The sequence below is a fragment of the Pseudonocardia alaniniphila genome, from assembly GCF_022524485.1.
GTDB lineage: Bacteria > Actinomycetota > Actinomycetes > Mycobacteriales > Pseudonocardiaceae > Pseudonocardia > Pseudonocardia alaniniphila.
The window spans coordinates 112,441-169,006 of the sequence record NZ_JAKXMK010000015.1; the positions used below are offsets into that span (position 1 = coordinate 112,441).

The 56,566-nt window shown below is 69.6% G+C and carries 53 protein-coding genes, 1 pseudogene and 2 riboswitches (2 of these 56 running past the window's edge); of the genes and pseudogenes, 26 read left to right on the plus strand and 28 right to left on the minus strand.

Annotated elements, in window-relative coordinates:
• The 5 genes from MMF94_RS18275 to MMF94_RS18295 form a co-directional block, all read left to right on the plus strand.
• Positions 1-312: the end of a glycosyltransferase family 2 protein gene (locus MMF94_RS18275; protein WP_241038107.1), read on the plus strand. The gene continues 543 nt to the left of window position 1, outside the view; 312 of the gene's 855 nt are visible here — the last part of the coding sequence; the start codon falls outside the window, past its left edge; its stop codon occupies positions 310-312.
• A 127-nt stretch (positions 313-439) separates the two neighbouring features.
• Positions 440-1,171, plus strand: coding sequence for an energy-coupling factor ABC transporter permease (locus MMF94_RS18280; protein ID WP_241038108.1), 732 nt, complete (start codon positions 440-442; stop codon positions 1,169-1,171).
• Positions 1,168-1,533, plus strand: a complete 366-nt coding sequence (locus tag MMF94_RS18285) for a PDGLE domain-containing protein (protein WP_241038109.1) — start codon at positions 1,168-1,170, stop codon at positions 1,531-1,533. Before MMF94_RS18280 ends, MMF94_RS18285 begins: the two co-directional genes overlap by 4 nt.
• Before the next feature lie 2 nt (positions 1,534-1,535).
• Entirely contained in the window at positions 1,536-2,300 is a 765-nt protein-coding gene (cbiQ, locus tag MMF94_RS18290; RefSeq protein WP_241038110.1) for a cobalt ECF transporter T component CbiQ, read from the plus strand.
• Positions 2,297-3,085 (plus strand): energy-coupling factor ABC transporter ATP-binding protein, encoded by a 789-nt coding sequence (locus MMF94_RS18295; RefSeq protein WP_241038111.1) that lies wholly within the window; start codon positions 2,297-2,299, stop codon positions 3,083-3,085. The genes cbiQ and MMF94_RS18295 overlap by 4 nt, the downstream gene beginning before the upstream one ends.
• Before the next feature lie 37 nt (positions 3,086-3,122).
• On the opposite strand, the gene MMF94_RS18300 is transcribed toward MMF94_RS18295, so the two are convergent.
• The 3 genes from MMF94_RS18300 to MMF94_RS18310 all read right to left on the minus strand — a co-directional run bounded on the left by MMF94_RS18300 (position 3,123) and on the right by MMF94_RS18310 (position 5,779).
• Positions 3,123-4,370, minus strand: coding sequence for an SPFH domain-containing protein (locus tag MMF94_RS18300; protein ID WP_241038282.1), 1,248 nt, complete (start codon positions 4,368-4,370; stop codon positions 3,123-3,125).
• A 129-nt stretch (positions 4,371-4,499) separates the two neighbouring features.
• Entirely contained in the window at positions 4,500-4,934 is a 435-nt protein-coding gene (locus MMF94_RS18305) for an NfeD family protein (protein ID WP_241038112.1), read from the minus strand.
• Positions 4,935-4,966: 32 nt separating this feature from the next.
• Positions 4,967-5,779 carry a DUF3097 domain-containing protein gene (locus tag MMF94_RS18310; protein WP_241038114.1) on the minus strand — a complete coding sequence of 271 codons (813 nt, stop codon included), beginning with the start codon at positions 5,777-5,779 and terminating at the stop codon, positions 4,967-4,969.
• Between the two features lie 151 nt (positions 5,780-5,930).
• Here MMF94_RS18310 and MMF94_RS18315 point away from each other — a divergent pair, with 151 nt between their 5' ends.
• Positions 5,931-6,728, plus strand: coding sequence for a hypothetical protein (locus MMF94_RS18315; protein WP_241038116.1), 798 nt, complete (start codon positions 5,931-5,933; stop codon positions 6,726-6,728).
• A gap of 9 nt (positions 6,729-6,737) precedes the next feature.
• On the opposite strand, the gene MMF94_RS18320 is transcribed toward MMF94_RS18315, so the two are convergent.
• The 5 genes from MMF94_RS18320 to MMF94_RS18340 all read right to left on the minus strand — a co-directional run bounded on the left by MMF94_RS18320 (position 6,738) and on the right by MMF94_RS18340 (position 12,340).
• Positions 6,738-7,853, minus strand: coding sequence for a M20 family metallopeptidase (locus MMF94_RS18320; protein WP_241038117.1), 1,116 nt, complete (start codon positions 7,851-7,853; stop codon positions 6,738-6,740).
• A complete protein-coding gene (locus MMF94_RS18325) occupies positions 7,850-9,157 on the minus strand; it encodes an MFS transporter (RefSeq protein ID WP_241038119.1) in 1,308 nt (435 codons plus the stop codon). The genes MMF94_RS18320 and MMF94_RS18325 overlap by 4 nt, the downstream gene beginning before the upstream one ends.
• A 97-nt stretch (positions 9,158-9,254) precedes the next feature.
• Positions 9,255-10,172 carry a TIGR03619 family F420-dependent LLM class oxidoreductase gene (locus MMF94_RS18330; protein WP_241038121.1) on the minus strand — a complete coding sequence of 306 codons (918 nt, stop codon included), beginning with the start codon at positions 10,170-10,172 and terminating at the stop codon, positions 9,255-9,257.
• Between the two features lie 165 nt (positions 10,173-10,337).
• Positions 10,338-11,174 carry an oxidoreductase gene (locus tag MMF94_RS18335; protein WP_241038122.1) on the minus strand — a complete coding sequence of 279 codons (837 nt, stop codon included), beginning with the start codon at positions 11,172-11,174 and terminating at the stop codon, positions 10,338-10,340.
• A 113-nt stretch (positions 11,175-11,287) separates the two neighbouring features.
• Complete coding sequence (locus MMF94_RS18340; RefSeq protein WP_241038123.1) at positions 11,288-12,340, minus strand: coiled-coil domain-containing protein; 1,053 nt, start codon at positions 12,338-12,340, stop codon at positions 11,288-11,290.
• A gap of 551 nt (positions 12,341-12,891) precedes the next feature.
• Between MMF94_RS18340 and MMF94_RS18345 the strand changes: the two genes are divergently transcribed.
• On the plus strand, positions 12,892-13,113 hold the full coding sequence (locus tag MMF94_RS18345; RefSeq protein ID WP_241038124.1) for a hypothetical protein: 222 nt from the start codon (positions 12,892-12,894) through the stop codon (positions 13,111-13,113).
• A 700-nt stretch (positions 13,114-13,813) separates the two neighbouring features.
• Here MMF94_RS18345 and MMF94_RS18350 read toward each other — a convergent pair.
• Positions 13,814-15,055 carry an alpha/beta fold hydrolase gene (locus tag MMF94_RS18350; protein ID WP_241038125.1) on the minus strand — a complete coding sequence of 414 codons (1,242 nt, stop codon included), beginning with the start codon at positions 15,053-15,055 and terminating at the stop codon, positions 13,814-13,816.
• Positions 15,056-15,239: 184 nt separating this feature from the next.
• Between MMF94_RS18350 and MMF94_RS18355 the strand changes: the two genes are divergently transcribed.
• Together MMF94_RS18355 and MMF94_RS18360 are read left to right on the plus strand one after the other, a co-directional pair.
• Positions 15,240-15,626: a MerR family transcriptional regulator gene (locus MMF94_RS18355; RefSeq protein ID WP_241038126.1), complete on the plus strand. Its 387-nt coding sequence runs from the start codon at positions 15,240-15,242 to the stop codon at positions 15,624-15,626.
• A gap of 421 nt (positions 15,627-16,047) precedes the next feature.
• Positions 16,048-16,940: pseudogene (locus MMF94_RS18360) on the plus strand (IS5 family transposase).
• A 199-nt stretch (positions 16,941-17,139) separates the two neighbouring features.
• On the opposite strand, the gene MMF94_RS18365 reads toward MMF94_RS18360, so the two are convergent.
• From MMF94_RS18365 to MMF94_RS18375, 3 genes are all read right to left on the minus strand, one after another.
• Positions 17,140-17,979 (minus strand): SDR family oxidoreductase, encoded by an 840-nt coding sequence (locus tag MMF94_RS18365; RefSeq protein ID WP_241038127.1) that lies wholly within the window; start codon positions 17,977-17,979, stop codon positions 17,140-17,142.
• A 534-nt stretch (positions 17,980-18,513) separates the two neighbouring features.
• Positions 18,514-18,975 carry a hypothetical protein gene (locus MMF94_RS18370; RefSeq protein ID WP_241038128.1) on the minus strand — a complete coding sequence of 154 codons (462 nt, stop codon included), beginning with the start codon at positions 18,973-18,975 and terminating at the stop codon, positions 18,514-18,516.
• A gap of 288 nt (positions 18,976-19,263) precedes the next feature.
• Positions 19,264-20,541 carry an amidase gene (locus MMF94_RS18375; RefSeq protein WP_241038130.1) on the minus strand — a complete coding sequence of 426 codons (1,278 nt, stop codon included), beginning with the start codon at positions 20,539-20,541 and terminating at the stop codon, positions 19,264-19,266.
• A gap of 753 nt (positions 20,542-21,294) precedes the next feature.
• On the opposite strand from MMF94_RS18375, the gene MMF94_RS18380 reads away from it, so the two are divergent.
• From MMF94_RS18380 to MMF94_RS18390, 3 genes are all read left to right on the plus strand, one after another.
• Entirely contained in the window at positions 21,295-21,645 is a 351-nt protein-coding gene (locus MMF94_RS18380; protein WP_241038132.1) for a UBP-type zinc finger domain-containing protein, read from the plus strand.
• A 265-nt stretch (positions 21,646-21,910) separates the two neighbouring features.
• Positions 21,911-23,161 (plus strand): haloalkane dehalogenase, encoded by a 1,251-nt coding sequence (locus MMF94_RS18385; RefSeq protein WP_241038134.1) that lies wholly within the window; start codon positions 21,911-21,913, stop codon positions 23,159-23,161.
• Between the two features lie 426 nt (positions 23,162-23,587).
• Complete coding sequence (locus MMF94_RS18390; RefSeq protein ID WP_241038135.1) at positions 23,588-23,818, plus strand: hypothetical protein; 231 nt, start codon at positions 23,588-23,590, stop codon at positions 23,816-23,818.
• 133 nt (positions 23,819-23,951) lie between these two features.
• On the opposite strand, the gene MMF94_RS18395 is transcribed toward MMF94_RS18390, so the two are convergent.
• A complete protein-coding gene (locus tag MMF94_RS18395; protein WP_241038137.1) occupies positions 23,952-25,001 on the minus strand; it encodes a GlxA family transcriptional regulator in 1,050 nt (349 codons plus the stop codon).
• Between the two features lie 157 nt (positions 25,002-25,158).
• Here MMF94_RS18395 and MMF94_RS18400 point away from each other — a divergent pair, with 157 nt between their 5' ends.
• Positions 25,159-26,343: a cytochrome P450 gene (locus tag MMF94_RS18400; protein WP_241038139.1), complete on the plus strand. Its 1,185-nt coding sequence runs from the start codon at positions 25,159-25,161 to the stop codon at positions 26,341-26,343.
• 48 nt (positions 26,344-26,391) lie between these two features.
• Here MMF94_RS18400 and MMF94_RS18405 read toward each other — a convergent pair whose 3' ends face one another.
• Positions 26,392-26,706 carry an SHOCT domain-containing protein gene (locus MMF94_RS18405; protein WP_241038141.1) on the minus strand — a complete coding sequence of 105 codons (315 nt, stop codon included), beginning with the start codon at positions 26,704-26,706 and terminating at the stop codon, positions 26,392-26,394.
• Between the two features lie 446 nt (positions 26,707-27,152).
• Between MMF94_RS18405 and MMF94_RS18410 the strand changes: the two genes are divergently transcribed.
• Complete coding sequence (locus MMF94_RS18410; protein ID WP_241038143.1) at positions 27,153-28,088, plus strand: universal stress protein; 936 nt, start codon at positions 27,153-27,155, stop codon at positions 28,086-28,088.
• Positions 28,089-28,158: 70 nt separating this feature from the next.
• Positions 28,159-28,674 carry a universal stress protein gene (locus tag MMF94_RS18415; protein WP_241038144.1) on the plus strand — a complete coding sequence of 172 codons (516 nt, stop codon included), beginning with the start codon at positions 28,159-28,161 and terminating at the stop codon, positions 28,672-28,674.
• Positions 28,675-28,771: 97 nt separating this feature from the next.
• Here MMF94_RS18415 and MMF94_RS18420 read toward each other — a convergent pair whose 3' ends face one another.
• The 6 genes from MMF94_RS18420 to MMF94_RS18445 all read right to left on the minus strand — a co-directional run bounded on the left by MMF94_RS18420 (position 28,772) and on the right by MMF94_RS18445 (position 34,289).
• On the minus strand, positions 28,772-29,767 hold the full coding sequence (locus MMF94_RS18420; RefSeq protein WP_241038145.1) for an ABC transporter substrate-binding protein: 996 nt from the start codon (positions 29,765-29,767) through the stop codon (positions 28,772-28,774).
• Positions 29,764-30,573, minus strand: a complete 810-nt coding sequence (locus MMF94_RS18425; RefSeq protein WP_241038146.1) for an ABC transporter ATP-binding protein — start codon at positions 30,571-30,573, stop codon at positions 29,764-29,766. The genes MMF94_RS18420 and MMF94_RS18425 overlap by 4 nt, the downstream gene beginning before the upstream one ends.
• Complete coding sequence (locus MMF94_RS18430; protein ID WP_241038286.1) at positions 30,573-31,595, minus strand: FecCD family ABC transporter permease; 1,023 nt, start codon at positions 31,593-31,595, stop codon at positions 30,573-30,575. Before MMF94_RS18430 ends, MMF94_RS18425 begins: the two co-directional genes overlap by 1 nt.
• A gap of 74 nt (positions 31,596-31,669) precedes the next feature.
• Positions 31,670-32,479 carry a Rossmann-like domain-containing protein gene (locus tag MMF94_RS18435; protein WP_241038147.1) on the minus strand — a complete coding sequence of 270 codons (810 nt, stop codon included), beginning with the start codon at positions 32,477-32,479 and terminating at the stop codon, positions 31,670-31,672.
• Positions 32,476-33,516, minus strand: coding sequence for a pyridoxal-phosphate dependent enzyme (locus tag MMF94_RS18440; RefSeq protein WP_241038148.1), 1,041 nt, complete (start codon positions 33,514-33,516; stop codon positions 32,476-32,478). The genes MMF94_RS18435 and MMF94_RS18440 overlap by 4 nt, the downstream gene beginning before the upstream one ends.
• A complete protein-coding gene (locus tag MMF94_RS18445) occupies positions 33,516-34,289 on the minus strand; it encodes a class I SAM-dependent methyltransferase (RefSeq protein WP_241038149.1) in 774 nt (257 codons plus the stop codon). Before MMF94_RS18445 ends, MMF94_RS18440 begins: the two co-directional genes overlap by 1 nt.
• Before the next feature lie 140 nt (positions 34,290-34,429).
• Between MMF94_RS18445 and MMF94_RS18450 the strand changes: the two genes are divergently transcribed.
• From MMF94_RS18450 to MMF94_RS18470, 5 genes are all read left to right on the plus strand, one after another.
• Positions 34,430-34,588, plus strand: a complete 159-nt coding sequence (locus tag MMF94_RS18450; RefSeq protein ID WP_241038150.1) for a hypothetical protein — start codon at positions 34,430-34,432, stop codon at positions 34,586-34,588.
• On the plus strand, positions 34,585-35,826 hold the full coding sequence (locus MMF94_RS18455; protein ID WP_241038151.1) for an MFS transporter: 1,242 nt from the start codon (positions 34,585-34,587) through the stop codon (positions 35,824-35,826). The genes MMF94_RS18450 and MMF94_RS18455 overlap by 4 nt, the downstream gene beginning before the upstream one ends.
• A gap of 672 nt (positions 35,827-36,498) precedes the next feature.
• A complete protein-coding gene (locus tag MMF94_RS18460) occupies positions 36,499-36,663 on the plus strand; it encodes a hypothetical protein (protein ID WP_241038152.1) in 165 nt (54 codons plus the stop codon).
• A gap of 411 nt (positions 36,664-37,074) precedes the next feature.
• Complete coding sequence (locus MMF94_RS18465) at positions 37,075-38,109, plus strand: acetylserotonin O-methyltransferase (protein WP_241038153.1); 1,035 nt, start codon at positions 37,075-37,077, stop codon at positions 38,107-38,109.
• 20 nt (positions 38,110-38,129) lie between these two features.
• Positions 38,130-38,873 carry a GMC oxidoreductase gene (locus tag MMF94_RS18470; protein WP_241038154.1) on the plus strand — a complete coding sequence of 248 codons (744 nt, stop codon included), beginning with the start codon at positions 38,130-38,132 and terminating at the stop codon, positions 38,871-38,873.
• A gap of 30 nt (positions 38,874-38,903) precedes the next feature.
• On the opposite strand, the gene MMF94_RS18475 is transcribed toward MMF94_RS18470, so the two are convergent.
• Both MMF94_RS18475 and MMF94_RS18480 read right to left on the minus strand, forming a co-directional pair.
• The gene (locus tag MMF94_RS18475) at positions 38,904-39,791 is read right to left on the minus strand and encodes a tryptophan 2,3-dioxygenase (RefSeq protein ID WP_241038155.1); all 888 of its coding nucleotides are present in this window, start codon (positions 39,789-39,791) and stop codon (positions 38,904-38,906) included.
• A 130-nt stretch (positions 39,792-39,921) separates the two neighbouring features.
• A complete protein-coding gene (locus tag MMF94_RS18480; RefSeq protein WP_241038156.1) occupies positions 39,922-40,719 on the minus strand; it encodes an alpha/beta fold hydrolase in 798 nt (265 codons plus the stop codon).
• Positions 40,720-40,984: 265 nt separating this feature from the next.
• On the opposite strand from MMF94_RS18480, the gene MMF94_RS18485 reads away from it, so the two are divergent.
• Complete coding sequence (locus MMF94_RS18485; RefSeq protein ID WP_241038158.1) at positions 40,985-42,916, plus strand: S9 family peptidase; 1,932 nt, start codon at positions 40,985-40,987, stop codon at positions 42,914-42,916.
• 44 nt (positions 42,917-42,960) lie between these two features.
• On the opposite strand, the gene MMF94_RS18490 is transcribed toward MMF94_RS18485, so the two are convergent.
• Positions 42,961-43,698 (minus strand): helix-turn-helix domain-containing protein, encoded by a 738-nt coding sequence (locus tag MMF94_RS18490; protein WP_241038160.1) that lies wholly within the window; start codon positions 43,696-43,698, stop codon positions 42,961-42,963.
• 197 nt (positions 43,699-43,895) lie between these two features.
• Here MMF94_RS18490 and MMF94_RS18495 point away from each other — a divergent pair, with 197 nt between their 5' ends.
• A complete protein-coding gene (locus MMF94_RS18495) occupies positions 43,896-45,311 on the plus strand; it encodes a pyridoxal phosphate-dependent decarboxylase family protein (protein WP_241038161.1) in 1,416 nt (471 codons plus the stop codon).
• A gap of 30 nt (positions 45,312-45,341) precedes the next feature.
• Here MMF94_RS18495 and MMF94_RS18500 read toward each other — a convergent pair whose 3' ends face one another.
• Positions 45,342-45,950, minus strand: coding sequence for a TetR/AcrR family transcriptional regulator (locus tag MMF94_RS18500; RefSeq protein WP_241038162.1), 609 nt, complete (start codon positions 45,948-45,950; stop codon positions 45,342-45,344).
• Between the two features lie 235 nt (positions 45,951-46,185).
• Between MMF94_RS18500 and MMF94_RS18505 the strand changes: the two genes are divergently transcribed.
• Positions 46,186-47,097, plus strand: coding sequence for a LysR family transcriptional regulator (locus MMF94_RS18505; RefSeq protein WP_241038163.1), 912 nt, complete (start codon positions 46,186-46,188; stop codon positions 47,095-47,097).
• A 7-nt stretch (positions 47,098-47,104) separates the two neighbouring features.
• Here the strand turns inward: MMF94_RS18505 and MMF94_RS18510 are convergent, their stop codons facing one another.
• The 3 genes from MMF94_RS18510 to MMF94_RS18520 all read right to left on the minus strand — a co-directional run bounded on the left by MMF94_RS18510 (position 47,105) and on the right by MMF94_RS18520 (position 49,105).
• Positions 47,105-47,926: a mycofactocin-coupled SDR family oxidoreductase gene (locus tag MMF94_RS18510; RefSeq protein WP_241038164.1), complete on the minus strand. Its 822-nt coding sequence runs from the start codon at positions 47,924-47,926 to the stop codon at positions 47,105-47,107.
• 18 nt (positions 47,927-47,944) lie between these two features.
• The gene (locus tag MMF94_RS18515; RefSeq protein WP_241038165.1) at positions 47,945-48,271 is read right to left on the minus strand and encodes an alpha/beta fold hydrolase; all 327 of its coding nucleotides are present in this window, start codon (positions 48,269-48,271) and stop codon (positions 47,945-47,947) included.
• Between the two features lie 96 nt (positions 48,272-48,367).
• The gene (locus tag MMF94_RS18520) at positions 48,368-49,105 is read right to left on the minus strand and encodes a (2Fe-2S) ferredoxin domain-containing protein (RefSeq protein WP_241038166.1); all 738 of its coding nucleotides are present in this window, start codon (positions 49,103-49,105) and stop codon (positions 48,368-48,370) included.
• Between the two features lie 122 nt (positions 49,106-49,227).
• A riboswitch (cobalamin riboswitch) is annotated at positions 49,228-49,440 on the plus strand.
• A gap of 114 nt (positions 49,441-49,554) precedes the next feature.
• Here MMF94_RS18520 and MMF94_RS18525 point away from each other — a divergent pair.
• Together MMF94_RS18525 and MMF94_RS18530 are read left to right on the plus strand one after the other, a co-directional pair.
• Positions 49,555-52,335 (plus strand): ribonucleoside-diphosphate reductase subunit alpha, encoded by a 2,781-nt coding sequence (locus MMF94_RS18525; protein ID WP_241038167.1) that lies wholly within the window; start codon positions 49,555-49,557, stop codon positions 52,333-52,335.
• A complete protein-coding gene (locus tag MMF94_RS18530; RefSeq protein ID WP_241038168.1) occupies positions 52,332-53,402 on the plus strand; it encodes a ribonucleotide-diphosphate reductase subunit beta in 1,071 nt (356 codons plus the stop codon). The genes MMF94_RS18525 and MMF94_RS18530 overlap by 4 nt, the downstream gene beginning before the upstream one ends.
• 91 nt (positions 53,403-53,493) lie before the next feature.
• Here MMF94_RS18530 and metE read toward each other — a convergent pair whose 3' ends face one another.
• Positions 53,494-55,758 (minus strand): 5-methyltetrahydropteroyltriglutamate--homocysteine S-methyltransferase, encoded by a 2,265-nt coding sequence (gene metE, locus MMF94_RS18535; protein WP_241038169.1) that lies wholly within the window; start codon positions 55,756-55,758, stop codon positions 53,494-53,496.
• Between the two features lie 117 nt (positions 55,759-55,875).
• Positions 55,876-56,088, minus strand: a riboswitch (cobalamin riboswitch).
• Between the two features lie 104 nt (positions 56,089-56,192).
• Between metE and MMF94_RS18540 the strand changes: the two genes are divergently transcribed.
• Positions 56,193-56,566 carry the beginning of a DUF6925 family protein gene (locus tag MMF94_RS18540; protein ID WP_241038170.1) on the plus strand. The gene runs 637 nt beyond the window's last position, so only the first 374 of its 1,011 coding nucleotides appear in the window; the start codon lies at positions 56,193-56,195; its stop codon lies off the right edge, out of view.

The following is a 56,566-nucleotide window of genomic DNA, read 5'->3' on the forward strand; positions in this document are numbered from 1 at the left end:
GACCGCACATACATCATGGATCTCGATCTGTGGCTGCGACTGCTGCAGTACGGCGAGTTCCTGGGGCTGCCGGAGACGCTCGCGGCGTTCCGGATCGGACGCGGCACGGTCTCGTCTGATCACGGCGAGAGGATCTACGAGCAGCAGCGGATGCTCCTGGAGGAGATCGGCGAGTCGCCTTTCTTCCAGGTCCGCGGTGTCGACCTCGCGGTCGGGCGGCTACTCGCCCCTGCCGGGCGCTCCCGCAGGCGGGCCCTGTACGCGATCTCGAAGATCGCCGCGCGTCGCAACGAAGGGGGCGACGCGGCCTGAGCCGCGTAGACCGCCCGAGGCGACCCCAAGGGCCAATCGCACATATTTTGCGATTGCCGGACGATCGCGACTAGCCTGAGCGAGTCATCGGCCGGGAGGTCGACAGCGCGCTCCTCGGGAGGTCGGGATGGCCGGCGACGCGGTCCTCGCCATGCACATGAGCGACGGGCTGGTCAACGCGCCCACCGCTGCGGCATGCGGCGTGCTGGCCGTGGCCGGGCTGGCCCTGGCCGCCACTCGCGCCCGGTCGGATCTCGACGAGCGGACGGCCCCGATGGCCGGGCTGGTCACCGCTTTCGTCTTCGCGGTGCAGATGATCAACTTCCCGATCCTGCCCGGTGCGAGCGGCCACCTGCTCGGCGGAGCGCTGGTCGCGATCCTCGTCGGCCCCTGGGTCGGGTCGCTCTGCATCGCCATCGTGCTCGCGGTACAGGCCCTGCTCTTCGCCGACGGCGGCCTCACCGCGCTCGGCACGAACATCGTCAACATGGCGCTGGTCGGTGTGTTCGTCGGTTACGCGGTGGCGGTCGCCCTGCGCCCGCTCGCCCGCCGTGGCAGGGCGGGGCTGGTCGCAACGGCGTTCGTGGCCGCGTTGGTGAACACGCTCGCCGCAGCGCTCGCCTTCGTCGTGGAGTACGCGATCGGCGGCGCGGGCGGCGCCTCTCTGGGCACCGTCCTCACGCTGATGCTCGGCCTGCACCTGCTGATCGGCATCGGTGAGGGGATCATCACCGCCGCCACCGTCGGCGCCGTCGCCGCGGTCCGGCCGGATCTCGTCCACCTCCTGCGCGGATCGGCACCCCCACTGAGCATCCGCGAGGGTCAGGGCCGTGCCACGGCTGAGGGGAGCGCGTCATGACCGCGCCTGCACCGAACCGTCGCTCCGCGCGCTTCTTCATCGGATTCCTCGCCGTGGCCCTGCTCGTCGCGGGTGTCCTGTCCTACCTCGCGAGCCCCGATCCCGACGGGCTGGACACCGTCGCGCTCGACGGCTGTCAGGTCGTCGAGACCGACGCAGGCGAGCAGCTCACTGGCACGTGCATCGCGCAGAACGCCGGCGAGCACGCGTTCGCGGGGAGCCCGCTGGCCGACTACGCAGTGGTTGGCAGCGACGGCACGGTCGGCGTGGCCGGCGTGATCGGCGTCCTGGTCACCGTCGTCGTGGCGGGCGCGCTGTTCCAGGTGCTGCGCAAACGGGGTGGCCCGGGGGACGAGCGCTAGTCGTGGGTGCGGGACACGCCCATCCGCTCCACCTTCCCGGGACGTCGCCGGTACATCGGCTCCCGTCCGAGGTCAAGATCGTCGCGGCGTTCCTCGGGATGGTGTGCGTGGTCGCCACGCCGAGGGAGGCCTTCCCGGTGTTCGGCGGCTACCTGGCGTTGCTGGCCGCGATCTGGGCCGTCGCACGGATCCCGCCGGGGTGGATCGCGCGGCGATCGGTGATCGAGGCGCCGTTCGTGGTGCTCGCGGTGCTCCTTCCGATCACCGGCGCCGCGCCGTACGTCGAGTGGTTCGGGCTCTCCTTGTCCGAACCGGGGTTGCTCGGGGCGTGGAACATCCTCGTCAAGGGCACGCTCGGCGTGCTGACCTCGCTCACCTTGGCCGCCACCACCTCGCTGCGCGACCTATTGCTCGGGCTGCAGCAGCTGCACGTGCCCGGTCCGGTCGTCACGATCGTCACCCTGATGTTGCGCTACGTCGACGTGATCGCCGCCGAGGCCGGCCGGATGCGGCTCGCCCGGATCTCCCGCGGTCACGACCCGCGTTTCCTCTGGCAGGCGGGAGCGACCGCGCGCGGCGTCGGGGCCCTTTTCATCCGCTCCTACGAGCGGGGTGAGCGGGTGCATCTCGCGATGCTGTCGCGCGGCTGGACCGGGGACATGCCGCGGCTGACCGACGCGGTCACCACGCGGAGCCAGTGGCTGATGGGGCTCGCCCCCGTGGCCGTCGCCGTAGCACTGACCGTCACCGGGTGGTCGATCACATGACAGGCACACGCGAACCCGGAGCCGGCACCCTGCCGACGGCGGGCCCACCGGCACAAGCGCCGTCGCTGCAGGTCAGCGGCCTCGCGTTCGCCTATCCGGACGGTCGTCAGGCCCTGTTCGGGATCGACCTCACGATCGAGCGCGGCGAGCGGGTGGCACTGCTCGGCCCCAACGGGGCCGGCAAGACCACGCTCGTGCTGCACCTCAACGGCATCCTCACCGCAGGCCGCGGCACGGTGGCGGTGGGCGGTCTGCCCGTGGCGAAGGAGAACCTGCGGGAGGTTCGCCGGCGGGTCGGCATCGTCTTCCAGGATCCCGACGACCAGCTGTTCATGCCCAGCGTCGCCGAGGACGTGGCGTTCGGCCCGGCGAACTTCGGTGTCACCGGCGCCGCACTGCGCGCGCGGGTGGACGCGGCACTGGCCACCGTCGGCATGCAGGAACACCGCGACCGCTCCCCCCTGCACCTGTCCGGCGGGCAGCGCAGGCGGGTTGCGCTCGCCACCGTGCTGGCGTGCGAGCCGGAGATCCTCGTGCTCGACGAGCCGTCGTCCAACCTCGACCCGGTGGCCCGCCGGGAGCTCGCCGAGGTGCTGCTCGGGCTGGACGCCACCCTGCTCATGGTCACCCACGATCTGCCGTACGCGTTGCAGCTGTGTACCCGCGGGGTGGTGCTCGACGAGGGCGCGATCGTGGCCGACGCACCCCTGCGCGAACTGCTCGCCGACCCCGCGCTGCTGCGCCGCCACCGCCTCGAGCTGCCTTACGGCTTCGTCCTGTCGTGACGGCTCGAACCGGGTGGCGCAGCAGCGCCGGGCGCGGCTACTTCTGGTCGTCCTGATCGGCGGGCGGCACCTGCGGGAACCCGCGCGGAGGGGTGGGCAACGCGCTCTCGGGCAGGCCCCGCTCGTCGGACGCCTGCTGCAGGGCGGGCCGGGCCGGGCCGTTGGCGTGAGCGGGCTGCGCGCCGAGCGCGGGCACCACGTCCTTGCGGGCCTGCGCCTCCGCGTCGGCCACCACCTTCGCGATCGCAGGGTCACCCGCGGTGTCGAACCAGTCCTTGATCGACTCGTCGTCCGCCTCGGGCTTGGACACCGTGTCGTCCACCGGCGAGGGCTCGAACCGGAAGACCCCGTCGCTGCCGGGGGCACCGAGCATCCGGGTGAAGCCCTCCAGCGCCTTGCCGAAGTCGGACGGGACGATCCAGACCTTGTTGGCGTCTCCCTCCGCCATCTGCGGCAATGTCTGCAGGTACTGGTAGGCGAGCAGCTCCGGCGTCGGCTTGCCCGCCTTGATCGCGGCGAACACCTTCTCGATGGCCTTGGCCTCACCCTGGGCCTCGAGGTAGCGGGCGGCCCGGTCGCCCTGGGCGCGCAGGATGCGGGACTGACGCTCGGCCTCCGCGTTGAGGATGGCGGCCTGCTTGGCGCCCTCCGCTGTGAGGATCTGCGCCTGCTTCTGCCCCTCGGCGCTGCGGATCGCGGACTCCCGCTGGCCCTCGGCCGTGAGGATCGTGGCCCGCTTCTCGCGCTCGGCCTTCATCTGCCGCTCCATCGACTCCTGGATCGACGCGGGCGGGTCGATGGCCTTGATCTCCACGCGGGCCACGCGGATCCCCCACCGGCCCGTGGCCTCGTCCAGTTCACCGCGCAGCGCTGTGTTGATCACATCGCGCGAGGTGAGAGCGTCCTCCAGGCTCATCCCGCCCACGATGTTGCGCAGCGTCGTGGTGGTGATCTGCTCGACGCCGACGATGTAGTCGTTGATCTCGTAGACGGCCGACTTCGGGTCGACCACCTGGTAGTAGACGACCGTGTCGATGTCGACGGTCAGGTTGTCCTGGGTGATGACCGACCGCGGCGGGAACGACACCACCTGCTCGCGCAGGTCGATCCGCTCCCGGACCTTGTCGATGAACGGCACCAGGAACACCAGACCCGGGTCGGCAGTGCCCTTGAACCGACCCAGTCGCTCGATCACAGCCGCCGTGGCCTGCGGGATGATCTGGATCGCTTTGACCAGCGATATCACGACAAGCAGGACCACGAGCACCACGACGATCAGTAGCACCGCACCATCGGCAGCCACTGTCACCACTCCCCCTTCAACCCTGCACTGGACCTCAGCGGGCCGGATCCTTGCGCACCGCCTCGCACCACGTGATTCCGGTGTACCCCTGTGGCGCCCGGATTGCTGCTGTTAGTCCTGTCCGACGACCAGCGCTGTGGCCCCGGAGATCTCCATGACGGTGACCTTGGCGCCGGGTTCGATCACCTCGTGCCCGTCGCTGGACCGCGCGGACCACAGCTCGCCGCCGATCTTGACGCGGCCGTCATGGCCGTCCACCCGCGCGACGACGACAGCGGTGGTGCCGACGAGCGCCTTGTGATGCATCACGGTGTGATCGATCCCGCGGTTCAACCGGCGGCGCAATGCCGGCCGCGCGGCGAACACCAGCAGCACCGACACCACGACGAACGCGACTGCGCCGGCGATCGGTCCACCGACCAGAAAAGACACCCCGGCCGCCGCGAGAGCGCCGCCGCCGAGCATCAGAAGTACGAAATCGCCGGAGAGGACCTCTGCGGCGATCAGCACCAGACCCACGATTAGCCAGATCAGTGCGGCCGACATGAACCGATCCTGCCAGATCCGCGGGCCTCTGATCAGCTCGTTACGAAATCGATGAGCCTTTCGACCGCATTGATGAGGGGCACCTCGAGATCGCGGAAGCTGTGCACGGCACCGAGCACTCGGCGCGCCCCGTCGGCGGGCTGACCCCAACGCAGTGCGGCGCAGACCCCGGTTTTCCAGTCGGTCCCCCTGGGCACCTCCGGCCAGGCGCGGATCCCGACGACGGACGGCTTCACCGCCTGCCACACATCGACGTACGGATGCCCCGTGACGAGCACGTCCGGTCCGGCCACGGCCGCGGCGGCGCGCGTCTCCTTGGACCCCTCCACCAGGTGGTCCACCAGCACACCGAGCCGGCGCCCCGGACCCGGACCGAACCCCGCGACGGCGGCGGCGATGTCGTCCATGCCGTGCATCGGTTCGACCACCACACCCTCGACCCGCAGGTCGTGGCCCCACACGCGCTCCACGAGTTCGGCGTCGTGCAGCCCTTCCACCCAGATCCGTGCGGCCCGGGCCGTACGCGCGGTGTGCCCCTGCACCTTGATCGAGCCGGAAGCCGAGCGGACCGGACCCACAGGCACCCGCTTCGGCGGCACGAGGGTGGCGGGAGCGCCCTCGAACAGGAACGCTGCCGGACGCAGCGGGAAGACCCGTCGGCCGCCGTGCCGATCCTCCAGAGTCACATCCCGCACGCTCACGCCGACGACCGCGCCGCAGAAGCCACTGGCCGGATCCTCGACGACGAGGCCGGCCTCGGCGGGTACCTCCGGAATCTCCCGGCGTACCCGGTTGCGGGTGCCGTCTGATCCGAACGCCCCTCGGTAGTCGTGCGACCGCGTCACCCCGCTGTTCTACCTCCCGATCACGTTCCGGGTACGGCGCGACACGCGCATGCCTGCAACCCACCCGCCCGACCTGCGGCAACGCATCGTGTTCGCATTCACCCGCACGGCAGCGATGCTCCAGGCCCCGGACGTGGCTAGCCTGACGCCCGTGCCCTGCCCCTCCGCCACCTTCACCGTGTGGACCTCGGCCTGGCTCGCGGGTGCTGCGGCACCCGACGACGTGCTGGACGCACTCGCCCCGTGGGCAGATGCGCACGACGTCCAGGCAGCCGACGCGGACACCGCCCGCGTCACCGCGCTCCCGTCGCCTGGCGAGCCGGTGTCCTCGGTGACCTTCCTGCTCGCCGCGCTGCGCCGGTCGGCACCGCGCGGCCCGGCCCGGCTGGTCCTCCCCGTCCCCGGTGACGCGCGTGGGCTCCCCGGCCCCGGCCCATTCAGCCAGCAGGCGATGTCGGCGGGTGAGGGTGTGCTGTTCGCCGAGGCCGGGCTGGGCGTCGTGCCCACGTCGGTGGCCGACGGCGTCCTGCGCTGGACCGTCTACCCCGTTGCCGATCCGGGCCCGCCGCCGGAGTTCGTGGCCCTCAACCAGGCGGAGCGCGAGCTACGCGACCAGGTCCGCCAGTCGGCGTCGGTGCTCACCTCGCTCGGCGTGGCCCGCCATCGTCCCGGGGTCCGCGAGGAGATCGCGGCCGCCCTGCGGGCGCGGCCCACGTCGTTGTGGCCTGCCGGGATGCCCGGGCAGCCGCTGCGCGTGCTCCAGCACGCCGACGAGGTGGAGGCGATCCTCGCCGCGGCGTCGGTCGACGAGCCGGGCGGGGCGCTGTCCGCGTCCGCCGCCACGGCCCGTCGCGAGGCGCTGCGCCCCATCGAGACGGCGGTGCGTGTGGCCCGGCGGGCCGCCGTGGCCGAGGCCGTCCGCATCCTGGCGTCGAGCCCGCTCGTCTGACGGCGCTGCTCAGCCGCACCAGCGGGCGAGCAGCGTTCCGTACACCTCCACCGCCTGGTCCACGCGCGACGCCAGGCACCATTCGTCCACCACGTGGCACTGCGCGGTCTCGCCCGGCCCCAGCACCACGGTCGGCGCGGCCGCTCCCGCGCCCAGCAACCCCGCCAGCACCGACGCGTCGGTGAAGTAGCGGGCCGGTGCCCTGGGCGTGTCGTCCAGCCCGGCGTCGGCGAGCGCGGACCGGACGAGCCCGACGAACGGGTCGTCCGCGGCGGTGTCCACCGGAGCCAGCAGCACGTGGTCCGCCACGCTGACCTTGTCCCCGGCCAGCGCTTCCACCTGCGTGCGCAGCTCCTCGGGGTCGACGCCCGGCACAGTGCGGATGTCGAGCATCAGCTCCGCGGCCGCAGGCACCACGTTGGTGGCCACACCGCCGCTGAACATGCCGACGTTCGCGGTCACGCGGCCGAACCGCTCGTCGGTGGGCCAGCCGTCGAACTCGTGCAGCGCCACGCCTGCCCGCGCGAGCCGTACCACGGCGTTGTCGCCGAGCTCGGGAGCCGAGCCGTGTGCCGAACGCCCGGTGGCGCGCAGCCGCATCCAGTGGGCGCCCTTGTGGCCGAGCACCAGATCGTTCCCCGTCGGCTCGGCCACCACGAGCGGTCCACCACCCGCGATGGCCGCCCTGGCGCCGTCGTCCAGGCCGAGCAGGCCCGTGCAGCCGGTCTCCTCCCCCGCCGTCAGCACGAGCTGCACACCCCGGCAGTCGTGCGGTCGGCGCGCATGCTCCACCGCGGCGATCACGGCGGCGGCCACTCCCGACTTCATGTCGCTGGTGCCCCGCCCGACGACCCGGTCGCCGTCACGCTCGGCACCCCACGGGTCGGCCGACCAGTCCGCGGCGTCCACCGGAACGGTGTCGAGGTGGCCGGTGAACGTCAGCGGAGGCCCGCCGCCCGGAGTGCGGGCGACGAGCTGCTCGCGCCCGTCGGCCCAACCGAGCAGCTGCGTGCCCATCCCGGCGTTCTCCGTGATCGAGGCACAGTGCCGGGCGGCGGCGCCCTCGCCACCCCCGATCGTCCGGAACCGGATCAGGTCGGTGAGCAGGTCGAGCGCGGAGGTCACCGCAACACCTGCCCCTTCGTCTCGGGCAAGGTGAGGATCACCAGGAACGCGATGGCGGCGCCTGCGGCCACGTACCAGAAGAACGCCTCGGCGGCACCCGCACCCGACAGTGCCTGGATGACCAACGGGGCCGTGCCTCCGAACAGGGCGACGGTGAGGTTGTACCAAGCCCCGATACCGAGGCCGCGCACGGTGGTGGGGAACAGCTCGCTCATCACGGCGGGCGCGATGGAGGTCATCATCGTGTAGAGCCCGAGCCCGACGCAGAACACGACGAGCAGGTTCCCCATACCCGGCCCGATCAGGTACGACAGCGGCACGATCAGCACCGCCGTGGCGGCCGACCACACCAGGAGTTGTGGCTTGCGCCCGTACCTGTCCGACAGCGCACCCATGGGGTACTGCAGCGCCACGAACAACGCCGTCGCGATCGAGAGGGCGACGAAGACCTCGTTCGCGCTGGCACCTCGCGAGGTCACGGCGAAGGGCGTGAGCGCCGAGAAGAACGTGTAGTAGCAGAGCGTCGAGAGCAGCGTGAAGCCCACGAGCTGGCCGACGGCCTTCGGGTGCTCGCGCAACGTGGTCAGGAGCGGGTTGCGCAGGGCCTTCGCCGCGGTCTTGTTCTCCTCGAACTGCTCGGTCTCCGGCATCGCCCGGCGCAGCCACAGACCGACGAAGCCGAGCACGCCCCCGATGATGAAGGGGATCCGCCAGCCGTAGGACGCCAGATGCTCGGCGTCCATCACCTGGGTCAACAGGGCACCGAGCAGTGACGCCACAAGCACCGCCGAGCCCGTCGAGATGTAGAAGAACGACGAGTACCGGCCGCGGCGCTCGGGCGGGGCGATCTCGGCCAGGTACGCCGAGGCGTTGGAAACCTCCCCACCCAGCGACATGCCCTGCGCGATACGCGCGATCAGCAGCAGCGCCGGCGCGAGCCAGCCCACCATCGCGAACGTGGGCAGCAGGCCGATGGCGAGCGATCCCAGTGCCATCAGCAGGATCGTCACCAGCATCGCCGTGCGCCGCCCCCGCAGGTCCGCGAACCGGCCGAGCACCCAGCCCCCGAGCGGACGGAAGAAGAACGCCACCGCGTACGTGGCAAGCGTGCTGAGCAGGGCGAGCGCAGCGTTCTCCTTCGGGAAGATCTGCGTGGCGAAGAAGATGCTGAACGTCACGTAGATCGTCCAGTCGTACCACTCGATGGCGTTGCCGATCGATGCTGCGACCAGAGTGCGGACGGGCAACCGGTGCGGCTCGGAGTCGACCGCGGCAGACGGTGTGGATATCGACGGATCGGACACGGCTACCCCTGGCTTTGCGGCGACGGAAAGTCAGCAGAGAGTAGCCACTCGACCGACCGTCGTCACCCGCTAAGGTGAACGGCGGCCGCCTGATGCCCTAACCGGCGCGCATCCCCTCGATGAAGGCGCCGGCGTGATCCAGCACCTCGGCGCTGGTCGTAGTGGTCTGCCCGAGGTCGATGAACACCTCGTCCACGTCGAGATCCACCAGTGACCGGGCGTAGTCGACGAGCTGGGCCATCGTTCCTTGGTCGGGAACCTGCTCGGTGTCGGCCTTCTCGTCGCTCAGGTGGGGATTGATCCGCACGATGAACCGGATGTCGCCACGGTCGCGCCCCGCCGCCTCGGCCTCCCGCAGGACGCTGTCCCAGAGGTAGGACAGCGCCGGAAGCGGAGCGCCGACGCCGAGCCACCCGTCCGCCCGGCGCCCGACGCGGCGGATGGCCTGCGGCGAGAAGCCGGGCAGCAGGATCGGCGGGCGGGGCCGCTGCACGGGCTTCGGCTCGATCGGCGTCGGGACGACCGTGAACAGCGGGCCGTCGTGCTGCACCACCCCGGAGGTCCAGATCTGCTCCAGCAGGTCGAGCGTCTCGTCCAGCCGTGCTGCCTTGCCCGTCCACGGGACGTTGACGGCCGTGTACTCATCGCGCATCCAGCCGATGCCGAACCCCGCATCGAGCCGCCCCTTGCTCAGGATGTCGAGGGTGGTCAACGTCCTGGCGAGGATCACCGGCGGGTACCAGAGCGCGTTGAGCGTGTTCGTGCCCAGCCGGACCCGCTCGGTGTGGGCGGCGGCGAACGTCAGCGCGGTGAGCGGGTCGAGGAACGTGCCGAACTGGGGAGGGATCACCCCGTCCTTGCCCGGGTAGGGATCGCTCGGCTCGACCGGGATGAAGAGGCGGTCCCCCGTCCACAGGCTGTCGTACCCCATGGCCTCGGCGGCTCTGCTGACCTCGACCAGAGAATCGACGGTGGCCAGCGCGCCGTAATGGGGTAAGCCGAGACCGATTCGCATCCGATCACCTTTCAGGGTCTATTTCCAGATCACACTAAGAGTGGCGCTGCGGCACGGACACAGCCGTGACCAGCGAATTTCCTGACGGCAACAGGCGTCGCACGCCCGGGGCAGCAACGAAGCCACCCCCGCCGAATTCATGCGGAATTCGACGATGTGTGCGATTCAGTTCGCCGGCCGGTCGGTCGAGACGGCGAGGTCGGCGTAGGCCTCGAGCTCGGTCAGCTGGCGCTGCAGCTTGTCGCGGATGCGCTCGACCGCCGCCTGCCCCAGTGGCAACCGCAACGGCGACGACCCGTCGCGCACCACCCCGATGATCGCCTGGCACGCCAGTGCGGGATCGCCGGGCTGCTGTCCATGCCCCGTGGAGAACCGGTCCCGCAACGCCCCCGCGGGACCGTCCGCGTAGTCCTGGATCGGCGTGGCCCACCCGAGCGACCGGCCCAGGAAGTCGGTACGGAACGGGCCTGGCTCGACGAGCGTCACCCGGATCCCGAACGGTGCGACCTCACCGGCGAGTGCCTCGGACGCCCCTTCCAGCGCGAACTTCGAGGTGGCGTAAACGGCGTGGCCCGGGTTGGCGACGACGCCACCGACCGACGACATCTGCACGATGTGGCCGCTGCGGCGAGCCCGCATGTGGGGCAGCACGGCACGCGTGACGGCCAACACCCCGAACAGGTTCACCCCCAGCACCTCGTGGATCTGCTCGTCGGTCAGCTCTTCGAGCGCTCCGAGGAGACCGTGGCCCGCGTTGTTGACAAGCACGTCGATGCCGCCGCTGTCCACCGCGGCCGAGACTGCGGCACTGACCTGCGCGGGGTCGGTCACGTCGAGCGGCAGCGCCAGGGCGGCTCCGGGGTAGCGCTCCACGAGATCGGCGACCGTCTCGGGCTTGCGCGCGGTGGCCACGACCTGATCACCCTGGTCGAGCAGGGTCTCGGCAAGGATGCGGCCGAACCCGGTCGATGCGCCCGTGATGAACCAGCGGAGTTGGGTCATACCGCCATCCTGCGCCTCCCCACCGAAGCCGAGCCGAGCCCCTCCCCCACGCTGGACGAGCGGCACGATCGCACCGACCTTGCGGGTGAACGTGCCGCTCGTGGCCCGGAGCGTCAGGAGTCCTTCACGGTCGCGCCGTGGACTGCGGCGACAAGTGCTCGCAGCTCGGTGCCCTGTTCGCGGAAGGCGGTCAGCTCCTCCCGCGCCAGCCGGGCATCGGCTCGGGCTTGCTCGACCTCCACGCGCATCCGTTCGAGCTCGGCATCGGCCCGCGCCCGCAGCGCCGCCTCGGCGTCGAGCCGTGCGCGGGCGCCGGTCAGCTCCTGCTCCGCCCGCTGCCGGGCCTCCTGCTCGCTGGCCAGGGCGTCGGTGGCTGCCGCGGCCTGACGGGTGGCGTCGTCGCGGGCGCTCGTGCAGGCGCTCAGCTCGGCGCGGACGGCGACGAGCTCGGTGCGGCGTTCCTCGGATTCCGCCCGCCATTCCTGCGACCGTGCCTGCGCCGCGGCGCATTCGGCGTCGGCCCGCCCGGCCCGCACCGCCGCCTCCTGTGCACCCCGCTCGGCTTCCGCGGCCTGGCGGGCGGCCGCGGCCGCCCGTTCCTCCGCGGCATGGCGGCCGGCCACTGCCTCCTCAACGGCCTGCCGCGCCGCGCCGAGCGCCTCGGTGGCCTCGAGCGCCTGCCGGGCGGCGGCTGTCGCCCGCTCCACGGCGGCGGTGCGCTCCTCGACGGCCCGGGAGCTCCGCTCGCGCGCCTCACGGGCCTCACGCTCAGCCCGCTCCCTCGCCTGCTGCGCCTCGACCCGCGCGGCCTCCGCCTCCGCCGCACCCCGGTTGGCGGTCTCGACGGCGGCCAGGGCGGCACCCTCCACCTCCTCCAACCGCGCCATGACGGCGTCGAGCGCGGCGGCCAGTTCCGTGACGGGTGCGCGCACGGCGTCGACGTGCTCACGGAGCCGGTCGGCGTCGAGTCGGAACGAGGAGCGCCCCGAGTCGAGACCCAGCGCGTCGAGGGCATCCCGTTCGGCCCGGGCCATCTGCGCGCAGGTGCGGCCGCCGGGCCACCGGGTCTCCCGGCAGAACGAGCGGCGCCGGCCGCCCTGGGGACCGGGCGGCGGCAGCTCTGCCCGGCACTTGCTGTAGCCGCAGCGTGCGGCCTCGTCGATCATGATCCAGAGGCTATCAGTTCGACGTTTGTGAACTATAAAACCGGTTCGATGTTCCCGAAACTGAACTAGCCACCAACGAAACCGGTGTTTTGTTGGTGTGGGCGGGCGGTCGGCGCGTCTGAAGGCTGGGAGGGTGTCGGTCTCGTTTGGCTCAGTGCGCTTGGCAGCGGCTCAGCGCACTTGGCAACGGCTCAGTCATCTTGCCCACGGTTTCTTACGCAGACTTAACATCTCCCACCATCCGCAGTCGGCTCAGCGACAGGGCGGCAGGTGACCTATCGGTCATCCGCGATCGGAGCGCTGGACACCACAAGCCGCAGTGGTGGCGCCACGTACTCGGCTCCGCCCCCATGCGATCGGGTGCGACCAGCGGTGAACGAGGGCGAACTTCGACGTACCGGTCGACGAGAGAGGTTGGAAGTGCGTGCGAGGCAATCCGGGCCGCAGGCCCGGGAGTCGCAGGCTCGGGAGTCGCAGGCCCGGGAGTCGCTGTTGCAGGAGCTGCATCTGGGACGGACTGGGACGCGCCGACCCGGGCCGGAGGAACACTGGTGACCATCGCCGGCCCGCCCGAGGCGCGGCCCGCGCACGGCCTGGCGGCCGACTTCGTTGTCGAGGCCGATCGTGCCCAACTGGGTGAGGTCGTCCGGCGGGTACGTGACGGACGGCTGCCGACGAACATCGGCAACTTCGCAACTCTCGACGATGCCGTCGCGGCCTTCAATACGACCGAGCGGATCAGCGGACAGACGATCATCCGCGTTCGTCCGTGATGACCTGAGGACAGCGACCGGTCCTGCCCTCCTCGTGGATCAGCGTCAGCCGCGTGGCCAGGGCGTCGACGGCGCCGAGTACGCGGGTGGCGGCACCGAATCCATCGGCGCCGGAGACGAGGAACAGGGCCCCGGGCGGGGGCTTCTGGCGGCCCGGTTCGTCGACGACCTGCGGCCAGCGACCTCGGCGCCTTTCACGGATCCATGAAACTATGCGCGCCGCGCCGGCGAAGCGGCGGGCCTCAGGTCGATCCCGCGGCCGGGCCCGCCGGTCAGCGGCGTCTGGCCGCCGGAATTCTGCTCCCGAGTCCTATCGCCCGTTTGATTTCCACCGGCACGCCGCACCGCGACTGTCCAGTCCTGGGAGCTTCCACCTGGGATCGGCAGCCGAACGCGCCGCGTTGGGCGGCTGGTGGCCTGCAACCCGGGAACTGTGGATGCGAGCTGACCTTGATGGCGATCACGACACAGTCGCGGGTTACGCCAGGTGGCCTGCCAGGTTCCGGTGATGGTCTCGGACACGCTCCCGAATTACCGTGGACGCAGAACGAGTACGCGTCGGCGCTGTCCACGAAGTCCCCGCCGGCCTCGGTGGAGGCGTCGAGCACCGGGTGCGAGGTCGCCCCGTCGCTGGTCCAGCCGAACGTATTGCCGCCGAGGTTCAGCGAGGACACGTCGATGCCACTGGCGCCCAGCGCGCTCACGGGAGCACATCCGTGCGCAGGCGGGTCTCGACGAACTTCTCTATCCGCCAGGAGCCATCGACCTTGGCGAACTCGCCGTGATAGTGGCCGTAGCCGCGCGCCTTGAGGGTGCTGCCGTCGATCCAGTCCTCCATGTTGATGGTCGAGGACGCAGCCACCGGCGAGTGGACCTCGGTGGTGAAGGAGAACAGGTGGTGGATCGCGGTGGCGTCGCCAACACTGGTGGTGATGACGTCCTCGATCTCCTTCGGGCCGGTCATCTGCATAACCTGGACGCCTTGCGGGTCATAGATCGTGAAGGTCGCCTCCGGTGCGAATAGCCGCGCGAGCTGGTCGAACTGTTTGTGGTCGGCGTAGTAGGCGTATCGGGCCATGAACTGGCGGATCTCGTCGACGATGACCAGCCGCTCAGTATCGGACACCGCGAAGAATCGGCGGAATCGCTCGGCGGTGGCCTGCGGATTGTCGAACGCGTACGCGTGGGAAGCCTGCACGATGACATCGGTTTCGATGTTCTCGGCGACCTGCCGGGCGCCGGCCAGCAGCTGGTCGCGGTAGTAGCCGTGGTCGCCGTTGAGCACCAGGACCGGCATCGGGAGCCGGGTCGTGAACTCGGCCCGGTTGGCCTTGCCGTCCTCGATCATGGCGCCGTAGTGCTGGAAGCCGCCGCGGATGCCGTTCGGGCCGGTGAAATGCGGCAGATAGTGGGCGACGCCGTATTCCTCGGCGTCCGGGCGCACTGAGGTCAGCCGGTAGAACGGCGTGAGGTATTCGGTTTCCTTGCCCTGGGTGAGGAACGTGGCGAGGTCGACCTGGCCGCTGAACCCGAAGGCGTAGGTACCGCCCTCGACGGAAGGGTTCATCATCTCCTCAAGGCCGAAGCCGGGGATCAGCGTCTCGGAGAGCACCAGCCGGCGGACCTCGTCAGGGTGCCGTGACGCGTACGCGTAGACCACCATGCCGCCCACGTCCATGCCGACCAGGTTGATCGGTCCCAGACCCCGCCCGAGCACGATCTGCCGGATGTCCTCGGCGACGTTGGTCTTGGCGAAGGTGTCGCTCTCGGCTGGGTCGGAATCGCCCATGCCACGCAGGTCGGGGGCCAGCACGGTGTAGCCCTGGGCCGCCAGCATCGGCATCAGCTCACGCCATACCGCCCAGGTGAACGGGAAGCCATGCACCAGCACGACCACCGGGCCGGCGCCGCCGATCACGTAGTGGATGCGGGTGCCGTTCACTTCGGCGTAGTGGTGTTGGAAGCCGTGCAGGCCGTCTACCGCAGTCCGGGTTCGGGATGAGTCACAGTCACCAGAGCCTCCTTGATTGTCGGTCGCTCGAACGTAAACCTTGGAGTATGGTCCAAGGTCTAGGGTGATCCGCGCCTCACTTCACTCCGCTCGGATCGACAGGGAGGCTCAGCGCATGTTGATCGGCGAATTCGCTAAACACGTCGGCGTCAGCACCGACACGATCCGCTTCTACGAGAAGGTGGGCTTCTTCTCCAGTAGCCGCAGCGAGAACGGCTATCGACACTACACCGAGAAGGACATCGAAACGGCCGACCTCATCGCCTCCGGGAAATCGATAGGTTTCTCCCTGCGCGAAATCCTGGCCTTCTGCCAGGAGATGACCGACGGCGTGCTGGATCACGCGCGAGCACAAGAGAGCCTGCAGTCCAAGATCAACCTCATTGACGAGCGGATCGCATCACTGAGACGAGTCCGGAAGCTGGCGCAGCGGCAACTCGACTATTGCCGGGCGGTGGAGGCGCAAGAGCTGGCTGTGTCAGACGGCGCGCTGGACAGATAACGAAGTCCATCACCAGGAAGGTCGTCGACCGCGCGGCGGGATCGGCGGCGTACGGGTCAAGCACCCTGGGGTATCTCTATGTTTGTGTCAAGCGGCGGCGAGGTCGGGATCGGGTCGGTTCACGACTGGCGGGGTGTGTAGGGACGGTGGTCGCGAAGCATGGCGTAGACGACGTGCGGGTCCCGACCCGGCCAAGCCCACGCGCACGGGTTTGGTCGACCACCGGGACATCGCGCCAGGGCAGCTCTGCGAGCTGGGCACGTAACAGGCCGGCTGCGACCGCGCCCCAGCCGAGATCGCGGACACCGCCACCGCAGCCGGTGGCGTACTCCGCGGGACTTCCGCGGATCACTTACCGCAGCCAGTACGACTAGGGCGTGTCCTGTATGCCTTCTGACCTGCGGTAGTTGATCATGACCGGGTGGTGGGTCGTGGTGAGGTGACCGACAAGGCCTGGGCACGGATCGAGCCGTTGTTGCCGCCGGTTGCGGGTCGAGGCCGGCACTGGCGCGATCACCGGCAGGTGATCAACGCGATCCTGTGGAAGCTGCGCACCAGGGCGCCGTGGCGGGACCTGCCCGAACGCTACGGTCCATGGAAGACCGCCCATGAGCGGCTGCGGATCTGGACCGCAGACGGAACTTGGGAACGCATCCTCGACCACGTGGTCGTCAAGGACGACTCGGTCGGGGCGGTGGAGTGGACGATCAGCGTGGACTCCAGCAACGTGCGGGCCCATCAGCACTCGGCTGGAGCCCGCAAAAAAGGGGATGCACCAGCGAGTGGGTCGAAGCCCTCGCCGTCGACGGGGAAGCACTCGGCCGGTCCCGAGGCGGACTGACCAGCAAGATCCACCTCGCCGTCGACGGGCGCGGCCTCCCGATGTCGATCATCCTTACCGCCGGTCAAGCCGGGGACAACCCGCAACTGCTGCCCTTGCTGAATCAGCTCAGCGTCGGGCGTGACGGACCAGGCCGGCCCCGCACCCGCCCCGACCGGGTGGTGGCCGACAAGGCCTACTCCCACCCGTCCACCCGGGCTGCGCTGCGCGCACAGGGCATCCCGTTCACCTGCCCCGAACGCCGTGACCAGATCAACCACCGGCGCGCCAAGGGCTCCCGCGGCGGCCGCCCACCCGCCTTCGACCAGGCCACCTACGCCGGCCGCAACGTCGTCGAGCGCTGCTTCAACCGACTCAAGCAGTTCCGCGACCTGGCCACCCGCTACGCCAAACGCGCCGCCTACTACCGCGCCGAGATCATCATCGCCGCGATCGTGTTATGGCTGCGCACAGACCTACAGGACACGGCCTAGCAGATCCTCGCCACATGACCGGCGGCCGACTCAACAGTGGCGGCCGCCAGGTCGGGTGCGGTGTCGCTGCACACGGCAAGCAGGGTGATCGGGGTCACAGGCATGTCACCGCGCAGACATGCCACCCGGCGTGACCTTGCCGGGCCCCGGAGCTGTGCGCGCATAGTCGCCGTTTCTACGGCCGTTACTACCGATGCCCCTAGAGGGCAACTGACCGGCTGAGTTTCTCGTACTGCCGGAGGATCTTTCCACGGGAGTCGAACGCGGCGCCGAGCGCCTCGAACGCGTCGTCGCCCAGGGCGAGGCGCAGCGGCGGAGCGGGCATGGTGGTCACCTCGACCAGGATGGCAGCGACCTTCGCAGGGTCGCCGGGGAAAATTTCGTCGCCTCGGCGGGCGTAGTCGCGAAGACCGGCCACCGGGCCGGTTTCGTACGGCGGCAGTTCGGTTGCGAACTGGAGAGCGCGACCGAAGCCGGTCCTGATTGCACCGGGCTCGATGATAGTGCAGTGAATGCCGAAAGGGGCGACTTCTTGCGCAACCGATTCGGTAAAGCCCTCCAGTCCCCACTTCGCGGCGTGGTAGATGCTTGAACCGGGAAACGCGGTCTGTCCACCCATGCTGGAGATCTGCAAGAGGTGCCCACCGCCGTTCTTGCGCAGTGCGTCCAGGAAAGCGCGGGTGATCGCGATCGGGGCATGTAACAGCGTTTTCAACTGATCTTGGATCTGCTCATCGGCGAGTTCCTCGAGGGCGCCGATGACACAGTAGCCCGCGTTGTTCACCACGACGTCAACCGGGATCTGCGCTGTCACGCGCTCGACCAGACCGGTGATGGCCGGGAGGTCTCGCAGGTCGAACAACTCCACCTGCAGCGCGCCGCCGTGACGGGCTTCCAGATCGGCCAGCGCTTCCGGGCGGCGGACGGTGGCCACAACCTTGTCCCCGAGGTCGAGTACACGTTCGACGAGGTGTCTCCCCATGCCGCTCGATGCACCGGTGACAAACCACCGACGTTCCGTCCGAGGATTGGTGCTCACGGTCTTCACCTTTCTTTGTACGAAAAGATCATGTTCCGAAACCGTTCGGCTTCCCGTTTTAGAGTTCAATCCTCGCCAGATCTTCCCCCGACCCGGCTTCGACGCGTTTCAGGACTCGGTAGACGGCGGAGCGGGAAACGTTGAACAGTCGACAGGTCGATGAGGTGTCGCCGAACATCAGCGCACGCACTTAACGCGACATGACCACCGCAGGTTTACCCCTTCCGCCCAGAAACTTCGGATCTTTTCCGGTCAAGGATTGGCAGCGGCTCAGGACACTTGACAGTGGTTCAGATATCTTGCGCGCGCCAGGCTCGCGTTCGCAGGTCCAGTCGCGGGTAGCTCGCGGCCTGACGAGAAGGCCGAGGTCGGGCCTGCGCGCGGCCGCTCAGCACGGTCGGGCGGGACAGCCCAGACCGACTCGGCGTCGGACACTAGGACGGCGACCGTTCAGGAGCTGCTGGATCCGATTGGTGTCCGTGTGGACGCTCGCCCTGGCACACTCTGCAACGCGGGGTGGTGCGATCGTCGAGGTCATCGGGCGGCGTCCGCGGAGTCCTCAGCAGGCTCGAGGACATGCAGGGTTGGCTCCGCTCCCTCGTCCACAGGCGTGACCGGCCGCAGAATTGAGCCGGCGGCCACGACGACGGTCGGACCGCCGAGGGCGCGAGCCAGCGGGGCCAGACCGAGGTTGCCAGTCCAGTCGATGTCGATCACGGCGACGCGGGCGGTGGCGACGATGGGGCGGCCCACCAGGATGCGACCCTGGTCCTCAGCGACCGGCAACAGCTCGGCCCCGAGTTCTCGAGCCACGACGTGAGCCAGCACCGCGGTGTCCGCCGAACTCCAGAACGCCACGACATCAGGATCGTTGGCTCGCAGCACTGTTGCGAGGGCCTTGCCCAATGCCTCGGGAACAGCAGGCGAGTCGAGTGTCTCCGCCACGGTCCCGTTCATTGCAGCGACGCGAAGGATTCGCTGGTCGTACTCAGCCATGGTCGAACATCTTCCTTTCGCGGTGAAGCGCCTGTTCGGCGGAAAAGAGGGACGGCGACGCTCTCGACGACCTGCGCTCCAGGGTGCTCGGGAGCGGTTGTCAGTGCTGGCGAGACGTCGCCTAGGCCGACCGAGGGCGCCGTAGGTCGACATCTGCTCCAAGGGCACGAACGGCAGACCGGTGTGCAGCGCCAGGGTCGTGACCGGCGGCGCGTCCACCGGTGGCGCAGCGGGTCGAACGGCCTCGGTCGGCGCTCGCTCAGCCAGGAGGGTGGCGACTCGGAGTGGTCATCTCGGATCGATCGGCGTGCGCACGCCGGCGCGAGCTTCGATCTCCTCGGCGGCTTCCAGACAGAGATCTTCGCGGTAGCGGCCGGCGATGAGCTGCACGCCGACCGGCAGACCGTTGGCCACGCCCGTGGGGACGGTGATCGACGGCAGGCCGAGCACCGGCACTGCGAGCTCCGTCGACTGCGCGCGCATCACGTCCTGGAAACTCGGCACATCGACCAGGCGGCCGAGGCGGAACGCCGGCTCGGCGCAGCTATGGGTGAGGATCAGCGGCCGCTGTTCGAAGAAGAGCTGCCACAGGCTCAGCAACCGGTCGCGCTCCACCATCGCCTCGACCATGTCCTCCGGCCCACAGCCGGAAAAGACCTCGAGGCAGAGATCCACCCAGGTGCGGGTGGCGTCGTCACCGTACTCCGCGACGCTTGCCGCGTCCCCGATCGTGTCCCCCATGGCCAGCCGCGGCCACAGGTCGATCACGGCACCGAACTCCGGCGGTGCGATTTCTTCGACGATGTAGCCGGCGTCAGTGAGCCATCCCGCGGCCTGCCGGATCGCCTCCGCCACCTCGGGCGCGACACCACCGCGCCCGGCCGGGTCGATCACCATCGCCACCCGCATCGGCTTCTTCACCGGCGGTCCCTCGAGCGGCACGTCGACCCAGCGATTGTCGTACGGACTACCCACCGACATCGCGGCCAGCGCCGCGCGCGCATCGCGCACCGTGCGCGTCAGCGACCCCGGCACGGACATCAGCGCCGTTGACACCTTCCGCCTGCCTGTCGTGGTGAAATTGAACCGAGGGATACGGCCGTAGGTCGGCCGCAAACCGACGAGGCCACAGCAATACGCCGGGAAGCGCACGGAACCGGCGATGTCGCTACCCTGGCCGATCGCGCCGATCCCGGCGGCGGTCGCCGAGGCCGCACCGCCGCTGGAGCCACCGCAGGTGCGGTCCTTGTTCCAGGGGTTCCGCGTCAGCCCATGCAGATCGTTATCGGTGAACCAGCCGATCGAGAAGGCCGGCACATTGGTACGACCGACGATGATCATCCCGGACGCGCGCATGTTGGCGACCAGGGGATTGTCGCGGCTCGCCATCCGGCTCTTGTACTCGACCACACCATCATCGGTCGGGCACCCCGCCTGGTCGACATTGACCTTGGTTGTCGCCGGCACGCCGAATAGCGGTCGCACGGCATCGCCCCGCGCCAGAGCCCTGTCGGCCTCGTCGGCAGCAGCCAGCGCCTCCTCGTGCAGCGCCCAGCGTGATGGCATTGATCGTCGGGTTCACCTCGTCCAGCCGCTCCAGCGTGTCGGTGATCACCTCGCGCACTGAGGCTTGCTTCGTACGGACCAGCGCCGCGGTTTCGACACCGTCGAACTTCCACAGCTGGGCCATTGCCCCACGCCCACTTTCTTTCACTCGCATCGGAAAACTGCGTCCGGCGCACAGAATGGGCGATCCACCACCCGTGCAGGCTCAAGATTTGGAGATGGCGGAAATTACAATGGAAGGGATTCCGCATGCGTCCACCCGACAGGGCGGACGTATCCCCGGAATGTTCCCGCGTTCATGTCGACGAAATCCCGTTGCCCCGGTTCGCCCCTCGCCATGATTCCAAAGTACTGCAGAGTAAGCGCTTCGCGATGTGCCCTGGCTCACCGTGAACCCAGCTCGCTTCTTCCCCCGCTGACCCCGCTGGACCATCTCGGGACGGGCATTTCTTCTCCGGCTGGAGACAATTCCTCCTTGAAGGTTGCGGGAGCAGATCCGGTATGCCGATGCTCGCGACGCCGACAGCCGGGACCATCCCGTACCGCATCCGCCGGAACGCCCGTCCGAACGTCCTGCGGTCGAGGAACCCGCCGTGGGCGCGATCGACGTCTAAGGCATGAATCGAATATTTCCGGAGGAACTGTGCGCGATCCTGCTGGGATTCTTCCGGTCCTTGACCGGACGTCCCAACAGGATCGCCCGGTGGTCCCGCGCCGCGCTCAGAATTCGAGCAACGAACAAAGGAGATTCCCGTGGAAGGTGTCGATCCCACGGTGCCGCCGAGCGGTACCGGCTGTGCTGACTGCGAAGCATCCAGCCCGAAAGGCTGGTGGTACCACTTGCGCCGTTGCGCGCTCTGCGGCCACATCGGGTGTTGCGACACGTCGCCCAGCCAGCACGCCAGCGCCCATGCCGCCTCGACCGGCCACCCGGTCGCGCGCAGCTTCGAGCCGGGTGAAGAGTGGTTCTGGGACTACAAGAGGCAAGTCAAGTACGACCACGGTCCCAAGCTGACCGCGCCGACGCACCGCCCGGTCGAGCAAACCGTCCCAGGCCCCGCTGACCGCGTGCCCGCGGACTGGGCCGACCACCTCCACCGGTGACCAGTGGCGTCGCCTGACCGCCCCCGGTCAGGCGACGCGGAACCCTCGTTGAAAACCCCGCGGAGGCGCCGTCCACGCACCAGGGCGGCGAAGCTCGGCGGCTGACGCGGCGAATTCCCCGCCGGCCGCCGACGCTCGCGGACCACGCCCGACACCTGCTTTACGAGTCGTTGTCGTCGGCGCCACCAACGCGGCCGACGGCCATGGCCGGATCCTGCAGAGCCGCGTCATTGCTGCCGTCCGGCCACGGCGACACGCTCGACGCGTGCTGCAGACCTTCATCGAGCTGTACCGCTACACCGAGGCGTGGACCGGGCTCACCGACGGCGAACGCGACAAGTTCACCCGGCAGATCCTCGGGTCCGCCGGCGAGCTACAGGCCATGGGCATCGAGGTCGTCGCGTACGGCGTCAACGACCCGGACACCGACCGCCGCGCGCCCTACGACTTCTTCTGTGTCTACCGCGTGCCCGATCTCCAGACCCGCCGCGTCTTCGAGAAGGCCGTCGAGGGCTCGGGCTGGTACCGCTACTTCGACCAGGTCAACCTCTCCGGCGCCGCCCTGACCCCTTTCGGGTTGTTCGCCGCGAACGCCCGGCTGGAGGAACCCGCCGTGCAGGCGGAGGAGATCGCCCCGCAGTCGCGGTACACCAAGAGATCCGCCGTGTCGCACGGCCACAGCATGAGCTACGCCGAACACGGCGAGGGCCGGGCGATCGTCCTCCTCCACGGCGACGTGATGTCGTCCTTCCTGTGGCGCAACGTGATGCCGCACCTCGAGGGCCGCGGGCGGCTCCTCGCCGTGGACCTCGTCGGGGCCGGCGACTCGGAGAAGCTGCCGGGCTCCGGCGAGGGCACCTACTCCTTCGCCGAACACGCCCGCCACCTCGACGGCCTGCTCGACGCGCTGGACGTCGGCGACGACGTCGTCCTCGTCGGCCACGACTGGGGCGCCAACCTCGCCTTCGACTGGGCGATGCGACACCCGGGCCGGACCGCCGGGATCGCCTTCAGCGAGGCCCTGACCCCGCCCTTCGACTGGGAGGACTGGCCGGAGTCGGTGCAGCCGCTCTTTCGGTTCCTCCGCACCCCCGAAGGCGAGCAGGCGGTGTTGCAGCACAACGCCTTCGTCGACAGCGTCCCGCGCTTCCTCACCCGGGTGCTCGCCCCGGAGGAGCACGCGGAGATCGCGCGCCCGTACGCCGAGCCCGGCGAGGGCCGCCGGCCCACGATCGACTGGCCACGCCAGGTGCCCTTCGGCGACGACGACACCCCCGTCCGGGCGCAGCTCGAGCAGCAGGCCGCATGGCTCGCGACCAGCCCCGTCCCGAAGCTGTTCCTGCGGGCCCACCCGGGCGGCATCGCCGCCGTCGGCGGACGTCGCGCCGACGGGATCCGGTGGTACACGGCCCTGACGGAGGCCCACGTCACCGGCTCTCACTGGGTCCCTGAGGAGGACCCCCACGGCGTCGGGCGCGCCCTCGCCCACTGGCTCGACGAGCTCCCGGCCCGGTGACGCCCCGCCGTCGCTGAGCTGGGAATGAGCGCGATCCACCGGAGGGATCCTCGGTCCCGCGCAGCCCTGCGCACCGTCGCCGCCTCAACCGCGGGCCGGCTGCGCCTCGTGCTCCGCCGGCGGGGAACCGGGGTTGTCAATCTCGACGGCCTGACCTGACCGGACCTCCTGCACGCAGACGCACGAGAGGCCCGCGACGATCGGCCGGGTGTCGGCCTTCGGCTGGGCGATGGGCTACTTCGGCGGAATCATCCTTCTCGGCACGACCACGCAGCGCCCGGCGACGCTCGGCCGGTGTGCGGCGGCGGGCACTCGTCAGGGCCGCCGAGGAACGGGCCCGTGACACCCTGCCGACCACTCCTTTCGCATCCACCTGTGCGGGCCGGCCCTCGCCGCTCTCGACGGGGCCCGGCTGGACGAGGAGCTGTGCTTCGTCGCGGCGGTGCTCCACGACGCGAGGTTCGCGAACCGACGGCGGGGAACTGCTTCGCCGCCGCCGGCGGGACCACGGAGCGGGCCGGCGCGATCGGCGTCGCGATCGCCGCCCACATCACGACGGGTGCGGCCGAGGACCTCGCCGATCCCGGCGGGCTCGTGTCGGTGGGCGCCCTGCTCGATCTCGCCGGGCAGCGCCTCGACGAGGTCGAGCCGCGCTGAGTCGACCGGCTGCAGCGCGAGCACCCGCACGACGGCTTCGGCCAGGCGATGAGCGGCTACTGGCGCGCGGAGTCGCGGGCGGTCCCCGGCAGGCGCGCCCGATGGCTCACCCACCACGCCGCCCTCCCGCGGCTCACCCGCGCGGCAGCGATCCCCCGACAGGCGACTGGCGAGCGCCGGCGGGGGCGGTGTCGAGGCGGAAGCGGCGGCGGTACTCCCCCGGCGTGGTGCCCATGTGGTCGCGGAAGACCCGGTGCAGCGTCTCCACGGACCGCAGGCCGCTCTCCCGCGCGATGCTCTGCGCCGTGCGGTCCGTCTGCTCGAGCAGCCGCCGCGCCAGTTCCAGCCGCAGCCTCTCGACGTAGGCAGCGGGCGTGGTCCCGGTGTCGCCGTGGAAGACCCGGGCGAAGTGCCGCGGGCTCATCGCCACCCGCTCGGCCAGCGCGGTCACTGACAGGTCCCCGGTGAGGTGCTCACCGATCCAGGCCCGGAGCCGGCGCAGGTCGTCCCGGGTGCTGGGCCGGTGCGCCAGCGGCGCGCTGAACTGACTCTGGCCGCCCGGCCGCTGCAGGTACATCACCATGATCCGGGCGACCTCGAGCGCGATCTCGTGGCCGTGGTCCTCGGCGACGAGCGCCAGCGCCAGATCCATGGACGCCGTCAGCCCCGCGCTCGTCCACATCTTCCCTGAGCGGACGAAGATCGGGTCCGTCACCACTTCGACCTGCGGGTACTGCGCGAGATCGGCGGCGGTTGCCCAGTGCGTGGTCGCGCGGTAGCCGTCGAGGAGCCCTGCGGCGGCCGTCAGGTGCGCCCCCGCGCACATCGAGGCGACCCGCCCCGCCCCCGGCCCGACCGCGCGCACCCACTCGACGGCGGCGGCGTCGGTGCGCGGCACAGGGCGGTTGTCCTCGATCTCGACGGTGCCGGGCACGAGCAGGGTGTCGATCTCCCGCTGCCACGAGGCGAAGGTCTCCTCGGCGCACAGCCGCAGCCCGGAGAAGGTCGGGACCGGCCCCTCCCGCTCACCGACGAACCGCACGTCGTACCCGCGGGCCGCGCTCCCGTCCCGGGCGAGGCGCTTCGTCGCAAGCGTGAACACCTCCGCCGGCCCCGTCACGTCGAGCGCGTCCACACCAGGGAACAGGACGACCGCCACCACGTGCGGCACCCGAGAATCCATGGCGACAGCCTGACTCGTTGCCGGCGCCCCGAACAACCGCCCCCCGCATTGTGGAGCCGTAATGCTGTGGAGGCGGGGCGTATGACAGCGCTACGGCTCCGAAATGCGCAGATTGACGGCTGTACCCGCTGCCCATGGGCTGGTAGAGATCATAATCATGAGCACTCCCGAGCTGCCGGTCGCGCGGACCTGCCCGTTCACGCAACCGGAGTTGCACGCACGCTCATCCGAAGAAGAACCCACAACTCGCGTTCGTCTTCCCAACGGATCACACGCGTGGTTCGTGACCCGCTACGAGGAAGTGCGAACCGTGCTGAGCGACCCTCGCTTCTCCTCGGACCGGGAAAAACCAGGCTTTCCACGATTTTCTCTCGAAAAAGACAAGGAACCCGTGCGCACGATGCTCGGGATGGACGCGGAGGAGCATCGGGCGGCTCGCGGCGCCGTGCTCGGCGAGTTCACGCTCCGACGCGTGAACGCGCTGCGCCCGCGAATCCAGGAGATCGTCGACGGACTGATCGACGATCTGCTCACAGCCGGCCCCCCGGCTGATCTGGTGACGTCGCTGGCCCTGCCGGCGCCGTCACTGCTGATGTGCGAACAGCTCGGCGTGCCCTATGCCGATCACGCCTTCTTCCAGGAGAACACCGCGAAGCTGTTCGGCCGGGAGGCTCCACCGGAGGAAACCGCCGCCACCTACGCGCGACTCCATCGCTACTTCGACGAGCTGGTCACTGCGAAGGAAGGCACGCCCTCCGAGGACCTGCTCGGTCGGCAGATCACCGAGAGCCGTGCGGCGGGCACCTACGACCACGCCTACCTGGTCGGGCTCGCGTTCCTGCTCCTGGCGGCCGGGCACGAGTCGACGGCGAACATGATCTCGGTCGGGGTCCTCGGACTGCTGGAAAACCCCCGTCAACTGCGGTTGATCGCAGCCGAACCGGGGAAGACACCGATTGCGGTCGAGGAGCTGCTGCGCTTCTTCTCGATCACGGACACGGTCCCGCTCCGGGTGGCGGTTGCCGACGTCGAACTCGGCGGTGTGCTGATCAAGGCCGGTGAAGGTGTGCTGCCCTCGCTGTACGCGGCGAACTGGGACCGGTCCGTGTTCGACTCGCCGGATGTGCTCGACGTCGAGCGCGGCGCCCGACACCACGTCGCGTTCGGGTTCGGGTCGCACCAGTGCCTGGGCCAGAACCTTGCGAGGGCCGAGCTGGAGATCGTGTCCGAAACGTTGTTCCGCCGGATTCCGGGGTTGAAGCTCGCGGCGGACGTCGACGAAATCCCCGTCAAGGAAAAAGCATCGGTGTACGGGCTGCACCGCCTCCCCGTCACCTGGTAGACGACAAACGCTCCCGCCACGAGCCAGGAAAAGGGAGCCATGAAGACATTATCTCGGCCCGTCGCCGGGCCCCGAATCGCCCGCAGACGTGGATGGCGACGGCGCTGTCCTTCGCGGACGTGACTCGGCGGCGTCGCCATTGGCCTTCAGCGTGTCCAGCCCACGCCGGTACTCGGACTCGTCGATCTCACCGCGCGCGTATCGCTCCGCCAACAACTGCTCGGGAGTCGCACGGGCGTGATGCTCGAACCGGTCGACAACCGACGTGAGCGCGTAGTAGACGAGCGCAATGACACCTGCGATCACCAGCACCCAGAACACGATCGCGGTGATCGTCATCGCCATCCAACCCCACCCCGTCATGTTGTCACTCCACCAATACATCATCGCGATCACCTCGCCGCGCCGTACCACTCGTCCGACCGCCTCATGGTGTCCGAGGCTGCACGACCAGATCAGAGGACGAAGGCCCCGTTCGACGATGCAGAGGACCCTGTCATCGCGGCCAAGTGTCATCGCTGACTTGGCACCCTCGCAGCGGTTGCTGCGTTGCCGCGGCAGAGGTTCGAGCCGAAGGACCGGCACCGACGAGCTCCGCGGCGAGCATCAGCCCCGCGTGCCCGGCTGCCGAACCGTCGACACCCGCCACGATGGGGCCACTGCGCGGCGGCGGAACTCGGGGATGCCCGGGTCCGACAAAGGTGAGGAAAGGACACTCGGCCCGCCTCGCTCGGGTCGAGCGAACCTGTCAGCCACCTCCTCCCCCGTGCACTCTCGCCTCCGAGAGAACCGGACCAGAGGAGACGCGCATGGCCCCCACCGTGAACGACTCGCCCGGAGCCCGGCTCGGCGTGGTCGTCGGAGTCGACGGCACCCGCACCGCGCTGGACGCAGTCCGCTGGGCGGCGGTCGAGGCCCAGCTGCGGGGGCTCCCGCTGCAGATCCTGCACGCTGCCCCCTACACCGCTGATCACACCCGGCCGGGGCTGCGTCGGGCTCACGACATCCTCGCCCGCGCCTTCACCGTTGCCCGACGCACGCATCCCGAGCTACCCGTCGCGACGAATCGCACCGAGGACACACCGGTCTGCTCTCTGCTCGATGTGGCCGAGCGCGCCGAGCTCCTGGTGCTCGGGATGAGCGGCGGCGAGCGATTCCCGGAAGCGTTCGTCCACTCCGTCGTACTCGACGTGTGCGGGCGCGCTCCGTGCCCTGTGGTGGTGGTTCGCGGCGCGTCAACGCGCCGAACCGGGGACACCGTTGTCGGTGTCGACAGCCCGGTCGTCGACGCAGCTGCGCTGGAGGCCGCCTTCACCGACGCGAAGCGGCACGGCGGCCGGGTCGTCGTGGTGCACGCCCTGCACGGTGCCGGCCCGTTCCGCGATCACCTCACCGGCCATGATCAGAGTGCCCATGACGCCGCACTGGCGCGCCTGTCCGACCAGCTGGCCCCATTGACCAGTCGATACTCCGACGTCGAGGTCCAGCTCGAGGTGGTACACGAGCAGCCGGTTGCCGCGCTGTTCGGCGCGGCGGTAGCGGCCCGCCTCCTCGTTGTGGGTCCCCGTAGCCGCGGTGCCGCAGCACGGGCACTGTTCGGCTCGACGAGCCACGAGGTGCTTCGTTGTTGCCCCGTGCCCGTCATGGTGGTGAACCCGGTGGCCGCGGGGGACGCAGTGCTCGCATCCACCTCGACCGTGACCAGGCAGGAGCGCAATCCCCACGATCGCAGTGAGCTGTGGTGATGTGGCCCCCACCGTGACGAGATGCAGCGACGAATGACGAGCCGCCTGTATGCCGAGGTGGAGGAGAAGAATGGCGCAGAGAAGCGATCGGATCGTCGTCGGGTTGGACGGATCAGCGGCCAGCCGGGCAGCGTTGGCGTTCGCGCTGCACGACGCGGCGCGTCGTGGTGGCGCCGTGGACGTGGTCGCCGCTTTCGAGATTCCTGGGTATTGGGATGCCCTGTACAGGGCACTCCCGCCGGAAGACGGTCCGTCGTTGGCCGAGGCCCGCGACGCCGTGCGCAAGGAGGTCGAGGCGGTCGTTGCAGACGTCAGGGGGAGCCTGGTCGACGAGATGCCACAGCTTCCGCCGGTCACCGTGACGGCCGTAGGCGGAAGTGCCGCTGACGCACTGCTGCAGGCCGCCCGGACTGCCGATCTCCTTGTTGTGGGAAGCCGGGGACGCGGCGGCTTCACGAGCATGCTGCTGGGTTCTGTCAGCTTGCAGTGTGTGCTCCACGCTACCTGCCCGGTCACCGTCGTACACACCCCCGCGGAGGACGTGACAGAGCAGGCCGTGGAGCAATCGGCTCCTGCGCTGGGCTGAAACAGACGCCGGCACATACGTCGCAGGCGGGAGGCGGCCGATTCACCGGTCGCCGGTGAGCCGTCGGCGCCTCGGACCTGAGCGCGAGTGCCTGGGTTCAGGGGCGGAAGCCGCGCACGTATTCGGCGAACCGCTCAGCGCCGTCGACGATCCGCGGGCCGCTGATCGCCTCGTTGTAGTCGAGGATGTGGAACCGGTTGTGCCGGATCGCAGGCAGCGACTGAAGGGCGGGGTGAGCCTTGAGGAAGGCGATCTTCTCCTCGGCCGGCTGGTCCTGGTAGTCGAGGATGATGATGATCTCGGGTTGGGCCTGGACCACCGCCTCCCATCCGACGTCGGTCCAGCGCGCCGCGAGGTCGGCGAAGATGTTCCGTGCCCCCGCGAACTCGATGATCTGGTTCGGCGGTACCTGGTTCGCCGCGGTGAACGGACGGTCGGTGCCGGAGTCGTAGAGGAACACCGACGGTGGGGGGTCCAGACGGGGGGCCTGTTGTCGGATCGCGGCGACCCTGGCCCGCAGCTCGGCGACGTAGACGTTGGCGCGTTCCTCGACGCCGAAGATCCGGCCGAGGCGCTCCAGGTCGGTGTAGAGGGCTTCGAACGGCGGAACCTGCTCGGGGAAGTTCGGGTAGTTGTAGCAGGTCTCGGTGTGCATGAAGCTCTGGATGCCGAGGCCGTCGAGGATCTCGGGAGTGATCCCGCGCTGGTCGCTGAATCCTGAGCGCCATCCGGCGACGACGAAGTCGGCCCCGGCGTCCACCACGAGTTCCCGGTTGAGCAGGTCGCGGCTCAGCAACTCCACCTTCGCGTACTCCGCGGCCCATGGAGACTCCTCCACCGGCGGGTTCGCGGGTGGCATCACGTACCCGCGCACGGCGTCAGTGAGGCCGAGGCTGAACAGCTTGTCCGCGCTGCCCGCCTCGTAGGCGACCGCCCGCTGCGGACGTTGGTAGGAGACCTCCTCGCCACAGCGCGCAACGGTGACGGGCGCCGGAGCGCCGGACTGCGGAACGACCTCGGCTCCGCAGCCGGCGAGCAGGAGCGAGAGCGCGACTACCGGAGCGGCGCGCCGGACGGTCCGGGACGGGGTCACGAGAGGCTTCCTTTCGAAGCTGGGGACTGAACAGGGCTCGTCAAGGAGAGCGAGTAGAGGAGTTGCGGGGCACCGGTCAGGGGGTGCGGCACGACGCTCGCCACGACTCCGAAGACGCGCTGGACGAGCTCGGCCGTCAGCACGTCCCACGGTTTCCCCACGGAGACGAGGCAGCCGTCGAGGAGAACCGCGAGCCGGTCGCAGACGGCAGCAGCGAGGTTCAGGTCGTGCAGGACGACGAGCACCGTCAGTCCGGATCTGCGCAAGAGCGAGAGCAGTTCGATCTGGTGCCGTACGTCGAGGTGGTTGGTCGGCTCGTCGAGGACCAGCACCCGCGGTTCCTGCACCAGCGCCCGGGCCGCGAGCACGCGCTGGCGCTCCCCGCCGGAGAGGGAGAGCACACCGCGGTGCGCCAAGTGTGCAACGTCGAGCTGGTGCATCGCCCGTGCGCACAGCTCACGTTCCCGGGCGGTGAGGGGCTGGTTGCCCTGCTTGTGGGGAGTGCGTCCGAGCGCCACGGTCTCGGCGACCGTGAAGTCGAGGTCGGCCACGGTCTCCTGGGTCAGCGCAGCTACCCGGCGGGCGCTCTCCCGCAGGCGCAGGCCCGTCGCATCGTCGCCGTCGAGCAGCACCGCGCCGCGGGTCGGGCGCATCGCCCGGTAGACACATCTCAGGGCCGTGGATTTGCCGCTCCCGTTCGGACCGACCAGGCCGACGACCTCGCCGCTGCCGACGTCGAGGTCGAGTTCTCGGACCAGCGCCCGGCCCGCGACCTCGACCGTCAGCCCGCTCAACTGCAGCCGCATCAACGGCCGCCGAACAGGTAACCGCGTCGACGCATGAGGTAGACGAAGACCGGCACCCCGACGAGCGCGGTGATAGCCCCGAGCGGCAGCTCACGAGGAGCGACCACGGTGCGGGAGAGCAGGTCGACCCAGACCATGAAGACCGCCCCGACCAGTGGGGTGATGACCAGGACCTTGGCGTGGCCCGCCCCCACCACCAGGCGGACCAGGTGCGGCATGACCAGCCCGACGAACCCGATCGCCCCGCTGACCGCCACCATCGCACCGGTCATCAGCGAGGTCAGCACGAACAGGGCGGTGCGTACTGCCGTGGTGTCGACACCCAGGCTGACCGCCGTCTCGTCGCCGAGTGCCATGGCGTCCAGCGATCGCCCGTACCGGCGCAGCACCACCGTGCCGAACACGACGACCGCGGCGACCACCGGCAGCGACTCCCAGGTGGCCGCGCCGAAGCTGCCCATCGTCCAGAAGAGCACGGTGCTGGTCGCCTCCCCGTCCGGTGCGAGGTAGATGAGCACGCTCATCACCGCCTGGAACCCGAATGACAGCGCGATGCCGGTCAGCACCAGACGCAACGGAGTGATCCCGGCCCGCGTGGCGGATGCCGCGTACACCAGGACCGACGCCAGTGCCGCGCCGAGGAAGGCTCCGATCGAGACCGCGTGGATGCCCAGGCCGGCCAGGACCCCGAAGACGATCACGGTGACCGCCCCGACCGACGCCCCGGAAGACACGCCGAGGACGTACGGGTCGGCGAGGGCGTTGCGCACCATCGCCTGGACGGCCACTCCGACCACTGCGAGCCCTGCGCCCACCGCGGCGGCGAGGAGCACCCGGGGCGCCCGGACCTGCCAGATGATCTGGTAGGCGGCCACCTCGGATGCGGAGATCCGCCCGCCGCTCAGCGCCGCCCAGAGGTAGCGCGCGGTATCGCCCGGGTTGATCACGGCGGGACCGAGCCCGATCGCGATGACGATCGAGGCCAGCAGCACCAGGAAGAGCCCCGCCCCGGCGATCACCAGCCCGACGGACGTGGGGTCGGCGGCAGGCCGGGCGGGCGCGAGGGCCGCGGCTGCGTCGATGCCGTGCGGCGCCGTCACGAGTGTCCTTCCCGGTACAGGTAGAGGACGGTGGGGTCGGCGCTGAACTGCGAGAACGGGAAGGGCTCGGCCGACAGCGCGGTGACCCCACCGCCGACGAACGCCCGGGCGATCGCGCTGCCCGTCTGCGCGTAGACGACCAGCGGGACGGCCCGTTCCCGGCAGCGGGCGAGGATCAGGTCGAACGTGCCGTTGCCGAGTGTCATGCCGGTGGCGACCACCGCGTCCGCTCTCTCGAGGACGTCGGACATGACGGCGGTGACCAGATCGCCCCACTGCGTGACCCGCAGGTTCAGGTCACACGGCACGGGTTCCGCGCCGCGGTCACGGATGGCGGCCACCAGTGGGTTGACCACGCCGATCAGCGCCACCCGCGTGCCGGGGGTCACGTCGAGCAGCCCGGCCACGGCCGCGTCACGGGCCCGGGCCCTGACCTCGGGCCCCCCGGCCGGGAGCACGACAGGCGTCGCGGCCGACGCGCGGTGTGGAGCTTCGGCAGCCAGGTAGGCATCGAGGGCAGCGGTCCGCAGCGCCGCCGGCCCGTCACGCAGCAGCACATCGAGCGGCCTGCCCGACGCGTCCGCACAGATCCCCGGATCGACCTCGCCTGCCTCGAAGGCGCAGGCTCCGAACGCCGCCCCGACCCGGACCAGCACGTACTGGTTGCGGTAGGTCGTGGTGCCGCCGGCGAGCCGCGTGCCGTGGTGGACCCAGAACACACTCGTCGCCACCAGGTCAGCGGGCGGCCGCCCGTACCGACCGTCGAGCACGTCGGCCGTGAGAGCTCCGATCGTCGCCGGCGTCATGACCGCGCGCCCGCGCGCTCGGACCGCTCGTCCCGTGACGCCGCGCCACGCGAACCCGGCAGTACGGCGGTGGCCGACCAGGGCAGGACCAGATCCTCGACACGCTCGACCGTCCTGGGGGCCAGGCTGTCCACCGCCGGGACGTGCTCGTGACCGTCGAAGGCCGCGTCGACGTAGCGGTGCCCGGTGTCGGGTGACAGGAACACCACCGTCCGGTCGGGGTCCCGGTAGCGCTCGTGGCGGGCCACGAGGTACGCGGCACCGGCCGAGAGCCCGGCGAACACACCGCTGTCGCGCAGGAGCGCCACGGCTCCGGCCCGCGCGTACGTGAACGCCATCCAGTGCATGCGGTCGTACAGATCACGGCGGACGTTGCGGAACTCGATCGAGCTCCCGATGCCCGCGATGATCATGTCCGGGTCCGAGGTGTGCTCCGCGCCGAACGTGACGCTCCCGAACGGTTGGATGCCCACCAACTGCACGTCACGACCCGACTGACGCAGGTAGGTGGCCAGCGCACCGGTCGACGCCCCGGTTCCCACGCCGCCGACGACGGTGAGCGGGCCCGCCGGGAGCTCCTGCCCGACCGTCTCCGCCACCGACCGGTACCCGATGTAGTGCACGCCGTCGTGGTACTGGCGCATCCAGTGGTAGTCGGGATGCTCGAGCAAGAGCTCGCCCACCCGCTGCACCCGGAGGTTCTGGTCGAGCTTGAGGTCCGCCGACGGGCTCACCTGCTCCAGCGTTGCGCCGAGGATCTCCAGTTGCAGGCGCAATGTCCGGTCGACAGTGGTGGAACCGACGATGTGGCACCGCATGCCGTACCGATGGCAGGCGAGCGCCAGGGCGTGCGCGTAGATGCCACTGGAGCTGTCGACGAGCGTGTCGCCGCGGCGTACCAACCCGGCGTCGAGCAGATGCCGCACGGCACCGAGGGCCGAGCGCACCTTCATGATCTCGAACCGCAGGCACACCACTCCCCGTTCGACCTGGATGAGGTCGGGATCTGCGATCGCTTCCGCGTAGTGCCGGTGCATCAGCGGTCGGACGCCGGACGTGCGGCCGCGCGACGCAGTGCGAACAAGTACGTCCGGACGTCATCGCCGGGCCAGTCCTCCACGTGCACGATCTCGGCGCCGAACCCGGCGTGGAGCGCGATCGCCACGATCTCGCGCAGCGGAGCGGTGTTGGAGACGATCAGGTACACGACGCCACCGGGCGCCAGAAGATCGCGTCCCACGAGTTGTGCGAAGAACCGCTCCGCGATCTCGCGCCCCACGCAGAGGTTCCGCGCGATGTCCGGGTCGTCCGACAGCGGCAGCTCGATCGCGGGCGGGTTGAACGTGACCACGTCGACCTGGACACCGTCGGGAAAGCCCTCCCAGACGTCGGCGACCACGGGATGCAACGGCGGGCCGGCCGGGCCCACGATCTCCTCGTAGTGCTTCACCGTGGTCCGCACACTCTCCGGGTGCACGTCGAGGGCGTACACGGCCGCAGCGCCGCGCACGCCGGCCACCACCGCCTCGACCCCGAGCCCGGCCCCCATCGCGGCGTAGCGCAGGTCAGTCACCGGAAGCGTGCCGTCCAGCAGCCGGCTGTGCACCAGCCTGCTGGTGGCTCCGGGCTGGAACACCCCGGGCGGAAGGTCGAAGTCCCAGCCGTTCCAGGAGTAGCGGCGGTGCTCGTGGATGGCCCGGCTCGGTGGGTTGATCTCGCGGATCACATCGGGCGGCAGGGTCCGCGGAAGCCGGTCGTGCAGCTCCCAGTCGGCGGCGGCGCCCGGCAGCACGGGGCGGGTGGGGATCATGGCGCCATGGTAATGACTATCATTACCAATACAAGAGGAGAACTTGACCATCTACGGGCAGCGCGCGTTGCTTGCTGTTACCTCTTGCAAGTCAGATGCAGTAGTGCCATCCCAGGGGAGATGTCCCGGAGAGGACAAGGATGCTCAACATCGCGCCGCTCGGCGGTGACGGGTTCGTCGTCAGCCAGCGGCTGGTGCACCGATCCGACGCCAACCGCTCCGACCGGGACCGCCGCGCACTGCTCTACCTGTTCCAGCCCGCGGGCCGGCCCCACCCGGACGAGAGCGGGCGCGCGTGACACCTCCGTCACCAGCGACGGCCGCACCGACTCGCTCGGTTCTGCGCGAGCCTGCGTTCCTGCGACTCTGGATCGGGACCACCGCGTCCGGTCCGTCCACCTGGGCGTTGCCGTTCCTGGTCGGCCTCGCGCTCCTCGACGGCCTCGTCACCGCGGTGGAGCTCGGCCTGGCACTGGCCGCCCGCACGGTCGGGTTCCTCGCGGCGGTCCCGGTCGCCGGGGTGCTCGCCGACCGCTACTCGCGGCGCCGGGTCGTCGGCTGGTCGGCAGCCGCGGCTGCGCTGGCCAGCCCGGTCCTCGCGTTCGGCATCGACGGCTCGGTGGCGCTGATCGCCGTGGCGGCGGCGATCGTCGGGGCCGGGCAGGGCGCCTGCCGTCCGGCGTTCCAGGCGCTGGTCGCCGAGGTGGTCGACTCCGGCAGGCGGCAGCAGGCCAACGCGGCGGTCACCATCGCCGTCCGCGTCACCGTCCTCGTGGCGCCGAGCGCGGCGGCGCTGCTCGCGCTCGTCGCCGACGTCCGGATACTGGTCGTCGGCACCGGGGTCCTGTGGCTCGTCGCAGCCCTCGTCCCGCCTCGCGGCTCAGTGGGTGCCGCCAACCCCACGGAGTCTTCGTCTTTCGCCCGTGAGTTCGGCGAGGGATTGCGGGAGGCACGGCGCCATCCCTGGTTCCTCGCCGGACTCGGCGCGCTGACGGCCGTGATCGCCACCGGCTACTCCGCAACCGGCGTGGCACTGCCGCTCGTCTCCCGCGACCGCTACGGCACCGAGGTCGTGCTCGCCGCCGCCACCACGGGCTACACCGCGGGCGCCCTGCTCGGCGCGCTGATCATCGCCCGCTGGCGGCCGCGACGGCCGGGCTGGGCCGCGCTGGCAGGTCTCGGCCTCTACGCGCTCGCACCGTTGTCGCTGCTGTTACCCGTCCCGGCGCTCCTCGTCGTGGCGGCGTACGTCGTGACCGGGATCGGCATCGAGCTGTTCAACGTTCCGTGGTTCACGGCAACCCAGCGCGAGGTCGAGCCACGGCTGCTCGCCCGCGTCTCCTCGATCGACTTCCTCTTCTCCTACGGCCTCGCCCCGCTCGGGCTCGCCCTGATCGCCCCGGCGATGGGCGCCTTCGGCACGACGCCGGTCCTGCTCGCCTGCACGCTGGTCTGCCTGATCGCCCCGGCCGCCGCGGCGGCTGCACCCGGTGCCCGCGGGTTCACCCGATACGGGGACTCGAGGTCCCCGACCTGACCTGCGGGTGCGATGGGCCGAGATCGTCCGGGTGATCGACTTCACGGCAACCTAGCGCGAGGTCGAGCCGGCCACGGCCGCTCGGCCGATCATCCGCATCGCAGAACCCCCGCGTGCGGAATACCGTCGCGAGGTCGGACATCCCGCCAGACGACTCGTTCTGCGGCGGCCGAGCGACCATCTCCGCAACGACCACCGCGGCGGTCGCCTCCGGAGGAAGTCGGGGGCGAGCGGGTCGAGGTAGCGGACCGCGATTGTGGTCGGCATCGGACTCCCTTCGTGTTCCTGGAGAGCTTGAAGCGGTATCGAAAATCTGTTGCTTACGACGGGCGCACCCGAATCGGTATTCGAGATTCGGTGCATGATCCAGGGAAGCGCGCGATGAGCGGCGCGGTCATCAGTGTCCATGCAGTGGCCCAACCCTTCGTAACGCGTGACGATCAATACCGCAACCCGCCCCGCAGGGGCGGCTCGAGAACGTCACGCAGCAAACGCTAAGAGCCCATCCCCCACGTGGCCAACGAGAGTTCGGAATTCCTGCCATGCCTTGTCGTCATGGTCTTCGGCAACGCCTCGCTCGTCGCGTCGACACCGACGTCCATGACGCTCACGCATACCGGGAATGTCGAACGCTCGTTGGAAGAATGCGCGGTGGGCTCCTAACCTTGGAGCGTGACATGTTCTCACATCGCCATGCGCCTGCGGTCCGGCACTTTCGGCGAAGTCGGCGCTCGCGAGGATCTCAACGAACACGGCAGCCTTGCTGCCGTGTCGGCCGAAATCCTGTCATGCACGACGACATCCGCCATCGGCAAGGCGCACCGATCGCAATCGTGACCTCCGGTCGACGCTTTGTCGAGTCGTTCGCCGACACGACGAACCGCGTCCGGTACTGGCACGGGTCTTCGACGACGCTGCGGGCATGCCGTTGCCCGTGATCGGCCAACCGCGGCTCAGTTGCGGCGCGCAACCGGTAGCCAAGGCCTGCGAGCAAGTGCAATCAGCCATCGCTGTCATGCCGCACCCGACTTGGGTGTCGGAATCTCCTGCTCCTAGCGTGGCTGGTGACCCTGCCGAAAAATCAGCACCAACACCCGCCGACCGCTCAGCACTTCATCGCACCACTCGACCACCAGTGGCCAATTGATTCAGCCGCGCCCACATGTCCAATGGAGTGGCCACTAGAGGAGCGACCGGAAGCCAAGGAAGCGATCGAGCCACCCCGGCGTTTCGGGATAGGAGTAGTTCTTGCCTCAAAGTCAACTGGACGACGAATGGGCGTGGCGGCTGCTGGAGATCATCAACGCCGGATGGATGTCGCAGGTTGTCCGCACGGCGGCGGAACTGGGCATCCCTGACCTGCTCGCCAGAGGTCCACGCTCGGCACCTGAACTCGCCGCCGCCACCGAAACGCACGCGCCCACGCTGCGGCGGCTGTTGCGGGGACTCGCCACGCTCGACATCTGTTCCGAACTCGACGACGGCTCCTTCGACCTGGCCCCGATGGGCCGGCTGCTGCGGACCGACGCCGAACTCTCGCTGCGCTCATGGGCGATCCACTGGGGCCGTGATCTCTGGACGGAGTGGGCCTACCTGATCGACGGCGTGTTGACCGGCCTCAGCGCTCGCGAGCTGATCAACGCGAAGTCCCACGACGGCCTCATCATCGACAACCCGGCGCGTGCCACAGCCTTCATCGCCGGAATGGGCGAGCTCACCCGAGTGACCGCTCACGGCATCATGAGCGGCTACGACTTCCGCACGACCGAGCGGCTCGTCGACGTCGGTGGTGGCCGGGGCGATCTGCTCGCCGCCGTCCTGAAGGAGAATCCAGCAGTTCAGGGCGTGCTGTTCGAGCTACCCGACGTGATCGACCACGCACGTCCGTACCTGCAGCGGGCCGGCGTCGCCGACCGCTGCACGCTGGTGGCGGGGAGCTTCTTCGACGACGTGCCCGCCGGTCCCGGCGTCTACGTACTCAAGAGCGTCCTGCGCAACTGGAACGACGATCGGGCTCGTGACCTCCTCACCACGTGTCGGCGGGCCATGACCGGCTCGTCGAACCTCCTGGTGATCGAGCATCTCGTGCCCGACGTCATGGAGGTCGATCCCGTGCACCGCTCACTCGGCTTCATCGACCTGCTCATGCTGGTGACGCAGGCTGCCCGGGAACGCACCGAATCCGAGTGCCGCACCCTGCTGTCGGCCGCCGGCTTCACGACGACTGCCGTGACGGCGGTGGCCAGGAACCTGACCCTCGTCGAAGCCGTCCCCACCACGTAGGCACTCCGCCGGGCGAGCCTGTGCGCTTTCCCTTCGCACGACTGCCGGTCGACGCGCCCTTCACCGTTGGTGGCTGTAGTGCGATCAATGCGATGGTCTACCTGTGTGGGCACCGCGACGACTACGACACGTGGGCGCGACAAGGCACCTCGGGATGGGCGTTCCACGACGTGCTCCCGTATTTCCGGCGGATGGAGTCGGTACCCCATGGTGATCCGCGCTTCCGCGGAACCACAGGACCCATGCGACCAAGCCCGGCGCACGATCCCAATCCGCTCTCTGCGGTCTTCCTCGCAGCGGCGGCGGCCGTCGGCCACCCGATAACGCCCGACTTCATCCAAGGGGTCGAGATGGCTCGTGCGGTCGTTGCCGACGGTGCCTTCGACGGGTGGCGGGGAGCCGAGCTGCATCCCGGTGGGGAGACGACGGGTGCTGATGACCTCGAGCAGTTCGTCCGACGCGCCACGGGCACGTACTGCCATCCGGTAGGCACCTGCGCCATGGGTTCCGGAGACGATGCCGTGGTCACACCGGACCTGCGGGTACGAGGCGTCGAGAACCTCCGGGTGATCGACGCGTCGGTCATGCCCCGCATCGTCTCCGTGAACACCAACGTCCCGACGATCATGATCGCGGAACAGGGAGCCGAACTGATCCGGGGCCGGACATCGAGTACCAGCCACGAGTTCGCCAAAGACAGGCAAGGACGCAGTCTCGTGGACTACTTCGTGGCGTTGGCTTCGCGTCACCGTAGTTGCGCTTAGGGGATTACAGCGAGGTGGTTGGCCGCCCGGTCACTCCACCGCGGCCCGGGCGGTCCACAACTCCGGGAACGGAATCTCGTCGAGCGTCGGTGACAGCCAGGCCACGGTCGGCTCGCCGAAGTAACCGTCCCGGTTCCCGAACGTCCGGCGCACCGACATCAAGTGCCGGTACTTCCAGGTGGTGAACTCCTCGGCGATGTCGGCCAGCGTCTCGCCCAGCGCGAAGAACTCCTCGTACTCCGCCGGATCCTGGTACACCATGCGCCACACCTCACCCACCGCAGGATGCGGCGCATACGGGGCGGCGAAGTCGCGCTGCAGGCACGCCACCGGGATCAGGTAACCGTTCTGCGCGAGAAGGCCCAGCACGTCGTCGTAGAGAGTGGGGTGACCGAGGGCCTCGCGCAGCTCGCGCAGGCGGGTCGGAGTGCCTTCGAGCGAGACGAGTCCGTCGGTCGACCTGCTCCCCAGCAGAATCGCCATCCAGCGGAACATCCACGACTGCAAGGCACTGAACTGTCGCCGGCCGTGCACCTCCGCGATCCCGCGTTGGATCGGCCCGAAGTCGACCGGGGTCATCCATGAGAGCGACAGCCAGTTCCCGTTCAGCGCGCGAAAGTGAGCCGCGGTCCGACGCAGGGTGGCGGTGGCCCGATCAAGCCGTTGGCTACGGAGTTCACCCTGGGCCGTCCGCATCTCGTGGACGATCAACCCGAAGTAGAGCTCCATGACCTGGGCGTTGACCATGAAAGCCGGCTCGGCCGCGCTGTCACTGAGTGGCATCTGCAGGGTGTGCAGCACTTCGCTGCGCAGATACGAACTGTAGGGCGTCTGCTCATCGGGATCACCCGGGCCGGGGTGGTTCAGGAGCATCCTCTTCCCATTGTGTGTGTCGTGCGGGCGCTGCACGGAAGACATGGCCGCCTCCTCGATGTATCTCACGGACGAACAATGACGTTGTGCGCCAGGTTCCGGCACTGTCACCTGTGTCCGAAGTGATGGTCGTCGGACGGGGTGCTCGCCCGGCGCACGGCGCGGGCATGGCCGGTCAGGCCCCGCCGAGGAAGGAGCGCACGGCGTCGGCGACCGTGCCGGGCACGGCGACGTGGGCGAAGTGTGCCTGCTCGGGGATCTCGAGCCGAGTGGCGGCAGGCAGTCTCTCGACGAGGAACCGCGTGGCGTCACGCTGGTACTGCGCGGTCACCTCACCGAGCAGGAGCAGGGTGCGCTGCTGGATCGTCGTGAACCGATCGAGGTCGCCGGCGAGCCCGTTGATGACGCCCAGTTCGCGCGGCAACGTCGGGACGAGGTCGACCATCCTTTCCCACATCGGGCTCCGGCGCAGGTCCCCGACGTCGGACTCGTCCATGTGCACGATGTCGGCGAGCATGATCGACAACGCGCGCTCGTGCTCCCCGGCCTCGACCGCCCTGGCGCAGGATGTGCAGGCGTTCGCGGCGATCAGGTCCACCACCGGCAGGGGAGGCTCATACAGGACCAGTGCGGAGATGTCGGCTCCGGCGGCCGCGGCCGCAGCGGCGATGATCGCGCCATAGGAGTGGCCGATGACTGTCGCTCCAGGCCCCGCGACGGCGAGCACGGCGTCGAGGTCGGCGAGCTCGGTCGAGAGGTCGTAGTCCGGGGCGTCGCCGCTGAGGCCGCGCCCACGACGGTCGACGAGCATGACGGTGTTGTGCTCGGCGAGGATCTCGGCGACCGGCAGCCATTGCTCACCGGTCGACATCGCTCCGTGCGCGATGACGATCGCCGGGCCGGTGCCGAGTTGACGCCACCCGATGGGGGTGCCGTCAGCGGAAGTGGTGCGCTTGGGAACTGCCCCCTGCATGGCCTCATGTTTGATTTCTTCAATGCAGCGCGGCAATAGCCCCTGAGTAGCACATTGTCGGGCTACTTGCGTCGTCGCAGCACCAGGAGCCGAACTACTCCGACAGTGTGAATCGGACATATCGGGGGTTGACTGTGCCGCAGCGGCACGGTGTTGCGTCGGAGTCGCACGGCAGGCCGTCCACCGGACGGAGCCCGCCACCCGTGCACTCGACGCCGAGCGCACCGTCCACATACGACGCTGCATACCCCTGAATGGAGCCTGGATGACCGCGGTACCGACTCGAGGACCCCTCCCCGAGTTGATCGACGTCGAGCAGTTCTTCGCCGACCCGGAGTTCGCCGTTCCGTCGATCTCGCCGGACGGGACGAGGATCGCCTACCTGGCGCCGAAGTACGGCCGGCGCAACGTGTGGGTGCGCGGGGTCGACCAGGAGCACGAGGACGCGGTGTGCGTCACGCACGACGCCCGGCGCGGTATCACGACCTACTACTGGACCGACGACCCGCGCTGGCTGCTGTACCTGCAGGACACCGACGGCAACGAGGACTGGCACCTCTACCGGGTGGACCTGGCCGCCCCGGACGAGCCGGCTGTCGATCTCACACCGATGCCGCCGGGATCGCGCGTGTTCGGCGCCGAGCCGTTGGCGCCGGTGCCCGGGAGCGTGCTGGTCTGGATGAACCGGCGCCCGATGTTCATCGACGTGTTCCGGATCGACGTCGCCACTGGCGAGACGACACTGCACCTGGAGCAGACCGATCCGACAGGAAACATCCTGCTCGACCGCAACGGCGACGCGGCGTTCTCCTCGCGGCTGACCGAGGACGGCACCTACGAGTTCTCCGCGATCGACCCCGGCACCGGACAGATGCGCCTCCTGCGCCGCATCGGCGGCGCGGAACATCCCATGGGCGTGCAGCCGCAACTGGTGACGCCCGACGGGAAGGGCATGATGGTCGGCGCCTACCAGGACTCCGACGACCTGCGACTGGTCCGCATCGACCGGGAGACCGGCGAGGAGACCGTGGTCGCCGCCGTGGAGGGGCACAGCCTGTGCATCCTGGGCACGATGGCCCCCGGCGTGCTGCCGCCCACCGTGTTCACCAGCCGGCGCACCGGGGAGGTCATCGCGGCCCGCTTCGTCGGCGACCGGCCCCGGATCGAGGTGGTGGACCCCCATTTCGCCGAGGTCTACGCCGAGTTGGAGAAGCTCTCCGACGGCGTGCTGGGCACGCTGTCGTCGGACGAGTCGGAGCAGCGCTGGGTTGCGACGTTCATCCACGACCGCGACCCGGCGGTGACCTGGTTCTACGACCACGGCACGGGGAAGAGCCGGCTGCTGTTCCGCGCGTTCCCGCGCTTGGTCCCGGCCGACCTGGCCCCGATGACGGCTGTCGGCTTCCCCGCCCGTGACGGGCTGCCGCTGCACGCGTTCCTCACGCTGCCGGTCGGGATCGAGGCGCGCGACCTCCCCCTGGTGCTGCTGGTACACGGTGGACCGTGGTCCCACGACACGTGGAGTTACAGCCCACCAGCGCAGTTCCTGGCCAACCGCGGCTACGCGGTGCTGCAGGTCAACTTCCGCGGCTCCACGGGCTACGGGAGACGGCACACCACCGCTGCGATCGGTGAGTTCGCCGAGAAGATGCACGACGACCTGATCGACGCCGCCGACTGGGCGGTGGCGCAGGGCTACGCCGACCCGGCACGCATCGGCATATTCGGCGGCTCCTACGGTGGCTACGCGGCGCTCGTCGGCGTCACGGTCACCCCCGACTACTTCGCCGCCGCGGTCGACTACGTGGGCATCTCGAACCTGGCGAACTTCATGCGCACCCTGCCGCCGTTCACCAGGCCGTACAACGCCAACAGCTGGTACCGCTACGTCGGCGATCCGGAGATCCCCGCCGAGGAGGCCGACATGCTGGCCCGCTCACCCATCACCATGGTCGACCGGATCCGGACCCCGCTGCTGGTCGCCCAGGGCGCCAACGACGTCCGCGTGGTCCAGGCCGAGTCCGACAACATCGTCGAGTCCCTGCGAGGCCGCGGCGTCCCGGTCGAGTACATCCTCGCCGAGGACGAGGGGCACGGTTTCGCGAACCCCGAGAACCAGATCCGGCTGTACCGTGCGATCGAGCGGCACTTCGCCGAGCACCTCGGTGGCCGCGGTGACACCTCTGCCCCGGCGTAGCGGCCGCATGTGCCGGTCCGGCCGTGGGTCCTGCGGGGAGCAACTCAGCGTTGGCTGTCGTGGGGTGTGTCCGCGAGTAGTGCGTGGATCCGCTGCATGACGTCGATCTGCGCCGGGTTGTAGAGCTCGCGAATGGCCGCTCCGGCGGTCTTGGTGATGAGCTCCCCGCGTCGGGCATCGATGTGTGGTGCCGCCACTCCCGGATACTTGGTGTAGATGGTGCGGATGTGGGGGGCAATTCGCTCGGCAAGGTCCCGGCGGGTTGGTTCGTCGGCGTCGGCGGGCAGGTCGTCGAACTCGCGGTCGGTCGGATCGGTGGGCGTGTCGCGCAGCATGTCCGCGTAGGCCTGCAGGCGCTGTGGTCCCAGAACCCGGCTCATGACGACGGTGAGCGAGCGGTCGGCGTCGGACATCACCGCTGCGGTGGCCGGGGCGAGCTCCGGTGGCAGGTCGGTCGGTGTGCCCTGCTTCAGGATGAGCCCGAGCTCGACGCGGACCCGTTGCAGGCGCTCGATGGTGGCCGCGAGTTCGGCATCGAGGGTGCGCAGGGCTTTCTCCGGGTGGTCGTCGTCATCGCCCAAGGCGGCGATCCGGGACAGGGAGAAGCCGAGGTCGACCAGGCGCTTGATCCGGAGCAGCCGGACGAGGTGGGTGACGCCGTACTGCTTGTAGCCGTTGGCGAGCCGCTCGGGTTCGGGGAGCAGCCCGACCTCGTGGTAGTGGCGTACCGCCCGCAGGCTGGTGCCCGCCAGCTCGGCGATCTCGCGGGTACTCCAGGCCACGCGTCTCCCTTCCTCGGCTGCAAGCGCACACGCCCGACAGATCCCGAGTGTGCCGTTGCGACCGGGGCTGCTCGCAAGCATGCCCGTATGGCGTCGCGCAGTCGCCGCAGCACCCGGGTTTGATATTCTGAGTAAGCCAACTCAGAATTGCCCGACATCCGAGTCGTACGGCTCAGAACGGCTCACCGGGGGGATCGATGCGTCGCTCTGATTGGAAGTCGGTGCTCGACGCCGCCACTTCTGGCGCTTTGGAGCACCTGGATTCGCTCCCCCATCGGCCGGTCCTGCCGGCGGCGGACCACGCCGCGATCCGGACGGCGCTGGATCAACCACCGGGCACGGCCGGCATCGACCCCACGCGGGTCGTCGAGGACCTGGCCCGTGATCTCGGGCCGCACATCACAGCCCAGGCCGGTGGACGGTATTTCGGCTTCGTCGTCGGCGGCCTGCACCCGGCGTCGCTCGGGGCCGAGGTGCTGGTCGCGGCCTGGGATCAGAACGCGCCGATGTTCGCGGCGACACCCGGGGTCGCGGTGGCCGAGGAACTCGCCGCGCAGTGGCTCCTCAGCCTCATGCACCTCCCGGAGACGAGCTCGGTCGGTTTCGTCACCGGCGGCCAGATGGCGACGTTCACCTGCCTCGCCGCCGCCCGCCACGAGGTGCTGCGCGCGGCTGGATGGGACGTCGAGGCGGACGGACTCGTGGGCGCACCCCCGGTCACCGTGGTGGTCAAGTCCGGCGCGCACGCCACTGTGCTGCGTGCGCTGCGGTTCCTCGGCCTCGGCGAACGGTCGGTTGTCACGGTCGCCTGCGACGGCAACGACAACGTGCGACCCGACGCGCTTGAGCAGGCCCTGCGCACGATCCACGGCCCGACGATCGTGGCGGCAGAGTGCGGCAACGTCAACACGGGCGGATTCGACGACTTCACCGCCGTGGCCGACCTCGCCGACGCGCACCGGGCGGCCGGGAACCCGACCTGGGTTCACGTCGACGGGGCGGTGATGCTCCTGGCTGCCGCTTCCCCGGTCATGGCGGACAACGTGGTCGGGCTCGACCGTTTGGACTCCTGGTCGACCGACGGCCACAAGCTGCTGAACGTCGCCTACGACTGCGGCATCGCGATCTGCCGCAACGCCGCCGCCCATCGCGCCGCGATGAGCATCCAGGCCTCGTACCTGGAACAGGGAACCGGCGCTCGCGACCCGCTGGACTGGGGGCCGGAGTTCTCCCGTCGCGCCCGCGGGGTCGGGGTCTACGCGACCCTGCGGTCACTCGGCCGCGAGGGCGTGGCCGAGTTGGTCGAACGCACCACGCGCCTGGCCCGCCGGTTCGCCGACGCGCTCCACGAGAGCGGCCGGGCCGTCATCGTGAACGATGTCGTGTCCAACCAGGTCCTCGTGCGCTGGATTGCGCCCGACGGCGACGACGGGCGCCTGGCCGACGAGGTGATGGCCGGCGTACGCGCCGAGGGCAGCGCGTTCTTCAGCGGAACGACCTATCGCGGCCGGCGCCTCATGCGTATCTCGGTGTCGGACTGGGCCACCGACGAGCAGGACGTCGACCGGGCCGTGGAGGCGCTGCTACGCCATGCGCGCCTCGCGACCGGATGAAGGGGATGTGCACCAACCGGCACCCCGACGTCACCGGTTCTGCCAATCACGAACGAAATCGCGCAACGCTTCCAGGTGCGCGGACAGCTCGTGGCCGTCCGAGTCGGCGCGCGCGACCGTCAGTGTGCCCAGGACCGCTGCGGTCATGACGTTCGCCAGCATGGTCGGCTCCGGTGTCGACTCGCCCAGAACGCGAGCCCGCTCCACGACAGCGAGGAAGCCCGCCCTGAGCTTGGCTCGGTAGCGCCGCGTGGCGCGCGCGACCTCGTCATCAACGGGCGTCGACATCGCCGTCGTGGCCATGCATCCGAACCCGCCGTCTGGACCTCGGAGCACCGCTTCCACGCGTGCGAGCATCTCCAGCACGTCCTCGTGGCCTCGGCTGCCGCGCTCCAGTGGCTCGAGGACGAACTCCATGCGTCGCAGATACTCCACCATCGCCTCGCGGTAAATCTCGGCTTTCGTGCCGAATGAGTTGTACAAACTCGATGTCGATAGACCCGTCGTCGCCGTCATCTGTTGCTGCGTCACACCATTGAAGCCGAGCCGCCAGAAGAGCGACATCAGGCGGACCAGCATCTCCGTCCGATCAAAGGACAACGGTCGGCCCGAACGTGACACCGTCGACTCTGATTCCACCGACTCAGTTTAATCCGGTGTTGGACGCGAACGAAGGTGTGCGCCGGTTGCCGACCCGTGTTCTGTGAACGCCACGAGTGGGCGATACAGCGCAAGGAACACCGGTGGGGCACGTGCGGTTGCAGCTTTCCGATCATCATGCCGCCTGTCGCACTCGGTCGGTGTCGGCGAGTTCGTCGGCGCCCGGCCCGAGGACGCGCTGGTGGCGATCGCGAGTCGAGATACCTTCGAGGGTGTGGAACTGCGACACCTCGGCGCCTTCGTGGCCGTTGCCGACGAGGCGAGCTTCACCCGTGCGGCCTCCCGGCTGCATATCGTGCAGTCGGCCGTCTCGGCCGCCGTGCGGAATCTCGAGAAGGAGTTGGCAGCCGTTCTCTTCGAGCGCACCCACCACGGTGTGAAGCTCTCGGAGGCCGGGCGTGCGCTGCGGCCCGAGGCTCGCGCCACGCTCGCGGCCGCGGCGGCGGCGCGAGAGGCGGTGGAGCAGGTCTCCGGCGGCCTGCGGGGCACCGTCACGCTGGGGGTCCTGCAGGCGATGCGTGTGCTGAGCGTGCCGGACGTGCTCGCCTCGTTCCGGTCCCAGTACCCGCACGTCACGGTCGAGATTCGGTACGCAGGAGGCTCACCCGGCAACGCCGAGCGGGTGCGGGACGGCCGGCTCGACCTGGCCTTCGTCTCGCTGCCCACGCGACGACTGCCCGGCCTCACGGTCACTCCGCTGGTGCGCGAGCCCATCCTGCTGGCCGTGGCGGCATCGCATCGTCTGAGAACGCGCGAGTCGGTGGATCTCACGGAGTTGCGGGACGAGGTGTTCGTCGACTTCCCGCCAGGTTGGGGCGTGCGTGACGCGAACGACCACGCCTTCGCGGCGGCCGGGGTGTCGCGCGAGGTGACCTACGAGATCAACGACGCCACTACGGTGCTCGACCTCGTCCGTCACGGGTTGGCGGCGGGGATGATCATGGCGTCGGCGGTTGACGGGTCACCCGGGATAGTCCTCATCCCGGTGCGCCGGCACGTTCCGTTCTACGAGACATCGGTGGCCGTGCCGGCGGGCCGGCGCCTCGGCGCGGCCGCCGCGGCACTGTTGGCCACGATCCGCCGCACCGCCGGCACCGACGATCCCGGCAACCCACTCTCGGCGTGATCACGGATTACTTCACGGCGTACCCGGCGTCGACCGGAAGTGCGACGCCGGTGATGTAGCGCCCTTCGTCCGAGGCGAGGAAGAGGACGGCGTTGCTGATGTCGTCGGGATCGACGTAGGCGACCGGCAATGCGTTGAGGGACTGGTAGATGGGACGGAGATCCTCCTCCGTCGGGTTCTCCAGATCAGGTCGGAAGAGCGTGAAGTTGATCGGGTTGAGCACCATCAGCGTGCCGACAGTGGTCGGGTTGATCGAGTTCACCCGGATCGAGTGCTCCGCAAGCTCGAGCGCGAGCGTCCGCATCAATCCGGTGAGGCCTGCCTTCGCGGCGCAATAGGGAGCCAGGTTCGGTACCGACTTGAGCGCGATGGAGGAGCTGGTGATGATGACCGCTCCGCCACCGCGCGAGATGAGGTGGGAGATCGCGGGACGGACCGTGTGGAACACCCCGGTCAGATTGGTGTCGATGACCGCCTGCCAGTCCGCTGAGGTGACGTGGGCCACAGGACGTGGAATGCCCAGGATGCCGGCGTTGGCAACCACGACGTCAAGGCCCCCGAGTTCGGCGACGCCACGGTCGACGATCCCGGCGACGGCGTCCGCATCGCGAACGTCGGCCTGGGTGGCGATGATGCGGCGGTCGAGCTCCTCCACCAGGCGCACCGTCTCGGCCAGGTCGGCTGGGGACGCCGCTGGTGCACCCTGGGCGTGGACCGGGGCGGCGATGTCGAAGGCGATGATGTCGGCGCCTTCCGCGGCGAGACGCACAGCGTGGTTGCGTCCCTGCCCGCGGGCCGCACCGGAGATCAGCGCGACCTTGCCCGTCATTCGTTGTTCCATCGTCGCTCAGGCCGCCCCGAAGGCAGGCACCGCCGCGACGAACTGCTCCGGATCGACGTCCATCGCCTGGTGCGCCTGGCCCCGCATCGGCACGACGTACGCGCCGGCCACCCGCTCGGCAACCGCGTCCACCGCCAGCGCCTCCCGGGTACTGAGCCCCCGGCCGCGCCGGTCGAGCATGTGGACGCGGTAGTGCCGCGCCAGTTGTTCCTGGACCGGCGCCCACCGGTGCCGATCGGAGGCCGCGCCGTGGACGAGCAGCATCGGCGGCCCGTCGCCGACGGTCTCGAATCCGAGTTCCGTACCGTCCGGCGAAACGACTGTGCTCGGCATGACGCCGATGCTAACGGGATTCCCGCGTTCGCCTTTTCACACTGTGACCATCGGAAGAAAAGTTGGAAGGGTCATGGCAATGAATGGAGAATGCTTTTACCGGCTCGGGTGAGGCGTTTTCGTCGTGGCCGCGGGATCCTCATCCGAGCCGGTGTCCAGGAGAGCGCGCGCCGCCGGGCCGTCGACAGCCTCGTGCCACCGACCGGACGGATGATCGATCACCACGGGCCCGAGATTGCAGGGGCCGAGACAGCCGGTCGGCGTGACCTGCACATCTCTGCCCTTTGCCGCAGCGGCGAGGGATCGATAGGTCGCGCCCGCCCCGTAGACCGTACAGCGCGGCCCATGGCAGACGAACAGGTGTCGGGCGGGCTGGTCGATCGTCGACCAGGCCGGGCTGCGAAACGCCGCTGGGCTCACGGCGACCGGCGTGCCGTCCTCCAGTGCGAGACCGGCGAGAAGGTCGGCCATCTCGCGCGCCGAGGTCAGGGGCGGGGCGAGCGCGACCGGGAGATCCGATTCCCGCGACTCTCGCCAGTGCGCAACGGCACGTGTAATCCAGTTGCGCAGGTAGGTGTCCGCCGGCAGAGCGAGCGGGATCACGATGACCTCGTGGCCGGTACCCGAGGTCGCGGCCACCTCGTCGAGCACCGCGGCGACGGATGGATCAACCTGGTCCAGGTAGGCGACCCTGGTCGGCAGCCCGCTGCGTTCCGCGACGGCGGCCGCCAGCGCCCGCAGCGCGCGCTCGTCCACCCCCGACGGCGTCAGCCGGGCGACGAGCACGATCACTCGTGCCACGGTCCACGCACTGACATCTGAGAGTCCGTTCATCGGAGAGGTCCACACGATATGGCGCGGCGTTTCTGGCCGTCCAGGGCGGTCGGCGTGATCTCCACCGCCCGCCGACACGCCACGACACCTGGGGCACCCGATCGTGAAAACCCCCCACATGTAGTGTCTTCCGCGCTGGTGGTTCACCCCGCTTCCGGGTGGGGTGAGGCAAGAGGGAACCCGGTGGGAGTCCGGGACTGCCCCGCAGCGGTGAGCGGGAACGACCGCCGTCATGTAGCACTGGGTGTGAGCCTGGGAAGCGACGGCCAGTAGGTCCGGCAGGAAGATCTGCCATGCCCGCGAGTCCGAAGACCTGCCACCGGTGCGCGCGCCACTCGGCGCGCGCGTCCGGGGCCTCGAGGGAAGGCGTCCACGGACGGGCGCATCCCGCCCTTCCGCGTTCCCCCCGACGGGTCCCGGCCACGACCGAGCTCGCGAGGAGAGAGCGCATGGCAGCACCCGTCTTACGTGGGACCACGTCGGCCGAACCGCGGGTGGTCCGTCGCGACGCCAGCACATCGGACTTCGACGCCTCCAAGATCAGCGTCGCGATGACCAAGGCCTTCCTGGCCGTCGAGGGCGACGAAGCGAGCGCCTCGTCGCGGATCCACCCCCTGGTCGAGCGGCTCACCGCTGAGGTGATCGGTGCCCTGACCCGGTTCCCGACGCCGTCGGTGCACGTCGAGCAGATCCAGGACCAGGTGGAGCTGGTCCTGATGCGCGGCGGGCATCACAAGGTCGCCCGCGCATACGTGCTGTACCGGGAGGAACGGGCGAAGCTGCGCGAGGAGGAGCCCGCCCCGCACGTCGCGGTCGACACGGCGACCTGGACCCGGATCGAGACGATCGTCGGGGAGGCGGTCGCCGGGGTCGAGGACGTCTGCGCGGAGCCCGTGCTGGCGGAGATCCGCCGCACCCTGTACGACGGCATCTCCACCACGGAACTGGCCCAGGCGCAGGAGATGGCGGCGCGCACGCTCGTGGAACGCGAGCCGAACTACTCCACGGTGGCGGCACGGCTGCTGCTCGACCGGCTGCGCCGCGAAGCGCTGTCGTTCCTGCACGGCGCCCCGAGCAGCCTGGATCAGGCGGCGATGTGCGCCGAGTACCCGGCCTACTTCCGCGCCTACCTGCGCAAGGCCGTCGACCTCGGGCTCGCCGATCCCGAGCTCGAGTGGTTCGACCTGGACGAGCTGACCGCCGCGATCAGGCCGGAGCGCGACCTGGACTTCGACTTCCTCGGGCTGCAGACCCTCTACGACCGCTACTTCCTACATTCCGACGGCACCCGCTTCGAGCTGCCGCAGGCCTTCTTCATGCGGGTCGCGATGGGCTTGGCCATCCGAGAGGCCGATCGCGTGGATCGCGCGATCGAGTTCTACGAGCTGCTGTCGAGCTTCGACTTCATGGCCTCGACACCCACGCTGTTCAATTCCGGCACCACCCGCGCGCAGCTGTCGTCGTGCTTCCTCACCACGGTCGACGACGACCTGGACTCGATCTTCCAGGCATACCGCAACAACGCACTGCTCGCGAAGTACTCCGGCGGCCTCGGCAACGACTGGACCCCGGTCCGCGGGCTCGGCGCGCACATCACGGGCACCAACGGCACGTCGCAGGGCGTGATCCCGTTCCTCAAGATCGCGTCGGACACCGCGGTCGCGGTCAACCAGGGCGGGAAGCGCAAGGGTGCGGCGTGCGCGTACCTGGAGACCTGGCACATCGACGTCGACGAGTTCCTCGACCTGCGCAAGAACACCGGCGACGATCGCCGCCGCACCCACGACATGAACACCGCGAACTGGGTGCCGGACGAGTTCCTCCGCCGCGTGGAGGCCGACGGGGAGTGGACCCTGTTCTCCCCCGACGAGGTCCCTGACCTGCACGAGCTCTACGGCGTGGAGTTCGCCCTGCGCTACCGGGCCTACGAGGCCAAGGCCGATCGTGGCGAGATCCAGGTGTTCAGGCGGGTCCGCGCCGTGGAGCTGTGGCGGCGGATGCTGACCATGCTGTTCGAGACCGGGCACCCGTGGATCACCTTCAAAGACCCCTGCAACCTGCGCTCGCCGCAGCAGCACGTGGGCACCGTGCACTCGTCGAACCTCTGCACGGAGATCACCCTCAACACCTCTCCCGGGCCCGACGGCGAGGTGGCGGTCTGCAACCTGGGCTCGGTCAACCTCGCCGCGCACGTCACGCCCGAGGGCCTCGACGCCGAGAAGCTGCGCCGCACGGTGACCACGGCCGTCCGCATGCTCGACAACGTCGTGGACATCAACTTCTACACGATCCCGGAGGCCCGCCGGTCGAACCTTCGGCACCGGCCGATCGGCCTGGGGCTGATGGGTTTCCAGGACGCTCTGTTCGTGCAGGGCATCCCGGTCGCCTCGGAGGCGGCCGTCGGGTTCGCGGACCGGAGCATGGAGCAGCTGAGCTTTCACGCGATCGCCGCGTCGAGCGAGCTGGCCCGCGAGCGCGGCCGCTACGAGACCTTCGACGGGTCGTTGTGGAGCCATGGCGTGCTGCCGATCGACTCGGTCCGGCTGCTGGAGGCCGCGCGCGAGCAGGACGACCTGCGCGTGGACCGATCGTCCACATTGGACTGGGACGGGCTGCGGGAGCGGGTGCGCACGGTCGGGATGCGCAACTCCAATGTCATGGCCATCGCCCCGACCGCGACCATCTCGAACATCTGCGGCGTCGGGCAGTCCATCGAGCCGCAGTTCCGGAACCTGTTCGTCAAGTCGAACATGTCCGGGGACTTCACCGTGGTGAACCCGCACCTGGCCCGGGCGCTGAAGCAGCGCGGGCTGTGGGACGAGGTCATGGTCGCCGACCTGAAGTACTTCGACGGCGTTCTGGCCGAGATCGACCGGATCCCGGCCGACATCAAGTCGCTGTACGCCACCGCGTTCGAGATCGAGCCCCGCTGGCTGGTCGAGGCCGCGTCGCGCCGCCAGAAGTGGATCGACCAGGCCCAGTCACTGAACCTCTACCTCGCCGCCCCCAGCGGCCGCAAGCTCGACGAGCTGTACCGGCTGGCCTGGCACGCCGGCCTCAAGACGACCTACTACCTGCGCACCCAGTCCGCCACGCACGTCGAGAAGAGCACGCTGCGCGGAACCGACGGGAAGCTCCGCGGCGTGCAGGCGGCGACCCCTGAGCCGATACAGCCCCCGGTGCCCGACACCTGCCGGATCGACGCCCCCGACTGCGAGGCCTGCCAGTGAGCACGACCGAGACCGCCGCGATCGGGTTCGAGGAGATCGACCGCGGCGCCGCCAGGATCGCCGCCGACGCCAAGCGGATGATCAACGCCCGCACGGACGTCAACCAGCTCCTACCGCTCAAGTACACCTGGGCATGGGACAAGTACCTCGTGGCCTGTGCCAACCACTGGATGCCCACCGAGGTCGCGATGCAGGCGGACATCGCGCTCTGGAAATCCCCGGGCGGCCTCACCGACGACGAGCGCACCATGCTCAAGCGCAACCTTGGCTTCTTCGCCACCGCGGAGTCTCTGGTGGCCAACAACATCGTGCTCGCGGTGTATCGCAACCTCACCAACCCCGAATGCCGCCAGTACCTCCTGCGGCAGGCCTTCGAGGAGGCCGTGCACACCCACACCTTCCAGTACGTGTGCGAAAGCCTCGGCCTCGACGAGGGCGAGCTGTTCAACATGTACCGGGAGATCCCGTCGATCACCGACAAAGACGCCTGGGCGCTGGAGCACACCCGGGCCCTGTCCGAACCGGACTTCCGCACAGGCACCCCGGCGGCGGACCGGGCGTTCCTGCGCGACCTCGTGGCCTTCTACGTGGTCTTCGAGGGCATGTGGTTCTACACCGGTTTCGCGCAGATCCTCTCGCTCGGCAGGCGCAACAAGATGGTCGGGATCGCCGAGCAGTACCAGTACATCCTGCGTGACGAGTCGATCCACCTGAACTTCGGCATCGACGTCATCACCATGATCCGGATGGAGAACCCGCACATCTGGACCGCGGACTTCGTCGAGGAGATCCGCACGATGCTGCGCGAGGCCTGCGACCTGGAGGTCGCCTACGCCCGAGACACGATGCCGCGCGGCATGCTCGGGCTCTCGGCGCAGCTGTGCGAGAAGTACCTGCACTTCATCACCGACCGCCGTGCCGAGCAGCTCGGTCTCGACCCGTTGTTCGGCGAGACGGAGAACCCCTTCCCGTGGATGAGCGAGGCCATGGACCTGAAGAAGGAGAAGAACTTCTTCGAGACGCGGGTCACCGAGTACCGGACAGGGGGCGGCCTGGACTGGGATTGACGGAGGGCGGCCGCTTCGCGACGCCGGGCCACGCACGAGAACGGCGCCCCACCCCGAGCCGGGCGGGGCGCCGTCGTCGTGCGGAGGGTTTTCAGCCCGACGACCCCGAGCGCACCCCGGCAGCCGCCGCGACCAGGTTGCGCAACGTCGCGACGACCTCGGGCTCCCCGCGAGTCTTCAGCCCGCAGTCCGGGTTCGCCCAGAGCCGGTCGGGGCCGATCCGGTCGAGGGCCGCACGTAGCAGCGCACCGATCTGCGCCTCGTCCGCGACTTCCGGGGAGTGCACGTCGTAGACGCCCGGCCCGAGGCCGCGCGGCACCCCGGCGCCGAGGACGTCGAGCACCTCCATCCGTGATCGGGCCGCCTCGACGGTCGTGACGTCGGCGTCGAGCGCGTCGATGGCGCCGACCACGTCGCCGAACTCCGAGTAGCACAGGTGGGTGTGCACCTGGGTGGTGTCGGCGACGCCGCCGGTCACCAGGCGGAACGCGTCGGTCGCCCAGGCCGAGTAGGCGGGCTGGGCGGCCGCACGCAGCGGCAGCAGCTCGCGCAGCGCCGGTTCGTCGACCTGGATGATCGGCAAGCCGGCGGCCTCCAGATCGCGGACCTCGTCCCGCAGGGCGAGCCCTACCTGGCGCGCGGTGTCGCTGAGTGGCTGGTCGTCGCGAACGAACGACCAGGCCAGGATCGTGACCGGCCCGGTCAGCATCGCCTTCATCGGGCGGTCGGTCAGCGACTGGGCGTAGGTGCTCCAGCCGACGGTGATCGGCTCCGGCCGGGAGACGTCCGAGTGCAGGATCGGCGGGCGCACGCATCGCGACCCGTAGGACTGCACCCAGCCGTGCTCCGTCGTGGCGAATCCGTCGAGGTGCTCGGCGAAGTACTGAACCATGTCGTTGCGCTCGGGCTCGCCGTGCACCAGGACGTCGAGCCCGATCTCCTCCTGCAGCCGGACCACCCGCGCGATCTCCGCGCGCATCCGGCGTTCGTACTCGGCTGCGTCGATCCGGCCGGCCCGGAACGCCGCACGGTCGCTGCGAATCGCCCCGGTCTGTGGGAAGGAGCCGATCGTGGTGGTCGGGACGGGCGGCAAGGTGAGCGCAACCTGCTGAGCCTTGGCCCGGACGTCGCCGGCCGGACGGCGGTAGTGATCCGGGCCGAGGGCGTCGAGCCGAGCGCGGACCCGGTCGTCGCGCCGGGCCGGACGACCCGCGACGGCACGAGCCGCGGCCAGCTCACCTGCGACGTCCTCCCCCGCCAGCGCCCGGCCCAGAAGGATCACCTCGGCGACCTTCTCGCGGGCAAAGGCCAGCCGTTCCTGCAGCTCGTCCGGCAGTGCGGTCTCCCGGGCAGCGTCGTAGGGCACGTGCAGCAGCGAGCACGAGGTCGCGATCTCCACCCGGCCTGCGCTACCCAGCAGCATCGCCGCCCTGCTCAGCGCCGTGTCGGGATCGGTGCGCCACACGTTGCGCCCCTCGACCACTCCGGCCAGCAGGGTCTTGTCCCGTAGCCCGGTCAGCCCGGCCGCCGCGGCGACATCGTCCGTCCCGGCGACCAGGTCCAGCGCGACGCCCTCGACGGGGGTCGAGGCGAGCACCGGCAGCGCCGGGCCGAACGCGCCGAAGTAGCCCGCGACCAGCAGCGCAGGCCGAACGCTGAGCCCGCCGAGGTGGGCGTAGGCGCGGTGCAGCGCGTCGAACTCGGCCGGGGTGCGGTCCGCGGCGAACGCCGGCTCGTCCAGCTGCACCCACTCCGCCCCGGCCTCGGCCAGCTCTCCGAGCAGTTGCGCATAGACCGGCAGGAGATCGTCGAGCAGGTCCAGCGGCGCGAATCCGGGCACCGTCGACTTGCTGAGCAGCAGGAACGTGACCGGCCCGATCAGCACCGGCCGCGTCACGACACCGTCGGCCAGGGCCTCACGGAAGTCGTCGAGCGCGGTCCGCAGCCACGCACGGAACCGCGTGTCAGGGGAGAGCTCCGGCACCAGGTAGTGGTAGTTCGTGTCGAACCACTTGGTCATCTCCAGCGCCGGGACACCCTCGGCGCCGCGGGCCATCGTGAACATGAGATCAAGCGGGTCACCGGCGGCGAACTCGGCGAACCGGGGCGGCACGGCACCCACGGCGAGCGCGGCGTCGAGCATCTGGTCGTAGAACGAGAAAGTGTTGCCTGGCACGGAGCCCAGGCCGGTCATCTCGGCACGGGCGGCCCGGCGCAGTTCCACGGCGGTCGCCCGAAGCTCGTCCGCGCTGCTCTCGCGCCGCCAGTAGCGCTCGACGGCGCGCTTGAGCTCCCGATCCGGCCCGATCCGCGGGTATCCCAGGACGGTGCTGCCCAGGCGGGGGTGTTCTGTCACGGCTCTCTCCTCGCGAGCGGTGGTGGACCCGGAACGCGCGCAGGAGCAGGCTCCGCGGGCACACCGGTGCCCGCATCCGCCCAGCCCACCCGCGAGGCGCCGGATCCGCGCACGCCGGTGGCGCGCGCACCGGTGGCAGGTCTTCGGACTCGCGGGCATGACAGGTTGCCCTGCCGGACCTACTGGCCGTCGCTTCCCAGGCTCACACCCAGTGCTACATGACGGCGGTCGTTCCCGCTCACCGCTGCGGGGCAGTCCCGGACTCCCACCGGGTTCCCTCTTGCCTCACCCCACCCGAAAGCGGAGTGAACCACCAGCGGCATCAGCCTAGTAGTGAGGCCACAAATTCGCACCCCACGAACTAGGGGCCGAACACAAACAGCTCTGCCCTCATCGTGGGCACGTAGGCGCGCGGGAGATGGCACCCTCGGGACATGCCGGAACGTGCGAAAGCGGACGTGTACGCATTGATCGAACATCACCTCGACGATGCCGAGTCCGGCTGGAGCATGGGCGCACCGGGCGCAATCGCCGAGTTCGTGCGGTCGCCGGACGAGCCCACCCTGCGCACACCGGGCGCTGTTGCCACGGATCGTGGCGGTATCCGCGTCACCGTTGCGCCGGGGTGCCGCCCCCTCGCGTACGAGACACCAGCGGGTCCCGACGACCACTGGAACCACGCCGTTGCCCTGTGCCTGCCGGTCGCCGGGGCCCACCGCGCCGGCCGCCGGGTGGTCACCGAGCTCGGCACAGACCCCGCGCCGCTGCGGTCCCAGGATGCGGGCGCCGTGCTGTTCGACCTCGGCCT

What these genes read in the sequence shown, in the direction of transcription:
- MMF94_RS18280 (WP_241038108.1), top strand. Translation starts at nt 440, where the DNA reads ATGGCCGGCGACGCGGTCCTCGCCATGCACATGAGCGACGGGCTGGTC.
- MMF94_RS18285 (WP_241038109.1), top strand. Translation starts at nt 1,168, where the DNA reads ATGACCGCGCCTGCACCGAACCGTCGCTCCGCGCGCTTCTTCATCGGA.
- MMF94_RS18295 (WP_241038111.1), top strand. Translation starts at nt 2,297, where the DNA reads ATGACAGGCACACGCGAACCCGGAGCCGGCACCCTGCCGACGGCGGGC.
- MMF94_RS18305 (WP_241038112.1), bottom strand. Translation starts at nt 4,934, where the DNA reads ATGTCGGCCGCACTGATCTGGCTAATCGTGGGTCTGGTGCTGATCGCC.
- MMF94_RS18330 (WP_241038121.1), bottom strand. Translation starts at nt 10,172, where the DNA reads ATGCGAATCGGTCTCGGCTTACCCCATTACGGCGCGCTGGCCACCGTC.
- MMF94_RS18335 (WP_241038122.1), bottom strand. Translation starts at nt 11,174, where the DNA reads ATGACCCAACTCCGCTGGTTCATCACGGGCGCATCGACCGGGTTCGGC.
- MMF94_RS18340 (WP_241038123.1), bottom strand. Translation starts at nt 12,340, where the DNA reads ATGATCGACGAGGCCGCACGCTGCGGCTACAGCAAGTGCCGGGCAGAG.
- MMF94_RS18355 (WP_241038126.1), top strand. Translation starts at nt 15,240, where the DNA reads ATGTTGATCGGCGAATTCGCTAAACACGTCGGCGTCAGCACCGACACG.
- MMF94_RS18370 (WP_241038128.1), bottom strand. Translation starts at nt 18,975, where the DNA reads ATGGCTGAGTACGACCAGCGAATCCTTCGCGTCGCTGCAATGAACGGG.
- MMF94_RS18375 (WP_241038130.1), bottom strand. Translation starts at nt 20,541, where the DNA reads ATGCCATCACGCTGGGCGCTGCACGAGGAGGCGCTGGCTGCTGCCGAC.
- MMF94_RS18395 (WP_241038137.1), bottom strand. Translation starts at nt 25,001, where the DNA reads ATGGATTCTCGGGTGCCGCACGTGGTGGCGGTCGTCCTGTTCCCTGGT.
- MMF94_RS18400 (WP_241038139.1), top strand. Translation starts at nt 25,159, where the DNA reads ATGAGCACTCCCGAGCTGCCGGTCGCGCGGACCTGCCCGTTCACGCAA.
- MMF94_RS18405 (WP_241038141.1), bottom strand. Translation starts at nt 26,706, where the DNA reads ATGACGGGGTGGGGTTGGATGGCGATGACGATCACCGCGATCGTGTTC.
- MMF94_RS18410 (WP_241038143.1), top strand. Translation starts at nt 27,153, where the DNA reads ATGGCCCCCACCGTGAACGACTCGCCCGGAGCCCGGCTCGGCGTGGTC.
- MMF94_RS18415 (WP_241038144.1), top strand. Translation starts at nt 28,159, where the DNA reads ATGGCGCAGAGAAGCGATCGGATCGTCGTCGGGTTGGACGGATCAGCG.
- MMF94_RS18425 (WP_241038146.1), bottom strand. Translation starts at nt 30,573, where the DNA reads ATGCGGCTGCAGTTGAGCGGGCTGACGGTCGAGGTCGCGGGCCGGGCG.
- MMF94_RS18435 (WP_241038147.1), bottom strand. Translation starts at nt 32,479, where the DNA reads ATGACGCCGGCGACGATCGGAGCTCTCACGGCCGACGTGCTCGACGGT.
- MMF94_RS18440 (WP_241038148.1), bottom strand. Translation starts at nt 33,516, where the DNA reads ATGCACCGGCACTACGCGGAAGCGATCGCAGATCCCGACCTCATCCAG.
- MMF94_RS18445 (WP_241038149.1), bottom strand. Translation starts at nt 34,289, where the DNA reads ATGATCCCCACCCGCCCCGTGCTGCCGGGCGCCGCCGCCGACTGGGAG.
- MMF94_RS18450 (WP_241038150.1), top strand. Translation starts at nt 34,430, where the DNA reads ATGCTCAACATCGCGCCGCTCGGCGGTGACGGGTTCGTCGTCAGCCAG.
- MMF94_RS18475 (WP_241038155.1), bottom strand. Translation starts at nt 39,791, where the DNA reads ATGTCTTCCGTGCAGCGCCCGCACGACACACACAATGGGAAGAGGATG.
- MMF94_RS18480 (WP_241038156.1), bottom strand. Translation starts at nt 40,719, where the DNA reads ATGCAGGGGGCAGTTCCCAAGCGCACCACTTCCGCTGACGGCACCCCC.
- MMF94_RS18485 (WP_241038158.1), top strand. Translation starts at nt 40,985, where the DNA reads ATGACCGCGGTACCGACTCGAGGACCCCTCCCCGAGTTGATCGACGTC.
- MMF94_RS18495 (WP_241038161.1), top strand. Translation starts at nt 43,896, where the DNA reads ATGCGTCGCTCTGATTGGAAGTCGGTGCTCGACGCCGCCACTTCTGGC.
- MMF94_RS18510 (WP_241038164.1), bottom strand. Translation starts at nt 47,926, where the DNA reads ATGACGGGCAAGGTCGCGCTGATCTCCGGTGCGGCCCGCGGGCAGGGA.
- MMF94_RS18515 (WP_241038165.1), bottom strand. Translation starts at nt 48,271, where the DNA reads ATGCCGAGCACAGTCGTTTCGCCGGACGGTACGGAACTCGGATTCGAG.
- MMF94_RS18520 (WP_241038166.1), bottom strand. Translation starts at nt 49,105, where the DNA reads ATGAACGGACTCTCAGATGTCAGTGCGTGGACCGTGGCACGAGTGATC.
- MMF94_RS18525 (WP_241038167.1), top strand. Translation starts at nt 49,555, where the DNA reads ATGGCAGCACCCGTCTTACGTGGGACCACGTCGGCCGAACCGCGGGTG.